The 56,867-nt window shown below is 44.5% G+C and carries 60 protein-coding genes (1 of these 60 running past the window's edge); 27 read left to right on the forward strand and 33 right to left on the reverse strand.

The genetic code is table 11. The features are described from left to right. Nucleotides 1-255 precede the first annotated feature (255 nt). Nucleotides 256-1,446, forward strand: coding sequence for an MFS transporter (locus LZT22_RS09120; RefSeq protein WP_233924837.1), 1,191 nt, complete (start codon nt 256-258; stop codon nt 1,444-1,446). Here the strand turns inward: LZT22_RS09120 and LZT22_RS09125 are convergent. From LZT22_RS09125 to LZT22_RS09195, 15 genes are all read right to left on the reverse strand, one after another. Then, complete coding sequence (locus LZT22_RS09125; RefSeq protein WP_233924838.1) at nt 1,443-2,312, reverse strand: tetratricopeptide repeat protein; 870 nt, start codon at nt 2,310-2,312, stop codon at nt 1,443-1,445. The genes LZT22_RS09120 and LZT22_RS09125 overlap by 4 nt on opposite strands. Nucleotides 2,313-2,397: 85 nt before the next feature. Then, on the reverse strand, nt 2,398-3,162 hold the full coding sequence (locus LZT22_RS09130) for a VOC family protein (RefSeq protein ID WP_233924839.1): 765 nt from the start codon (nt 3,160-3,162) through the stop codon (nt 2,398-2,400). A 74-nt stretch (nt 3,163-3,236) separates the two neighbouring features. Continuing rightward, nucleotides 3,237-4,064: a substrate-binding domain-containing protein gene (locus LZT22_RS09135; RefSeq protein WP_233924840.1), complete on the reverse strand. Its 828-nt coding sequence runs from the start codon at nt 4,062-4,064 to the stop codon at nt 3,237-3,239. A gap of 65 nt (nt 4,065-4,129) precedes the next feature. Beyond that, nucleotides 4,130-5,155 (reverse strand): DUF6352 family protein, encoded by a 1,026-nt coding sequence (locus tag LZT22_RS09140; protein ID WP_233924841.1) that lies wholly within the window; start codon nt 5,153-5,155, stop codon nt 4,130-4,132. An 87-nt stretch (nt 5,156-5,242) separates the two neighbouring features. Next, nucleotides 5,243-5,542 (reverse strand): hypothetical protein, encoded by a 300-nt coding sequence (locus tag LZT22_RS09145; RefSeq protein WP_233924842.1) that lies wholly within the window; start codon nt 5,540-5,542, stop codon nt 5,243-5,245. Between the two features lie 3 nt (nt 5,543-5,545). Next, entirely contained in the window at nt 5,546-6,625 is a 1,080-nt protein-coding gene (locus LZT22_RS09150; protein ID WP_233924843.1) for a formate dehydrogenase subunit gamma, read from the reverse strand. Nucleotides 6,626-6,650: 25 nt separating this feature from the next. Further along, the gene (locus tag LZT22_RS09155; RefSeq protein ID WP_233924844.1) at nt 6,651-6,884 is read right to left on the reverse strand and encodes a hypothetical protein; all 234 of its coding nucleotides are present in this window, start codon (nt 6,882-6,884) and stop codon (nt 6,651-6,653) included. Further along, the gene (gene fdh3B / locus LZT22_RS09160; protein WP_233924845.1) at nt 6,881-7,543 is read right to left on the reverse strand and encodes a formate dehydrogenase FDH3 subunit beta; all 663 of its coding nucleotides are present in this window, start codon (nt 7,541-7,543) and stop codon (nt 6,881-6,883) included. The genes LZT22_RS09155 and fdh3B overlap by 4 nt, the downstream gene beginning before the upstream one ends. 36 nt (nt 7,544-7,579) lie before the next feature. Beyond that, nucleotides 7,580-10,564 (reverse strand): formate dehydrogenase subunit alpha, encoded by a 2,985-nt coding sequence (locus LZT22_RS09165; RefSeq protein WP_233924846.1) that lies wholly within the window; start codon nt 10,562-10,564, stop codon nt 7,580-7,582. A 52-nt stretch (nt 10,565-10,616) separates the two neighbouring features. Beyond that, on the reverse strand, nt 10,617-10,847 hold the full coding sequence (locus LZT22_RS09170; RefSeq protein WP_233924847.1) for a formate dehydrogenase: 231 nt from the start codon (nt 10,845-10,847) through the stop codon (nt 10,617-10,619). Between the two features lie 114 nt (nt 10,848-10,961). Beyond that, nucleotides 10,962-11,561, reverse strand: coding sequence for a molecular chaperone (locus tag LZT22_RS09175; RefSeq protein ID WP_233924993.1), 600 nt, complete (start codon nt 11,559-11,561; stop codon nt 10,962-10,964). 53 nt (nt 11,562-11,614) lie between these two features. Next, nucleotides 11,615-13,720: a 4Fe-4S binding protein gene (locus LZT22_RS09180; protein ID WP_233924848.1), complete on the reverse strand. Its 2,106-nt coding sequence runs from the start codon at nt 13,718-13,720 to the stop codon at nt 11,615-11,617. Between the two features lie 9 nt (nt 13,721-13,729). Then, nucleotides 13,730-14,311, reverse strand: a complete 582-nt coding sequence (locus tag LZT22_RS09185; RefSeq protein WP_233924849.1) for a DUF3306 domain-containing protein — start codon at nt 14,309-14,311, stop codon at nt 13,730-13,732. After that, nucleotides 14,311-14,853 (reverse strand): DUF3305 domain-containing protein, encoded by a 543-nt coding sequence (locus LZT22_RS09190; RefSeq protein WP_233924850.1) that lies wholly within the window; start codon nt 14,851-14,853, stop codon nt 14,311-14,313. The genes LZT22_RS09185 and LZT22_RS09190 overlap by 1 nt, the downstream gene beginning before the upstream one ends. A 44-nt stretch (nt 14,854-14,897) precedes the next feature. Then, nucleotides 14,898-15,887, reverse strand: a complete 990-nt coding sequence (locus LZT22_RS09195) for a Bug family tripartite tricarboxylate transporter substrate binding protein (RefSeq protein ID WP_370634823.1) — start codon at nt 15,885-15,887, stop codon at nt 14,898-14,900. A 111-nt stretch (nt 15,888-15,998) separates the two neighbouring features. Between LZT22_RS09195 and LZT22_RS09200 the strand changes: the two genes are divergently transcribed. Both LZT22_RS09200 and LZT22_RS09205 read left to right on the forward strand, forming a co-directional pair. Continuing rightward, nucleotides 15,999-16,385 (forward strand): cytochrome c5 family protein, encoded by a 387-nt coding sequence (locus LZT22_RS09200; protein WP_233924851.1) that lies wholly within the window; start codon nt 15,999-16,001, stop codon nt 16,383-16,385. Between the two features lie 12 nt (nt 16,386-16,397). Continuing rightward, nucleotides 16,398-17,072, forward strand: coding sequence for an alpha/beta hydrolase (locus LZT22_RS09205; RefSeq protein ID WP_233924852.1), 675 nt, complete (start codon nt 16,398-16,400; stop codon nt 17,070-17,072). Nucleotides 17,073-17,090: 18 nt separating this feature from the next. Here LZT22_RS09205 and LZT22_RS09210 read toward each other — a convergent pair whose 3' ends face one another. After that, a complete protein-coding gene (locus tag LZT22_RS09210; RefSeq protein WP_233924853.1) occupies nt 17,091-17,321 on the reverse strand; it encodes a hypothetical protein in 231 nt (76 codons plus the stop codon). Between the two features lie 124 nt (nt 17,322-17,445). Here LZT22_RS09210 and LZT22_RS09215 point away from each other — a divergent pair, with 124 nt between their 5' ends. After that, the gene (locus LZT22_RS09215) at nt 17,446-18,033 is read left to right on the forward strand and encodes a histidine phosphatase family protein (protein WP_233924854.1); all 588 of its coding nucleotides are present in this window, start codon (nt 17,446-17,448) and stop codon (nt 18,031-18,033) included. A gap of 12 nt (nt 18,034-18,045) precedes the next feature. On the opposite strand, the gene LZT22_RS09220 is transcribed toward LZT22_RS09215, so the two are convergent. From LZT22_RS09220 to LZT22_RS09245, 6 genes are all read right to left on the reverse strand, one after another. Then, the gene (locus LZT22_RS09220) at nt 18,046-18,849 is read right to left on the reverse strand and encodes a hypothetical protein (RefSeq protein WP_233924855.1); all 804 of its coding nucleotides are present in this window, start codon (nt 18,847-18,849) and stop codon (nt 18,046-18,048) included. A 62-nt stretch (nt 18,850-18,911) separates the two neighbouring features. Further along, on the reverse strand, nt 18,912-21,011 hold the full coding sequence (locus tag LZT22_RS09225; protein ID WP_233924857.1) for a TonB-dependent receptor: 2,100 nt from the start codon (nt 21,009-21,011) through the stop codon (nt 18,912-18,914). Nucleotides 21,012-21,091: 80 nt separating this feature from the next. Continuing rightward, nucleotides 21,092-21,472 carry a hypothetical protein gene (locus LZT22_RS09230; RefSeq protein WP_233924859.1) on the reverse strand — a complete coding sequence of 127 codons (381 nt, stop codon included), beginning with the start codon at nt 21,470-21,472 and terminating at the stop codon, nt 21,092-21,094. Nucleotides 21,473-21,516: 44 nt separating this feature from the next. Next, nucleotides 21,517-21,966, reverse strand: a complete 450-nt coding sequence (locus LZT22_RS09235; protein WP_233924861.1) for a tetratricopeptide repeat protein — start codon at nt 21,964-21,966, stop codon at nt 21,517-21,519. A gap of 20 nt (nt 21,967-21,986) precedes the next feature. Further along, entirely contained in the window at nt 21,987-22,733 is a 747-nt protein-coding gene (locus LZT22_RS09240; RefSeq protein ID WP_233924862.1) for a hypothetical protein, read from the reverse strand. A gap of 51 nt (nt 22,734-22,784) precedes the next feature. Continuing rightward, a complete protein-coding gene (locus LZT22_RS09245; protein ID WP_233924863.1) occupies nt 22,785-24,041 on the reverse strand; it encodes an MFS transporter in 1,257 nt (418 codons plus the stop codon). Between the two features lie 98 nt (nt 24,042-24,139). Here LZT22_RS09245 and LZT22_RS09250 point away from each other — a divergent pair, with 98 nt between their 5' ends. The 3 genes from LZT22_RS09250 to LZT22_RS09260 are packed head-to-tail and all read left to right on the forward strand — an operon-like array spanning nt 24,140 to nt 24,731. Beyond that, a complete protein-coding gene (locus LZT22_RS09250) occupies nt 24,140-24,379 on the forward strand; it encodes a hypothetical protein (protein WP_233924864.1) in 240 nt (79 codons plus the stop codon). Between the two features lie 20 nt (nt 24,380-24,399). Further along, entirely contained in the window at nt 24,400-24,582 is a 183-nt protein-coding gene (locus LZT22_RS09255) for a hypothetical protein (RefSeq protein ID WP_233924865.1), read from the forward strand. Further along, entirely contained in the window at nt 24,579-24,731 is a 153-nt protein-coding gene (locus tag LZT22_RS09260; RefSeq protein ID WP_233924866.1) for a hypothetical protein, read from the forward strand. Before LZT22_RS09255 ends, LZT22_RS09260 begins: the two co-directional genes overlap by 4 nt. A 15-nt stretch (nt 24,732-24,746) precedes the next feature. On the opposite strand, the gene LZT22_RS09265 is transcribed toward LZT22_RS09260, so the two are convergent. Continuing rightward, entirely contained in the window at nt 24,747-25,346 is a 600-nt protein-coding gene (locus LZT22_RS09265; RefSeq protein ID WP_233924867.1) for an isoprenylcysteine carboxylmethyltransferase family protein, read from the reverse strand. Between the two features lie 127 nt (nt 25,347-25,473). Here LZT22_RS09265 and LZT22_RS09270 point away from each other — a divergent pair, with 127 nt between their 5' ends. Further along, nucleotides 25,474-25,821, forward strand: coding sequence for an FKBP-type peptidyl-prolyl cis-trans isomerase (locus LZT22_RS09270; RefSeq protein ID WP_233924995.1), 348 nt, complete (start codon nt 25,474-25,476; stop codon nt 25,819-25,821). A 36-nt stretch (nt 25,822-25,857) separates the two neighbouring features. Here the strand turns inward: LZT22_RS09270 and LZT22_RS09275 are convergent, their stop codons facing one another. Beyond that, nucleotides 25,858-27,012, reverse strand: a complete 1,155-nt coding sequence (locus tag LZT22_RS09275) for an iron-containing alcohol dehydrogenase (RefSeq protein WP_233924868.1) — start codon at nt 27,010-27,012, stop codon at nt 25,858-25,860. Between the two features lie 130 nt (nt 27,013-27,142). On the opposite strand from LZT22_RS09275, the gene LZT22_RS09280 reads away from it, so the two are divergent. Both LZT22_RS09280 and LZT22_RS09285 read left to right on the forward strand, forming a co-directional pair. Then, entirely contained in the window at nt 27,143-28,438 is a 1,296-nt protein-coding gene (locus LZT22_RS09280; RefSeq protein WP_233924869.1) for a Rieske 2Fe-2S domain-containing protein, read from the forward strand. Further along, nucleotides 28,438-29,403: a tripartite tricarboxylate transporter substrate binding protein gene (locus LZT22_RS09285; RefSeq protein WP_233924870.1), complete on the forward strand. Its 966-nt coding sequence runs from the start codon at nt 28,438-28,440 to the stop codon at nt 29,401-29,403. Before LZT22_RS09280 ends, LZT22_RS09285 begins: the two co-directional genes overlap by 1 nt. 12 nt (nt 29,404-29,415) lie before the next feature. Here the strand turns inward: LZT22_RS09285 and LZT22_RS09290 are convergent, their stop codons facing one another. After that, on the reverse strand, nt 29,416-30,045 hold the full coding sequence (locus LZT22_RS09290; RefSeq protein WP_233924871.1) for an LON peptidase substrate-binding domain-containing protein: 630 nt from the start codon (nt 30,043-30,045) through the stop codon (nt 29,416-29,418). A 147-nt stretch (nt 30,046-30,192) separates the two neighbouring features. Here LZT22_RS09290 and egtD point away from each other — a divergent pair, with 147 nt between their 5' ends. The 3 genes from egtD to LZT22_RS09305 are packed head-to-tail and all read left to right on the forward strand — an operon-like array spanning nt 30,193 to nt 33,619. Further along, nucleotides 30,193-31,137 carry an L-histidine N(alpha)-methyltransferase gene (gene egtD / locus LZT22_RS09295; RefSeq protein ID WP_233924872.1) on the forward strand — a complete coding sequence of 315 codons (945 nt, stop codon included), beginning with the start codon at nt 30,193-30,195 and terminating at the stop codon, nt 31,135-31,137. Nucleotides 31,138-31,139: 2 nt separating this feature from the next. Next, nucleotides 31,140-32,471, forward strand: coding sequence for an ergothioneine biosynthesis protein EgtB (egtB, locus tag LZT22_RS09300; protein ID WP_233924873.1), 1,332 nt, complete (start codon nt 31,140-31,142; stop codon nt 32,469-32,471). Between the two features lie 11 nt (nt 32,472-32,482). After that, complete coding sequence (locus LZT22_RS09305; protein WP_233924874.1) at nt 32,483-33,619, forward strand: MalY/PatB family protein; 1,137 nt, start codon at nt 32,483-32,485, stop codon at nt 33,617-33,619. On the opposite strand, the gene LZT22_RS09310 is transcribed toward LZT22_RS09305, so the two are convergent. Beyond that, on the reverse strand, nt 33,616-34,035 hold the full coding sequence (locus LZT22_RS09310) for a carboxypeptidase regulatory-like domain-containing protein (RefSeq protein ID WP_233924875.1): 420 nt from the start codon (nt 34,033-34,035) through the stop codon (nt 33,616-33,618). The two genes, LZT22_RS09305 and LZT22_RS09310, sit on opposite strands and share 4 nt — an antisense overlap. A gap of 63 nt (nt 34,036-34,098) precedes the next feature. Here LZT22_RS09310 and LZT22_RS09315 point away from each other — a divergent pair, with 63 nt between their 5' ends. Together LZT22_RS09315 and LZT22_RS09320 are read left to right on the forward strand one after the other, a co-directional pair. Then, a complete protein-coding gene (locus LZT22_RS09315) occupies nt 34,099-35,010 on the forward strand; it encodes an NAD(P)H-hydrate dehydratase (RefSeq protein WP_233924876.1) in 912 nt (303 codons plus the stop codon). A gap of 94 nt (nt 35,011-35,104) precedes the next feature. Beyond that, nucleotides 35,105-35,509, forward strand: coding sequence for a translational machinery protein (locus LZT22_RS09320; RefSeq protein WP_233924877.1), 405 nt, complete (start codon nt 35,105-35,107; stop codon nt 35,507-35,509). Nucleotides 35,510-35,517: 8 nt separating this feature from the next. On the opposite strand, the gene LZT22_RS09325 is transcribed toward LZT22_RS09320, so the two are convergent. Continuing rightward, nucleotides 35,518-36,423, reverse strand: coding sequence for a fumarylacetoacetate hydrolase family protein (locus LZT22_RS09325; RefSeq protein ID WP_233924878.1), 906 nt, complete (start codon nt 36,421-36,423; stop codon nt 35,518-35,520). 83 nt (nt 36,424-36,506) lie between these two features. Here LZT22_RS09325 and LZT22_RS09330 point away from each other — a divergent pair, with 83 nt between their 5' ends. Continuing rightward, on the forward strand, nt 36,507-37,526 hold the full coding sequence (locus LZT22_RS09330) for a Bug family tripartite tricarboxylate transporter substrate binding protein (protein WP_370635211.1): 1,020 nt from the start codon (nt 36,507-36,509) through the stop codon (nt 37,524-37,526). A 45-nt stretch (nt 37,527-37,571) separates the two neighbouring features. Here LZT22_RS09330 and LZT22_RS09335 read toward each other — a convergent pair whose 3' ends face one another. Then, nucleotides 37,572-38,168 carry a lipocalin family protein gene (locus tag LZT22_RS09335; RefSeq protein WP_233924879.1) on the reverse strand — a complete coding sequence of 199 codons (597 nt, stop codon included), beginning with the start codon at nt 38,166-38,168 and terminating at the stop codon, nt 37,572-37,574. 56 nt (nt 38,169-38,224) lie between these two features. On the opposite strand from LZT22_RS09335, the gene LZT22_RS09340 reads away from it, so the two are divergent. Together LZT22_RS09340 and LZT22_RS09345 are read left to right on the forward strand one after the other, a co-directional pair. After that, nucleotides 38,225-40,021, forward strand: a complete 1,797-nt coding sequence (locus LZT22_RS09340; RefSeq protein ID WP_233924881.1) for an ABC transporter transmembrane domain-containing protein — start codon at nt 38,225-38,227, stop codon at nt 40,019-40,021. Nucleotides 40,022-40,046: 25 nt separating this feature from the next. Beyond that, on the forward strand, nt 40,047-40,343 hold the full coding sequence (locus LZT22_RS09345; RefSeq protein WP_233924883.1) for a hypothetical protein: 297 nt from the start codon (nt 40,047-40,049) through the stop codon (nt 40,341-40,343). A gap of 53 nt (nt 40,344-40,396) precedes the next feature. Here the strand turns inward: LZT22_RS09345 and LZT22_RS09350 are convergent, their stop codons facing one another. From LZT22_RS09350 to LZT22_RS09360, 3 genes are read right to left on the reverse strand one after another with little or no spacing between them, the layout of a single operon-like run. Continuing rightward, on the reverse strand, nt 40,397-41,392 hold the full coding sequence (locus LZT22_RS09350) for a tripartite tricarboxylate transporter substrate binding protein (protein WP_233924885.1): 996 nt from the start codon (nt 41,390-41,392) through the stop codon (nt 40,397-40,399). Then, nucleotides 41,393-42,448, reverse strand: coding sequence for an Ldh family oxidoreductase (locus tag LZT22_RS09355; RefSeq protein WP_233924887.1), 1,056 nt, complete (start codon nt 42,446-42,448; stop codon nt 41,393-41,395). It lies immediately after the preceding gene. 27 nt (nt 42,449-42,475) lie between these two features. Continuing rightward, nucleotides 42,476-43,405, reverse strand: a complete 930-nt coding sequence (locus LZT22_RS09360) for an SMP-30/gluconolactonase/LRE family protein (protein ID WP_233924889.1) — start codon at nt 43,403-43,405, stop codon at nt 42,476-42,478. Between the two features lie 170 nt (nt 43,406-43,575). Here LZT22_RS09360 and LZT22_RS09365 point away from each other — a divergent pair, with 170 nt between their 5' ends. The 8 genes from LZT22_RS09365 to LZT22_RS09400 all read left to right on the forward strand — a co-directional run bounded on the left by LZT22_RS09365 (nt 43,576) and on the right by LZT22_RS09400 (nt 53,739). Continuing rightward, on the forward strand, nt 43,576-44,511 hold the full coding sequence (locus LZT22_RS09365; RefSeq protein ID WP_233924891.1) for a 3-hydroxyacyl-CoA dehydrogenase family protein: 936 nt from the start codon (nt 43,576-43,578) through the stop codon (nt 44,509-44,511). A gap of 381 nt (nt 44,512-44,892) precedes the next feature. After that, nucleotides 44,893-46,134, forward strand: coding sequence for a cytochrome c (locus LZT22_RS09370; RefSeq protein WP_233924892.1), 1,242 nt, complete (start codon nt 44,893-44,895; stop codon nt 46,132-46,134). A gap of 214 nt (nt 46,135-46,348) precedes the next feature. Continuing rightward, nucleotides 46,349-48,652 (forward strand): chemotaxis protein CheW, encoded by a 2,304-nt coding sequence (locus LZT22_RS09375; RefSeq protein ID WP_233924893.1) that lies wholly within the window; start codon nt 46,349-46,351, stop codon nt 48,650-48,652. After that, nucleotides 48,649-49,110, forward strand: coding sequence for a chemotaxis protein CheW (locus tag LZT22_RS09380; RefSeq protein ID WP_233924894.1), 462 nt, complete (start codon nt 48,649-48,651; stop codon nt 49,108-49,110). Before LZT22_RS09375 ends, LZT22_RS09380 begins: the two co-directional genes overlap by 4 nt. Before the next feature lie 58 nt (nt 49,111-49,168). Next, on the forward strand, nt 49,169-50,269 hold the full coding sequence (locus tag LZT22_RS09385) for a chemotaxis response regulator protein-glutamate methylesterase (protein ID WP_233924896.1): 1,101 nt from the start codon (nt 49,169-49,171) through the stop codon (nt 50,267-50,269). Then, nucleotides 50,269-51,123, forward strand: coding sequence for a protein-glutamate O-methyltransferase CheR (locus LZT22_RS09390; protein WP_233924898.1), 855 nt, complete (start codon nt 50,269-50,271; stop codon nt 51,121-51,123). The genes LZT22_RS09385 and LZT22_RS09390 overlap by 1 nt, the downstream gene beginning before the upstream one ends. Then, nucleotides 51,123-52,247, forward strand: coding sequence for an adenylate/guanylate cyclase domain-containing protein (locus tag LZT22_RS09395; protein WP_233924899.1), 1,125 nt, complete (start codon nt 51,123-51,125; stop codon nt 52,245-52,247). The genes LZT22_RS09390 and LZT22_RS09395 overlap by 1 nt, the downstream gene beginning before the upstream one ends. 31 nt (nt 52,248-52,278) lie before the next feature. After that, on the forward strand, nt 52,279-53,739 hold the full coding sequence (locus LZT22_RS09400) for a mechanosensitive ion channel family protein (protein WP_233924901.1): 1,461 nt from the start codon (nt 52,279-52,281) through the stop codon (nt 53,737-53,739). Here LZT22_RS09400 and LZT22_RS09405 read toward each other — a convergent pair. Together LZT22_RS09405 and LZT22_RS09410 are read right to left on the reverse strand one after the other, a co-directional pair. Continuing rightward, on the reverse strand, nt 53,726-54,670 hold the full coding sequence (locus LZT22_RS09405) for a hypothetical protein (protein ID WP_233924903.1): 945 nt from the start codon (nt 54,668-54,670) through the stop codon (nt 53,726-53,728). The two genes, LZT22_RS09400 and LZT22_RS09405, sit on opposite strands and share 14 nt — an antisense overlap. A 30-nt stretch (nt 54,671-54,700) precedes the next feature. Then, on the reverse strand, nt 54,701-55,852 hold the full coding sequence (locus LZT22_RS09410; RefSeq protein ID WP_233924905.1) for a GNAT family N-acetyltransferase: 1,152 nt from the start codon (nt 55,850-55,852) through the stop codon (nt 54,701-54,703). A gap of 110 nt (nt 55,853-55,962) precedes the next feature. Between LZT22_RS09410 and LZT22_RS09415 the strand changes: the two genes are divergently transcribed. Next, nucleotides 55,963-56,867: the 5' portion of an amidase gene (locus tag LZT22_RS09415; RefSeq protein ID WP_233924907.1), read on the forward strand. 379 nt of this gene lie beyond the right edge of the window; only the first 905 of its 1,284 coding nucleotides appear in the window; its start codon is at nt 55,963-55,965; its stop codon lies beyond the right edge, outside the window.

The raw sequence follows: 56,867 nt of genomic DNA on the forward strand, positions 1-56,867 counted from the left end.
AATCTGATATCGTTCTTCTTGGCTAAGGTGTTGATAGGTCATGGCTACTTTGACTTGCTGGTCTAGAAGCTATGGATACTAAGATATCCTTAGCCACTAGGCTTAGTTGTTCAAAGTTGCACTTCGTGTTTGAATCCACCATTAATAAAAATCGGTTACATTCTTAGTTATGCAAAAACCACAGACAATAACAATTAAAGAATGGGGACCTCAGAATAATCTGCATTTTATAGGGGTTTATAGGTCACAATTCGCATGAAGGCGCACGCGACTCTGCTCAATAAAAACTTAGTTTTACTAATTATTTGCCAAGGGCTTTTCTTAACCAATAATGTTACTTTTATTGCTATTAATGGCTTGGTTGGTCTCAGCTTAAGCCCATCAGCTTGGATGGCCACTTTGCCGATTATGGGCTATGTCGTTGGCGGTGCACTCTCCACCTCTATCGTGGCCAAAACTCAACATCAATTTGGGCGACGTCGCTCCTTTCAATTAGGTTTATTGATTGCGATTATTTCAGCCCTGATTTGTGCCTACGCCGCAATTTCTAGTAATTTCTGGTTACTCATTGCAGGCACCTTTGTGGCGGGGTATTACAGTGCCAATGGGCAGTTGTATCGTTTTGCGGCCGTGGAGTTAACTGTTGCAAGCTTACGCGATAAAGCGGTATCGTGGGTTTTAGCGGGGGGTATATTGGGTGCCGTAGTGGGCCCAAATTTAGCCTCATGGACTAAAAATAGTTTTTCTGTGCCTTTTTTAGGCGCCTATATAACGCTTGCCATTGCAGGTACGGTGGGTATTTTAGTGATGCAATTTATTCACTTTCCTGGTGAATTGAAATCGCAGCAACCCCTTTCCGCTGGTCGTAGCTTGAAAACTATTTTGTTACAACCCGTATTTTTAGTTGCTACTATTGGCGCCTCACTTGGCTATGGTGTAATGAACTTACTAATGGCAGCTACACCGTTAGCGATGCAAATTTGTGGCTTACCGTTTACTGATACCGCCCTCGTTTTAGAGTGGCATGTAATTGGTATGTTTGCCCCAGGTTTTTTTACTGGCTCTCTCATTCAACGCTTTGGCGCCATCAAAATAATGGGGGTTGGAGTAATACTCAATTTAATCTGTATCGCTATTGCCTCGACTGGCACCGACCTACACCAATTTTTATTAGCGCTTTTCATACTCGGAGTAGGTTGGAATTTTTTATTCACCGGCTCTACCACCTTAGCGATGACCGCTTACCGTCCCGAGGAAAAAGATAAAGCCCAAGCAGCAATCAACTTTTTTGTCTTCGGCACAATGGCTTTTACATCCTTCGGCTCGGGAGCAATGGTCACCACTCAGGGCTGGGAACTCTTAAATCTGGGATCTCTCATTCCTGTAATGGTGACTGGGTTGGCCTTAATTTGGCTCAGAGTAAAAAAATTAACTCCCCAGCCTTAAACGTCATCCATAAAACTACCGCCTCCACCACTATCGTCCCAATCTGAATTACCTGCGTTACCCGAGTCTTCCCAGGTGCTAACGTCGCGCACGCCAAAATCGGTATTATCTCGCCCTGCTTGAGCTGGCTGGATATTGCCAGAGGAATCCCGATTACCATGTTCGCCACCCATTAAATGACTAGCTAAAGCCTGCCCAGCGACCATGCCAGCCCCTAAGGCTGCCCCAGTTGCTAAACTGCCCATGAGGCCAGAACCCCCAAAGCCAGTGCTTGGTGCGCCAGCGGGGCCATTAGGGTTGCCAGGGCCTCCCGGACCATTAGGTCCTTGCCCACCAGGGGGGTTTGGTGCCAAACCGCTCTGCGGGCCATTACCTAATGCCGCCGCATTTGCTTGTTCGCGCTTTCTTTGCTTCATGAAATAAATCAAGCCGCCAACTAAAACCACGATTAATAGCCAAAAAATCGGGCTACTAAAGATCGAGGCAGACGCCCCCGCATTACCCCCTAAATTCGTACCTGAAACCTTTGCTCCAGACGCCAATTGCGTTCGCAGCTTTTGGACTGAGTCAACCTGCGCAAAAGGCAAACCAGGGGCAAGTATCTCGGCTCGAGCAAGTTCCGCACGACCTTCATCCAAACGCCCCTCTTTCAGCCTTAATTCAGCCAAGATAAAGTGCGCTTTAGCGCTATTGGGGTGAGTTTGTAATACGCCCTTCATCATGGCATCTGCTTGTGCGTACTGCCCTGCCTCAATCTTTTGATAAACCTCATGCAAACTGGGCTCATTCGCGAGCGCAAATACACTGCTGCTGAAAATTAAAGCGGCCAACAGGCTGGCAACCAAGGGAAGTTGGGTTAAGCGCATACGAGTTCCTTTTCTTCAATCGGAGAATAAGTTAAAAAATACTCCTTTTTAATGAAATTAGAAATACCCTAAATTTAATAGGGATTTACTGCTTAATAGGGGTAGCGCGCAGCATGACTTGGTTTATGCGTAACTCCGCTGGCTGACCCTGCTGCACCAAGACAAAGTCAATAATTTGTGCGACCTGCATCTTTTCCTGGTGCTCAATTTTCAAGACACAATTGGGCAAAAGAAGTTGCAGCGGCCCTAATTCTTGACTGGCGGAATTGAATGCATCTGCTTGATTATCTAACTTCTCTAGTTGCAAGAGTTTTTTTAAACTAGACAAAGTTTTCCGAGGATTTGCTGAGCCTAAGGTAATACTTTGCAAATGGTTGAATAGATTCGGATGTTGTTGATCAGTATTGACCCAAACAAAATCGGGGGTCAAGTGCTCACAAAAATAAATCCGTAAGCCTGCAATCGGCTGTTGAGAAAACCGTACTGTCTTAAAAAAGGCCTGCTTGATCTCATTGCCAACCTGCGCAGGTCGCGATAAATCTTGTACTGCATTTGGCACAAAGCCTGCTTCATTAAGTGACTTAAAACAAGCTGCGGCATTGTTGGTACGAAATACTAAGGCATCTAGACCAAACGCTAAATTCGCAATTTCTGCGCGTTGAGGTAGCGTTCCCGCCTCCCAACCCAAGATCTCTAAATAGGTCGAATCCAGCACAATTAACTGGTTTGATGAACCTAAATTGTGAGTAGACTTCGCGCTGAGATGAAAGCCAAGATCACTAAATTGCTTGGCAACCAAACTCATTTGGTCTCTTGCCATTATGACTAAATGGTCAAATTCATACTGCATAGGGGGCTCTTTTTGCCGTTCGAGTCCTTAATACTAAATCAATGCCACTAAACCTCCTAGACGGCTAAATTGAATTATCTTCCCGCATTGGGAAAAAATAATTGCTGACCCCCAATTTTATAAGCAGCAATTGCATCCTGGCCTGGTTTGGAAATGAGCCAATCGATAAAGGCTTGACCCTCGGCTTTTTTCACTTGGGGATATTTCATGGGATTAACTAGCATGACACCATATTGATTAAATAAACTAGGGTCGCCTTCAATCAAAATATCTAAATCGCCCCGATTTTTGAATGACAACCATGTGCCACGATCAGCCAAGATATAACCATTCATCGCGGAAGCCGTATTTAATGCTGGGCCCATCCCAGAGCCCGTTTCTTTATACCAATTCAGATTCGAATTAACTGCAATGCCAGCATCTTTCCAATAGCGTAACTCTGCTGCATGCGTACCACTTTTATCGCCACGAGAAACGAAGGGGGCTTTGGCCTCAGCAATTTTTTGAAAAGCAACTTTAATATCCTTGCCGCCAGCAATTTTTGCGGGGTCGCTCTTAGGGCCAATCAAAATAAAATCGTTGTACATCACTTCATAGCGTTTGGTAGAAAATCCTTCATCGATAAATTTTATTTCAGCTGGTTTATCGTGAACAAATACCACATCAGCATCACCGCGACGGCCAATATCAAGTGCCTGCCCAGTCCCAACTGCAACAATTTTTACCTGGATGCCAGACTGCTTTTGAAAAATCGGCAAAATAGATCCAAATAAACCCGATTGCTCTGTTGACGTCGTTGACGATACAAGGATGCTTTTATCCTGTGCAAAGCTGGGATTTACAAAAAGGGTTGCACTCCAAATGGCAGCTATAAGATAACGATAGAGATTACATTTACTCATACAAATTAAGTCTACCCTATTACTGAACAATTAGGGCTCAAAACGACTTTACTGGATTTAAATACTTAAGAAACTGGTGCAAGCGGGAGATTAAATAACAGATTCTGGGGTTTGAGCTTGAGAAGCTTGTCGTGATTCATGGCCATACCCAAATAAACGGGTTTGCCAGTTAACTCAGGAAGAGCCACATTAGGACTGATAAAATCTAAACGAAATAAACAAATTAACCGAGCAATACTATTCGCCTCCACCATGTCTTTGTTATAGAGTGCATTTAAGATTTCAGTAGAAGCAGCATCTAAGCCAACATGCCAGACCCACTGTGGATCATTAATTGCTGCTAAAGGGGTAATCTTAACCTCGATACCTAAAAAGTGATTAAGCCATTGGGCAAGTAATTTACTGAAATGCTCAACAGCCGTTTGCCCAAAATTTAACGGTATTGCAAAATCATAATTACTATCTCGCGTCCAATACAAATCGACATTATCTTCGTGCAATACATCTAGATCGATCGATTTCATTGCTACAGTCGTTTGTTTGAGTAAATCAACAATATTGGCAAACTCTGGGGCCTGGGCATTGCGCTCTATGGTTTCGTGATCAGCACTCATCACCAAGCCGTCTTCTAATACGGTCATTTTTTGCGACCGAAAAAATAATTCCGCTACCCTAGCATCCATCGCGCTTGGCTTGTCACCCAAAATATGCCGCATAAAAATTTGGACTAGTTGATTAACAAATAAAGGCGGTACATCTACCCCATCGCCAGCAAATAAGCCTAAATAAAACGATTCTAATGACGATGCAGTAAGTAATTTAGTGCGATAACGTAACCAAATACGATAATTTTCTTGAATATCACTATCCATCATTTCAGCTATCTCAGTCTCGCTAACAGCGGCGCGAGGATTTTGCGTTAAGCGCTGATGGAGCAACTTTTCTACGGCACAAGATTCAAGCACTAAATTCAGTTCATCCCGAAGTAAATAGGTACGTAAAAAATCATCGGTCACCAATAATTGATTATCTGCACTAACTTGCAAGGTTTTATAGGCACACTGCGGCCAGTAATTTATTGGTGCATTCACTTCAATGGTCTCGAGCAGAAAGCGCTAAGCATAAAGCATGTCCTGCCAACCTGATGGTAGCAGGGGAATCTATCAGGGGGGAACTGGCTATTTCTTAGTTGGGGCAGCAGCAGGTGCGGCAGGTGCTGCAGCAGAAACTGCAGTGGGCGGTACAAAAGGCGGCACTTCAGCACAAGCTGCGGGTGCTGGGGTTCCAGCAACTTTAAATCGATTCGCTAAGGTATTTTGCACCATACACAGCTTGAATGCGCCAACTTTATCACCATAAGCGGTCTTCGCTTTTGCTAAATCAGCTGCTGCTTGTTGCTCTGGCGTTAAGGGTGGGAGCATGGCCAACACCGTGCTGGCGCTGAAGGCACAAATGACGAATGCAATGATTTTTTTCATAGCTCAACCTTTATTTAAATCGTTGTACCAAATTTCATGATGCTCTTTAGCCCAAGTAGCATCAACATAACCTGTTTTCATACCATCGATAGAACCCTGCATGCCAATGGTGCCAATATAGATATGACCAAAGGCCATAGCGGTCATGAGCAAAGCAGCGGTACTATGAATAATGTCGGCAATTTGCATCGTGCCGCGCCAATATTCAATCGCAATAAACGGCACAATCATATCTAAGACCCAGCCCGAAGCCGATACGGTGAGCCCCAGAATAACCATCCCGAACCAAAACCAGATTTTTTCACCGCAATTAAAGAATCCCGCAGGGATATGTTTTCCTGAAAGCATGCCACCGAAACCAGTTAGCCATGCCATATCCCCTTTTTCAGGGATATTTTTACGCACGAACAAGAAGAAGAAAATGACGATGCTAAGCGTAAATAATGGGCCACTAAAGTTATGGATATTTTTACATACTAATAAAAATAATCCGTAGGTCACACCGCCCATGAGAGGCATCACAAAATATTTACCATACAAAATCATTAAACCAGTAAAAGCGAGGCCCACAAAACTAAATGCCATGGTCCAATGAATAATTCGATCGAGCAAACTAAAGCGCTTAATTTTGCGTCCCGACATGGGTTCATGCAGCTTAATTGAGCCCTTGAGAATAAACATTGCGAGGATGCCACCCAACGCTAATGCTAAAAGCCATGCGCCATAAACGGTAATGACACCGTTACGAATTAAGCGCCACTGTTGTCCAGATTTTTGAATCAAAACGCCCGCTTGTTTATCGGGAATACTCACATAATTAACCGCATCGCTATTGGCAGTATTCCAAATCGGTGCATTATTGCCCGGTTGATTCTGGTTGGCCTTACGCTCTGCTTCAATCGTGGCATTTGGCGCACGGCCTACATCCATAATATTGGCTGACTCTACTTTCGGTAAGGCGGCAGGAGCGGGAGTTGCTGCTGGCGCAGTCGGCTGAGCGATGCTAGTTCCAGCAAGCAGGGCAAGGCAAAAGCCTGCTGGAAGCAACCAGGAACGAAAAGAAGCGCTTACGGTTTGATTCATGCAAAATCCTTCACGGCATTGATCATTACTTAATACGGCTGTATTCAGTTTGATTTTGATTACGCTTATTGATTTCTTGTGTCCAGCTCACCTGATTACCTGGAGTCCAGCCTTTTGCCATAAAGCCATCATTGGCGCCCATATAAGGCGCAACATCAGGTCGCTTTGATGCTTTGAAGCCCTGCTCTTCATCTTTACATGCACTCAATAAGCCTAGCGCTAAACATACCAATAAGCCTGCTTTAAGAATTGCTTTCATGACTTACCTCCTTGCGGTCCGGGGGGTGCTTTAGTAGGCGCAGGCGGGGCTTCGCCTGGCTTGCCATATGCGGTAGTCCAACCAAACACGTTCGCACCAGCATTCTTTCCGTTAGTTTGCCGTTTAACCACACGGGCACGGAAGATATCGGCGATCACATCTCCATCTCCACCAATTAAAGCCTTGGTTGAACACATTTCAGCGCAAATGGGTAACTTGCCTTCTGCCAAACGATTACGACCATACTTCTCAAATTCAGCCACGCTACCATTGGCCTCTGGACCACCGCTGCAGAAGGTGCATTTATCCATTTTGCCGCGCATGCCAAACAAACCTGAAGTGGGAAATTGAGGCGCGCCAAACGGGCAAGCATACGAGCAATAACCACAGCCAATACAAATATCTTTATCGTGCAATACGACACCTTCATCGGTACGATAAAAACAGTCGACTGGGCAGACTGCCATACAAGGCGCATCTGAACAATGCATACAGGCAACGGAAATGGATTTTTCAGCGCCAATTACGCCATCATTAATCGTTACAACCCGCCGACGATTTACGCCCCAAGGTACTTCGTTTTCATTCTTACAGGCCGTAACGCAACCGTTGCATTCAATGCACCGTTCTGCGTCACAAATAAACTTCATTCTTGCCATGAGATTCTCCTGAATTTAGCTCGTTAATTTAGGTGCTTAGGCAAATTTTTCAATTTGGCACATCGTGGTTTTCGTTTCTTGCATCATCGTTACGCTGTCGTAGCCGTAGGTCGTTGCTGTATTCACCGCTTCACCTAAAACAACGGGACAGGCTCCGGTTGGATAGTATTCGCGCAGATTCTTGCCTTCCCACCATCCAGCAAAATGGAAAGGTACGAAAGCAGTATCTGGCCCAACTCGCTCAGTAACCATCGCCCGCACTTTAATTTTGGCTCCAGTGGGTGATTTAACCCAAACATAATCCCAATTTTTTATCCCCCGCCGAGCTGCAGCACCTGGATTTATTTCTACATAATTTTCTTGCTGTAGTTCTGCTAACCACGGGTTGGAGCGCGTTTCATCGCCACCGCCCTCATATTCAACAAGGCGTCCTGAAGTTAAAATGATCGGGAATTTTTCATACAACTTCTCGTTCAAATTCTGCTGCTGAACTGTTAGGAACAGAGTTGGTAAACGCCAGAAATTTTTCTTGTCGGCCGAAGTGGGATACTTGATCATCATATCGGGACGCGTACTGTACAACGCTTCACGATGCTGCGGAATTGGATCTGGAAAATTCCACACCACAGCCCGCGCTTTAGCGTTACCGAATGGATGGCAACCATTTTTCATCACGACCCGCTGGATACCTCCAGATAAGTCGGTCTTCCAATTTTTGCCTTCAGCTAATTTTTGCTCTTCTGGCGTCAATTGACTCCACCAGCCCAATTTCTTCACAAAAGCAGCATCAAATTCAGGGTAGCCAGTAGTAATGGCAGAACCTTTGGAACAAGAACCATCTTCAGCCAATAGTGTTTTACCGTCTTTTTCTACCCCAAAGTTCGCACGGAAATTACCGCCGCCTTCCATCACGCTCTTGCTGGTGTCATATAGATTAGGCGAGCCCGGGTGTTTAATTGCCGCAGTACCGTAGCAAGGCCATGGCAAACCAAAGTAATCACCAGTCGTATCGTAACCACTAACTGGGTCTTTGCCGCCGCGTGATTTTAAGGTCTTCGGATCAAACACATTCATCATGCGCATGTGTGCTTTAAGGCGCTCAGGCGTTTGTCCCGTATAACCAATGGTCCAAACAGAACGATTAATTTCGCCCAAAATAGATTCAGGTTCAGGTTCACGCCACGATTTTCCCGCGTACTTCGAATCGAGCATTTTGTAGTTCACCGACAGCTCTTTACCAAACCCAAGGCGATCAGCAAAAGCTTGCATGATGACGTGATCAGGTACCGACTCAAATAAAGGATCGATGACTTTTTCCCGCCATTGAATCGAACGATTCGAGGCAGTTACAGAACCTTTGGTTTCGAACTGCGTGGTGGCCGGCAACAAATACACTGCCCGATCTTTATTCACTTGGCCGCCTGCAGCAGGTGGCATAGCAGCCATCGCCGCCGTTGCACTAGGATAGGGGTCGACTACCACCAATAACTCTAACTTATCCATTGCCTTTTTCATATCTAGGCCACGAGATTGCGAGTTCGGTGCATGACCCCAATAGAACACCCCTTTAACATTGGTAGCTTGATCAACCATGTCGCTTTTTTCCAGTACCGCATCAATCCAGCGGGAAACTGTCGTACCTGATTTTTCCATCATATCGGGCGCATAGCGGCCCTTAATCCAGTCATAATCCACACCCCACACGGTGGCGTAGTGCTTCCAAGAGCCAGCTGCTAAGCCATAGTAACCAGGCAATGAATCTGGATTTGGCCCCACATCAGTAGCGCCCTGCACATTATCGTGACCACGGAAAATATTTGCTCCGCCGCCCGATCTACCAATGTTGCCTAGGGCCAATTGCAAAATACAAGAAGCCCGAACCATCGCATTTCCAATAGTGTGTTGGGTTTGACCCATGCACCAAACAATTGTGCTGGGGCGATTCTTCGCCATGGTTTCAGCAACTTTATAAACTTCCGCTTCAGGAACACCACAGGCTGCTTCAACATTGGCAGGCGTCCATTTTTCCATCACATCTTTACGCACATCATCCATGCCGTAAACGCGATCGTTAATATATTTTTTATCTTCCCAGCCATTATTAAAGACGTGATACAAGACGCCAAATAAGAAAGGGATATCGGTTCCTGAGCGGATCCGCACATACTGATCTGACTTAGCTGCAGTGCGGGTATACCGTGGATCAACCACCATTAATTTGCAACCGTTTTCTTTAGCATGCAACATGCTCAACATCGACACGGGATGTGCCTCTGCGGCATTTGAGCCAATATAGAGTGCAGCTTTCGAATTCATCATGTCGTTATAGCTATTGGTCATAGCACCATAGCCCCAGGTATTGGCTACCCCGGCAACCGTAGTCGAGTGACAAATACGTGCTTGGTGATCGGTGTTATTGGTACCAAAGAATGAAACCCACTTACGCATTAAATAAGCTTGCTCATTATTGTGCTTAGATGAGCCAATAAAAAACAAAGAATCAGGAGTAGATTTAGTGCGCAACGCTTTCATCTTGGCGGTAATTTCATCAAGCGCTTGATCCCAAGAAATCTTTTGGTACTTGCCATCAACCAATTTCATTGGCGAGCGTAAACGGTAGTCGCCGTGGCCATGTTCACGTAAAGCAGCACCTTTTGCGCAATAAGAACCCAAGTTTATCGGCGAATCAAATACTGAATCCTGTCGAACCCAAACCCCATTTTCAACTGTTGCATCGACCGCGCAACCCACTGAGCAATGGGTACAAACGGTTCGCTTTACTTCAATCTTGCCGGCTTTGCCATCCAACATCGCCTTAGTTTCAACGGCATTCGCTTTTTGTAACAAGTTCAATTGTGAGACAGCTAGACCTGCGCCTACACCAATTCCTGAGCGCCGTAAAAAAGTTCGGCGATCCATAGTTGGCACAGCCGCTTTTAAACCCCGCGCCAAACTACCAATTAAATGTGTTGGGGTTTTGGAATTACTGCCAGAAGAAGATGTTTTACGAACCAGGCTCATGTGCTACTCCAGAAAGAATTCTTAAAGATTAATTATGTAAAGATTTAAATTCTTATATTAAAGTTGTTTCATAGTACTTTTTAATATGAGCCGACAACTGGTAGCCATCAGCCTGGGGTGCAATCGCACTGCCGACCTCTTGAATCACAGCTTGCCCTAAAGGTGTTTGCGACGCAACTGCTACAGCACCTGCGGCCACTCCTGCTGTCAGAAAAAAGGTTCTGCGCGATGGTTTGGTCGTGGGCTTCACAGCATCAGCAACGAAAGTCGATTTATTTGTCATAGATTGTCCAATCTAATGTAAATGCAAAATTGAATATTACGAGTTGAGTGTAATACGAATCAACCTTTAGTGCGCGGTTAGCTACAGCTAGTGTTAACCCTAGTTATTGTTCAATCACACCATATCAAAGCTTTGCGCCTCAATGGCAAAAAATTCGCGGATCAGTTGTGCAACTGGTAAGTAGAAATGGGTATCAGGCGCATTTTCTATTGCATCGCAACAATCCTCGTACCAACTACGCATATAGTTATTAAAGAATATTTTTTGATTCGTTAGGTTAGAAACTGCCGCATCATCACCAGCGATCAAATAGCGCATTACTTCGCATAAGGCGGCAAGATGATCTTCTGTCTCAGAAACACTTTCAGCAGCTTCTAAGCCAAAAGTCTGCAGAGCTCTGCGGATCTCGACTAAGGGCTTTTCATTTAAATGGCCAGCCATAAAATATGAGCCATTCAGAAATACATTGGGCCGACCCACCCCCACAAAATTCGCATCGTATTCTTTACGCCATTCATCTGCTTGACTATTTTTGGCGAGCGTTACTAAATTTCGCCAGGCGCTTGCTAAAACTGTGGCGTCATTGGTTTCGGGTAATGATGAGGCAATACGCTCTAATAAATCTTGGCTGGGGGGCTGATGCAGCAAGGCAGCCAATAAACCATATAGGTCAGCACGGGCCAAGTCTTCTGCTAAGCCAATCTCTCCCACCATTGCTGGTGATGCCTCTACTTGATCTAATTCGGGTTTTGGAGGATCTTGGCTCATCAAACATCTTTCATCATATCGACCACCCTACAGTCACTACACATTTTTAGGCGATTCTGGGCGGCTCCAGAAAAAGCTTCATGGGTTCCTAGTCGACCCAACATGAGCTCTACCATTTTTAAGGTGCCAAAAGCCTTGCCGCAACTAATGCAATGGTAAGGCAGGGTTTCATTCAGGATAACCTTTTGCTTGCGTTGTTCCACACTCAATAAGCGTGGCACTAATTGCAAGGCATTTTCGGGACAAGTTTGAACGCACAAACCGCATTGCACACATTGCTTTTCTAAAAAGGATAACTTTGGTTCATCGGGGTTATCTAATAGTGCACCTTCAGGACAGCTACCTACACAGGACATACACAAAGTGCAGGCCGCTTGATCAATAGCAAGGCCACCGAATAATGAAGGGGTAGGCAAAACTGCGCCCTCGGTCGGTAGCGAGGTTTTAGCTTGCTTCTCGAAATAAGTCAGTACAGCCTCTAATGTTTCGCGCTTTTGATTGGCCAAGCCAAATGAGGCTGGTGCGCCTAAAGTAGGTAAAGCGCCGCGTTTGCGGAGGATGCCGAGCGCTTTACTGACGGTTTCTAAATCATCGTCGGAATGCGCCTCAATCATACTTATCCGAGTTTCAGAAGAATTGAGATTTAAACCATAGGCTTGCAAAACAGCATTGCCTAATGCAACTTGCTGGGCGAGCGCCTGACGATAAGCCGGATCTTCATTCCCAGTTAAGAGAAGCTTGACCTCAGCAAAGCCAAAACTCAAAGCACCCAACCATAGTTCGATCCCAGTTGAGGCAATATTTTCAAGGCCTAAAGGCAAGACAAAACTGGGGAGGCCTTCATAATTCTTAGCCTGTAAATGGGCGGCACGACCCAAACTCTCGATGAGTTGCAGGCCTTCAGTGTGACTATGTAAAAGTAAGGTAGGTGCGCTGGCAGCTAAATTTGTTCGGGCGATTTCGTTAGCATAGGTTTTGCTTAACGCCTTTAGTTGCAAGCCCTGATGCGAAACGCTCGGATAGTTGTAACGCATCGCACCCGATGGGCAAACTGTGGAACAAGCCCCGCAACCCATGCATAAATTGGGATTAACCGCTACTTGACCTTGCCCATTTTTAAAGACCGACTGAATCGCCGCAGTTGAACACACATCGATACACGCAGAACACCCGGTAAGCCCATTACGACCATGTGCGCAAATTTTTTCGTTGTAAACAAAATATTTTGGTTTTTCAAACTCACCAACCAAACCCAATAACTTCGAGGCAGCTAAAGCTTGCTCAAACGGGTCGACACCTGGTGCCAAATAGCCTTGTGGCGTTTGGCTCATCGGCATTCCAGTGTTGGCGCGTAAATCCATAATTAAATCGAACTCGCCACTACGCAAAGTGTCGGGTCGATCAAACTGAATTGCACCAATGCCTGCACAGGCAGTAACACAAGCACGATGCGATTGACAGCGCGCCAAATTAATTTGGAAAGAAGCATCAATTGCATCCTCGGGACACGCGGTCACGCAAGCGCCACAGCGCGTACACATTTCAGGATCAATGGGATTGATTAAATTCCACTCAACCGTAAATTGCCCTAAAAAACCCGCTAAGCTCGATACCACTCCGCTATAAATTGGAAAATCGCGATTCAATGGAAGTGCCCCTGCTTCAGTAGCTAAAACACTAATATCGAGTGCTGCGCCTAATTTCTCAGCCCATGGCAAAGCTTGGTGTGCAGGGCCAATAATCAGTAAGCGCCCTTGACTTTCAAAGTTAACTACGGGAACTGGATCGGCCTGTGGCACCTCAGCCAAAGCCAATAAAGCTAAGATTTTAGGGGTGGATTTTTTTGCTTCTTGAGTCCAGCCCGCTAGCTCACGAATATTGACAAAACGCAGGGGCGCGCCTAAGGGCTTAGCCGATTGCTCTGCCAACTCACTAAATAAAGCGCGTTCTTGCGTACAGGCCACAATGATCGGCTCAGGCTCGCCAAGTGCTGTCAAAAATTGACCGACTTCTTGACGACATAAAGAGGTATGCACTGCAAGACCTAGTGCTTTCGCATCAAGGGGCATGGTTCGGTTGCAATCACAAACGAATAACTTGGTCATGGTTTACTTTTAGGTTTTTAATTGGGGATCAAGCGGTGGTTTGCTTGACTTAATCTCAGTAACTTCGGTCTTAGGCTCTGGCGGCAAAATATGCGTCACCTCATTAGACTCCCTAGACTCCCGATCAAGCGCCTCCAATGCCATTTTTTCTTTGGTGTCTTCAGTGGCTTGGTCCTGAGCGTCTTCTTCGGCCTTAAAGAGATTTAGCATCTTTGATTGCACCAAACGTCGCAGCATTTCAGGTGGAATAGGGTCTGGCTTGGAATAGTCATCAATATAAATATCTAAACCATCCATGATGTTATAGCGGGGGTCAGAAAATAATTTCTTCAGAGCAGCACGCTTAACATCAGGATCAACCCCACTTTGCATAAAGACCGAAAAATCATCTTGATGATTAAGCTTCGCAACATCGTCTAATGTCAACTGGGGTAGTACTTCGCTTGTCGTTGCTGACTGCTGCGCCGGGAGTTTGTTGGACTTTGCGCTCTCAGCCAAATTGGCGGGGGTTTCAGCGACCGGCTTCACTTCATTCGGTAATTCCTGTCCAGCCTTGCGTTGCGACCAGCGATTTAAAAAACCATCTGCCATTATTCCTCCGCTGGGCGCACTGCGCCCTTGAAAGAAGCCGGTTTTTGGCGCCGCTTCGGCTCAGGTCGATATTTTTCATCGACATACTCCGTAAGCCAAGTAATTTGTTCAGCACTCATGGGTATATTGTCAACCGTTTCACCCCCATCCAATAAACGGGCTGCTTCGTTATAGCTAACTAAAATCCGGTGAGGAATTGCCAGCGCTTCATTAGCAATTAAAAATGTTTGCGACTGCTGAGTGATATACGCTTGCGGCTCCTCTTCTAAACGCCACATCACAAACCAACATGGGCTTTGCGCTATTACATTTAAGTAATATCCTTCTGCTTCGTCAACAAAGAGGTTTAAATTAAAGCCCGTAAAAAGCCATGATTCACCCAAATCATTGCGCTCTAAAAAGCGGCCGCTTATTTTTTGCGTACGCTCCAATGTTTCAGCTCCAAACTGACCAATGTCTGGAATCACCTCTTGAGGAAACCAGCGATGACTAACCCATTGATTGGTCATTTTTTGTTTACGCATAACAACTGCAAATTGCATCAATTTTCTCGTTTCTAGTCGACATTCATTAATTAGTTGCAACACTAATCAGGGGTAATACCTTTTTCTTTTATTACCTTAGCCCATGCGCTAGACTCTTTTGCCATATATTTAGCAAGTTCATCCCGCGACATTGGGTTGGGAGTTAAACCATGCTCTACCAGAGCGGCAGCGACCTCTTTGTCATTCAAAACTTTGACAATTTCTAAATTCCAGCGATCTAATAAAACAGTTGGCGTTTTGCTAGGCGCAACGAAAGCATACCAGTTGGTTGCATCAAAACCTGGATAACCCGACTCAGCAATAGTGGGCACATTCGGAAATAAGGGCGCCCTTTTTGCACCGGTGGTGGCCAACGCTACCAACTTACCTGTTTTAATATGTGGCGAGGCTGACGACAGTGCAGAGTAATAAGACGAAACTCGTCCAGCTAAGACGTCAACCAAAGCGGGGTTACCCCCTTTGTACGGAATATGTACTACATCGATGCCCGCTCGTAAATTAAATAATTCTCCCTGCAAATGCGATGCGGAACCATTCCCAGTTGAGGCGTACGTTAACTTGCCTGGCTCTTTTTTTGCTAAAGCCACAAATTCTTTTAGTGTAGTCACACCTAAAGAAGGTGGTACCACTAATATATTTGGAAAGCTCATTCCCATGGTTAAGGGCGCCAAATCTTTAACGGGATCGTAAGGGAGTTTCATTAAATGGGGCGCAATCGTTAACGGCCCAATCGAACCTAATAAAATCATTGAACCATCTGTTGGTCCATTCGCCACCGTAGCATGGGCAATATTACCGCCAGCGCCAGGCTTATTATCAACGACCACCGTTTGACCAATATTTTCACCCAATTTTTTAGCGATTAAGCGCGCGCCGGTGTCAGCCGCGCCACCAGCAGCAAAGCCAACCACCATGGTGACTGTTTTTTTAGGGGGAAACTCTTGCGCCTGGAGAGCTGGACTTAACAACAGCCCCATCAATGGCAATAAAGTTACCTTCAATATACGTACTAAATACGATTTTTTATTCATTTATGCTCCTTTGCGCGACTTATTCATATCTATTGCAGGCTATTTTAGGAGCTTTTGCAGAATTATTGATTCAACGATACAATTTTTTATCCCCTCTCCTTAGAAACTATGATGAAATATGTAGTAATTACCCTTGGAATACTCTCTTTAAGCGCAAATTCCTATGCGGCCAGCGGCTCTGAAACGTATCAGCAAGTGTGTTCTGCTTGTCATGCTACAGGGCTTAATAATGCACCGAAAGTTGGCGATAAAAAACAATGGGGGAAACTCATTAAAGAAGGTCAAGCAAACATCAGTGCCGATGGTTACTATGGCGTGCGAGCTATGCCTGCCCGAGGTGGCAGCCCGAATTTATCCGTCGCAGAATTTGCCGCTGCTGTAGTGCATATGGCAAATCAAGCCGGTGCAAATTGGCAAAACCCAGATGAGGCGATGCTAAAAACCATTAATGAGCGTCTGGCCAAAAAACAAGCCCAAGCCAATGCTAAAAAAACGTAAGCACTTTATTTCATGAGCGATTTATTACCTTGCATCGAAATTGAAACGGCGCCTAATCCTCAAGCTGCAGTCATATGGCTACATGGTCTCGGTGCCGATGGCAATGATTTTGCCTCAGTCGTTCCCCAGCTTGATTTAACAGGCTGCTTACCAATTCGCTTTGTATTTCCTAGTGCGCCGAGCATGCCCGTGACTATCAATGGAGGCTATGTGATGCCGGCTTGGTACGATATTGCTGCGCCCGATTTAACCCATCAACAAGATATCAAAGGTATTCAAAAATCAGCCAGCGCTATAGCTGCGTTGATTGAACGTGAAATACAAAAGGGTATTCCATCGAACAAAATAGTCCTTGCTGGGTTTTCACAAGGCTGTGCGATGGCTCTATATATTGGTTTAAGTTTTCCACAACCTCTAGCAGGCATCATAGCTCTGTCAGGTTATTTACCGCTCGCAGAAAAGTTTCTCAGCTTTAGAAATAAGGCCAATTTCAATACCCCTATTTTTATGGCGCATGGGGTTTGGGATCCAGTCGTCATTCCTAAACGGGGTGAAGATTCGCATGCTTTACTCAAACAACATAGTTACCAGGTCAATTGGCAAACCTATCCAATGGAACACTCGGTTCACCCAACTGAGCTAGCTGATATTTCTTTATTTCTACAGGAAGTACTGTCACTTGCTTAGTTCTCGTCTTATAAGCAACTAACAATTATCAGTTGGGCACGCCTTAACGCAATTTTGCCGCTTCATGGCGCAACTATTTTTTGCTACCAAATCAGTTGCTTTTTCCATGCAAAGGTTATTGTCCATATCACACTCGCGCACACACCCTTGGTCCTTATTGCCCATATCAACATTAGGCGCATAGGTGCCACAAGCACTTAAGGTAAATAGGCAGATCGCGCTAAGAAAAATAAATTTATTCAAGTACACAATAATTCCTAAATCTACTGTTAAGAGGTATTTTTATGCAGGTTTTCATTGATTAATACATTTTCTATTAAGATTCAATATTATCTATTAATTATTTCAAGCTTGTGGAGTGCTTATATCTAATATGAATAACCCTATCAGACGTAGGCTTACAGTTTTTTTTATTGGCTTACCTCTTTATTTATTTGGCGCCAGTGTTTATGCGGGGCTAAAAGAGGATCTGAATGATGGTCATCATGTGCTGTTGATACGCCACGCCGACGCTCCCGGCATCGGCGACCCGGCCGGCTATAAACTCGACCAATGCGCTACCCAACGCAATTTAGGTGAGCGCGGGCGCAAACAATCTGAACTCATTGGTGCTTGGCTGGCTAAACAAGGCATTGATAAAGCTCAGGTGTTTACTAGTCCTTGGTGCCGGTGCATTGATACCGCAAAATTACTAAAAAAAGGCGCCATCACAATTGAGGCCTCACTTGGCTCCTTTTTTGATGACATGTCTTTAGAAAAAACCCAAACTCAGGCGCTGCAAACATTCATTAAAAATAGCCTTGCTAAAAATTCGCAGACGCCCTTAATTTTAGTAACTCATCATGTCAATATTCAAGCATTTACGGGCAAGGTTGTTAATGTAGGCGATATGGTCTTAGTAAGAGTAGATAAAGCTGGGCGCTATCTCAGCCATACCCATTACCCTAGTCCGCAGCCATAATATACAGTCGAATTACATCGATTTACGGAAATGAGCAATCTCCTGATCAACTCGATCTAAATTAATCATCCCATCTCGGGGGTGCTCGATATCGAGGACCAGTGAAATTGTCGCGACCATCACAATAATGAACACGATCGTTAAAAGCCAGTCTCGCCGCTCTTCAATACCCATGATGTAACCAGCCACCAAAGAACCAACAAACGCGAGTAAAAATAATAATACCCATAAGGCTGGCGGCGGATGCATTTTCATTCCAACACGCTGGTAATCAGAGGCGTCAAACATTGCGGAAATGGTCGGCAAAATTTTTGCAGCCACTAATGTATCTGCAAAGCTTAAAGGGCTCATGGTTTTTACCGCTTTAACAGCGCCCTGCCAAATCTCGTTACCGATCTCTAAACGCTGTTGAAAGATCTTTGCCTGATCTTCTATTTCCATTGGTTTTTTATAAACCTGAAGGCGTAAATCAACATATTTTTTAAATAAAGCCCTTAACTTGGGTTGATCTTCAGCTTTTAGTAAGTCGATGGATAAATAAGCGCTACTTATAGTGCTGAGCTCATTCATGATTAAGTCTCGACGCTTATCAAACCGATCAGAAGCTCCAGAAAAAGTAATGGCAATGACCAGAGCCAACAAACCAAAAATTGCTGCCATGAACGTATCGCTAGCATTGATCTTGCTAGCATTGTATTTTGCTTTAGCTCGCCGGCCAACTTGCCAACCAATCTCCACCATTAATGCCATACCAAGAATTAAGGTAACAGCAACTAGATGATGATCAATAATATAAATTCTTAATGCTTCGTTCATTATCAATTTCAGTTTCTGGTAAGCGGATGTTTAGATACTATTTTTAGTCAAGCAAAAAAACTTTAAAAACTCGCTTTCACCCCGACCATAATACTCCGTCCAGGCTGTGGAGCATAAAGTCGCACTGGCATTGGCGTAGTGGCATAACGGATATCTTGATTTAAGAGATTTTTTAGCACCATATACGCTGTCCAATTAATTTTATTCATTTTTTCGGTATAGGAAACTCCACCGTTTAATAGGCTATAGCTTGGGGTTGGGCCAATTTCAAAGGAGGCCAGTCGAGTTTGCTGTAAACCGTAAATATAAGTAGTATTAGTCAGCCATCCGCCAGTCCGGTGCGCTAACTCTAGTCCCATGCGGGGGGCTGGTTGAAGCGGTAAATTCCCGCTAATTTGGCCGCCGCCATTAAATGTGCCATACGATACATCACCAAAAATACGTCCAGCAGCACCCTTTTGATTCCAGTTATAAGTTAGCTCACCTTCTGCGCCACGAATGGTGGCATTTGCTTGTGATGACTGCACTACTGAGAAGTTTTCATTAGAGGGGCTATACGCACCAGTATAAAAACCATAAATATAATTAGAAAACATATTTTGATAAACGCTCGCTTTACCACGTAGCAAGCCAACTGTTTTCTGAATATTTACCTCAAGATTGCGGGATGTCTCGGTTGATAAATTCGAGTTACCTACATCGAAGGTAGCAGTTGCATCGTGTGGACCATACGAGTAAAGTTCTTGTGCGCTTGGTGCTCGTTGCGATACAGTAAACGCCATTCCTAAGCCGTAGCCACCCTGGATATTCCACATGCCGCCTGCTGAATACGAAAAAAGATTAAAGTTGCGATTTTGCAGGCTAGGCGCCGTGGGATTAGGACTGCCGTTTTGACTTGTAAAATCAATATCGGTAGGAAATGTCGTCGACTGATTGGGATTTTGTGAAACTAAGTTATAGCGTGCACCCAAACTTGTTTGTAAAGCCCCAAAACGCCCTTCTTCAATCCAAAATACCGAATTTGAATTACTTTTCGTGGGCGGCACAATCGCGTAGCTATTTGACTGCAAGTCGGTAGCGTTTAAGCTTGCTCCAGTAAATTGAGCACCGACCGTACCACTCCAACCCAAAATTTCTTTATGGGCTAATTCAAATCTTGCCTCATTCGCTTTGTTGCTCCACTGGGTAAAAGCTGCGCCATTATTGTTATATTCGGTATGAAGATAATTAATATTAGCTGCATTAAATTTAAACGAGGAAAAACCCGCAAATGGATCGCGGGTTTGGTGACTAAAGTCGTAACGATTTTGAGATTGTTGAATAAAACCACCCTCACTCGTTGGCGTACCATAGTTATGATTGAGGCGCTCGACTGAAATACCAGTATATCCAGACTGCCCTACATACGATGCACCCAATCCCAAATTATTTTGGTTGCTATAAGAAAAGGGAAGTTTGCCGCTGTAAGGTACATTCACTGGCTCACCCGGATTAATTGCCCAATTTGCATTTGGGCCATTTAGTTCGGCATTGCCTGGAATACGATAGTTATTGGCATTATTCACAGCTGTATCTAAATGTAGGGCAACTGAGCCGATCGCGGTATCGAGATCCAATGAGGCGGCCTTCCCTTGATTCACGCTTTCTACACTAGTATTGATTACACCTGTCGTAGCGTCGGGTAGATTAGTGAGAATACGGTCATTCACAATATTAACTAAGCCACCGCTTGAGCCCGAACCATAGAGTAATGCTGCGGCGCCACGCAAGATTTCAATTTGCCGCGCTGTTTGAATCGGAGTTGCCACAGCATGATCAGCTGAAATATTCGAGACATCGCCAACGGATATACCATTTTGTAAAATTTGCACTCTTGGGCCGTCCAGACCGCGAATTACTGGGCGGGAGGAACCCGAACCATATCCGGTAGCTGATACACCTAATTCATTTGCTAACGTTGCCCCAAGCGTAGCGCCTAGTTTATTTTGCAGCTCATCGCCAGCCAAAATTTTTGTTGGCGTCAAAATACTTTGGCCACCCTCACGCGAGCCTGTAACGTCAACTTGAAGAGAGTTGGCATCTTGATTTTGCGCAAAAGCTACCGTACTTGAGCTCGATAGAGCCAAGGCGAAAGCCAGTTTACTTACTTTAAAATTTTTCATCCCTACCTTGATCACTCTATTGCCTAGCAATAGTCTTAAAGATGTTCGCCTAAAAAAAAGCAAACTAAATCTAAAAAGTGTTACAAGTTAAGGATAGGAGGCGCCTGAGATTGATAGGGCCAAAATGCCGTTGGCTTGGCCAGAGAAATGAAAACTGTAGCAGGTAAATTATTGTCATGCTGCTGAAGATGAAAAGTAAAGCTTGCTGTAGTAAGACAACCACCCAGCAACAAGGCATCGAATAAGTGGCAACTACTTTTTGCCTGTTCAGATTGAATTGGTCCAGCCTGTTTTGCATGTTGAAAAGCAGCGCTTATTTGCGTTTCTGCCCCCAAGCCTGAATGGGCAATGCCATGGTAAAAACCGAGCCACTGCACACCAAGCAAAGCCAGCGCCAGAAAGCCTGAGAGCAATAGGAGGCGCGTTTTGCGTTTAAGGGAAGTGACTGGGATGAGAAGCATTGCTGGCTATTTTACTTAAATGAAAGGTCTAATTCTCAATGACCCTATTTTTGGGCTTTTTTATAGCTTGCAACTGCTTCTTTTAAATCACTATATTCTTCGCAACCAAAAGTACATGCCTTATCCAGTCTCGCTAATAAACCTTCGGCGCCTGTCAAATTTTTATTGAGCAACATTAATTTTCCGTAATACTCTAAAGCGCCACGATGGGTTGGATCAATGGCCAAAGCGGCTTGATAAAATTTTTCTGCGCCAACTAAGTCAGGCGGAGTTTTCTTCCGTAAGCTATAACCCATTAAATTATTCCAATCGGCTGAAGCAGGATCATTGGCTGCCTGCAGCTGTTTAATAGCGTCATCATATTGACCCGCTTTTACTGCAATGCGAACATTAATTAGCCAGACGGGATCAAATTTAACTGGTGGGGAATCGGCAGCGAATGCTACTCCACTAAATAGCCAAAAAAAACATAAGACGATTAATCCTTTTTTCATTACATTCCTCATTAAATAGGTTATTGACGTTGATACGAGTTATAAAAATTATCCTGAATCACATAAGCCTTACCCTGCGCCTGCAAGACCATATCTTGGGAAAGCGTTTTAACTGCATATGTCCAGCCATCGGGTAACTTAAGGCGCGTGGCTAATTGCGCCAAATCGTTCATGGACAAGTTAGGGTCAGCAATTTGTGAATACGATTGCATAATATAAGTCTGTCCTTGGGGTGAAGTTAGTTGGTAAATTAGCGTACCACTCTTGTAAATAAACGCTGTTTTGCGGTTTACCACATTCGGCACAAAAAATTGGGTGCCTGCTAATTGCCGCTTTATACCCACATCCAAAGTTGCCCGTAAACTCATTTCAATTCCGCCAAAATTCTCAATGACATCTTGGGCTGTTTTGCCAGCAGCTTTAATCTCATCCATAGTCCAGTAACGCGGGCCATTCAGACGCACAAATGAGGCATCATTTTTTTTCTCAACTTCTTTAACGTCGAGTGCTTTCCATAATGCTTCAGGACATTCGTTAAGACCCTGGGTATTAAATACTTTTATCGTCAAGGTGCCTAAATGACGCTTACCATACAGCACTTCACAATAGCGTTTATTACGCAATCCTGATATCGATTTACTGTACTGATTTTCTGAGGGAGGCGCATTTACCTCGCTAACTTGCTTTTCTGCTGCGGATGCGGCGAGGGGAGTAAATAACTGAGCGAAGAAAATAAGGCTTAAAACACCGATATTAGTAATTGTCATCTTGAGATAGTTAAATAAAAAAAGTGGGTTTGCTTAAAATAGGCCAAAAAATTAGCTGGGCGGTTGATTTGCAGGTGCTCGATACGGATGAATTTTACCGACAAGCCAAAAAGTTAGCAAACCGCACAGCACTGCGCCATAGCCAACCCTGTTGTAATGCTCAATTTGTCCGCTTGGGCTAATAGTAATAACCATTCCGGCTATTACCGATGCAATTCCTGAGCCTAGCATTTGTACCGAGCCAATTAAGCTCATAAAGGTGCCCCTGTTTTTGGGCTCAATCACCTGACTCACCATAGCCATTGCTGGAATCATGCGCCCTGAAACTAAGATAAAAAATGCGGTGGAATTAATGAGTACCAACCAAATGGGTACGGGGACTAAATTCGTGGTGACAATAATCGGTACCAAACTCAATATTGCTAAGGCGCGAAAAGTACGCTTTTTACCGTAACGGTCAGCTAAAGACCCAATATAACGCGAGCTCAATAAAGATGCGATACCGCCAAACAGATAAACCAAGGAAATATAAGCATCAGGTACGCCTACATTCATGGTGAAGTAGAGCGCGATATAAGGAATGACAGAAAATCCTGTCAACATAATCAAGGCCATAAAACAAAAAGCAATCAGGTGATCGCGCTGTACCACTAAGCGATAAATTTGTCGAAAGCGATTCCCATCAGCCTTATGGGCCAAATGACCTGCAATTGAGGGGATAAATTGATAGCCCAGCCAAAAAATAAGGCTGGCTAAAAGCGCGATAAAAATAAATGGGGCGCGCCAACCTAAAAAAGAAATATGGTTAGCTAAAAATAAACTTAGGGGAACACCCGCAACGGTTGAGACCGAAAATGCCGCCATGACTGTGCCAATTGCTTTACCTCGGCGCTCAAATGGAATCACATCAGCCACAATGGTTTGCACTAGTGAACCCAAGATGCCGCCAAAAACACCAGCTAAGGCACGCGCGAGAAACAATGTTTCATATGATGTAGCTAGGCCACAAGCTAAGGTAGCTAGGGTAAAGGCAATATAGAGACTTAGCAATAGCTTGCGCCGCTCGAAGCGATCAATATAGTATGTAGCAAATACGCCGGCGATGGCAGCAGCAAATGTATAAGAGGAGATAAGTAAGCCAAATTGATGGGTATTAATTTGGAAAGCACTAATAAATTGAGGCCCTAAAGGCATCATGATCATAAAATCCAGAATATGAGTAAACTGAATTCCTGCCAGCGCAAATAGAAAATAGCGTTCGCTTTTTTTACTACCACCTAAATATTGCAGCACTGAATTGGGGCTCAAGGAAATTTCCGCGAATTGATGTCTAAAATGAGGATTTACTTAATAATACTTAGATCTTATGTATTATTTATTCAGGCTCAATTATCCCGTATCCCATAATGATCAAACACATAATTCAATGGACTTTATTAACTTTAGGGCTTTTTCTCATTTTCTTTGGATTATTAACGTGTGTATTTGTAATGTTAGGTCTGTATGAGTTTGAATTATTTAATTTTCGCCTATCCTCAGGGGTGCGCGTGATTAGCGAATTGTCGATTGCCGGCTGTTTACTATTAGCAATGAGTTTTGGTATAGATGATTATTTTAATGAGCCCATTAAGATCGGCTCTAAATAAGATTTTAACTAAGGAGATATATGTTTAAAAAATCGGATTTTTTTATCTTGCTTGCAGTGGTTATTTCATTTATAACTTCGGCCTACCTATGGTTTGTGGTTGGCGATAAAGATCAGGCCATCTTTACCTCTCTCTGGGTACCTTCCATTTTTGGCTTTGCTATTTATTTCAAAGTTTCGGCTTTATTGAGCAGAAAATCATGAGTAACACTGTCCTACTCATTATTTCTATTTTTGTCTTTTGTCTACTTGTGACAGGTTTACTACTGATGGTGCGAGAATTTATGGGAATGATGGAGGAAGCCTCTCCTGAAGTAAAGCATTGGCTCGACACTAGCAACGACAAAAAATAGAAGCGATCTGGCTGCTTAGTATATTAGTGGCAAAAGCTTGCGAACGTGTTTTTGATAATCTGAATATTCAGGAAAAGTAGTAACTAACCACTGCTCTTCTTTTCTCGATTTGATGTCAAAGAATATAAAAATCAAGCCTACATAAGCAAGGGTTAGTTCGCCCTGGGTAATTAAAAACCAAGCAAAAGAAAGCATAATGACCCCAAAATAAATCGGATGCCGGACCAACCGATACAATCCCCTTCTCACGAATTTAGCCCCCGGTTTTGGCCCAGGGAGTGGGGTCAGGTTGCTGCCCAACTGAAATGCGGCCACCCCAGAAAAAATGATGCTCGTAGTAAATAAGATCCAGCCTAGCCAAAATAGCCAATGACTGATTGAGCCCGTCCATATTTTTTCACCGCTCAAACTACTAGGGCCAAAGAATAGTAAAACTAATAATAAAGCTTGGATAAGGACATAGAGCGCTCCGCGCGCAAATATAGAGGGTGGACTTGGCGGGTTTGGTTTACTATCCATAACAAGATCCTCTTTTAAGCATGCCTCAATGGTATGCGCATTCAGAATATAATAAATCGGATGTTTAATGTTTCTTTTTAAAAGACCTAGCGCCATGAAAATGAATCTTCCCAACACCTTATTATTTGTTTGTACTGCATTAAGCTGCTTACTAATAGTAGCGCCGAATGTGCTGGCACAATCGGCAAACCCTTCTCAACCCCCTGCTGCAAAGGTAACTAAAGTGACTGAATTGAAAAAAATTGATGTTGTTGTCGGCACGGGTGCCGATGCCACCTCCGGCTCTAATGTGTCGGTACATTACACCGGCTGGCTATACGATCCCAGCGCGCCCAATAATAAGGGCAAGAAATTTGATAGTTCTTTAGACCGTGGTCAACCTTTCGGCTTTCCTCTCGGCGGTGGTCGTGTGATTCGTGGTTGGGATGAAGGTGTTGCCGGCATGAAAGTGGGCGGCAAACGCACTTTAATTATTCCACCCGAAATGGGCTATGGCGCTAGTGGGGCGGGCGGCGTCATTCCACCAAATGCCACCCTACTGTTTGACGTTGAATTATTGGGCGTGAAATAAATTTATTCTTTAAATCTTATCAAAGTGTTTAACTGCTTAATAAGCGCTTTGATATAAGCTCAACGCATCTGCAAATTGCACATCACGCGGATTATTAATCAGTAAACGCTGCACATTCATCGCATCGCGTGCGAGCATTTCTAATTCGTGTTCTTTAACACCCACTTCGCGCAAACGCTGTGCATAAGGCATGGTAATGACATGCGCTGCAATCGCTTCAATAAAATCAACTGCGGCTAATTCATCACTAACAGAATTTAACTCAGGCAAAATAGCGCGGCCTAGCTCAGCATATAAGGACTCAGCCGCAGGTAAATTAAATTTCAATACAGGCAACAAGACCAAAGAATTGGTTAAGCCATGCGGTAATTGATAGTGACCACCTAATGGGTAAGCAAGGGCATGTACCGCGCCTACTGGCGCATTGGCAAAAGCCATTCCCGCCAATAGCGAACCTAAGAGCATGTTTTCCCGAACTTGCGCATCTTTGCCGTCACTCACTGCCTCGGGTAAGTTGGCATAAAGTAACTGTAAGGCCTTAATCGCCAATGCATCGGATAAAGCATTCTTCTTAGATCGAGATGTGAAAGCTTCAATCGCATGAACCATTGCGTCAACGCCCGTCATTGCAGTAATTACTGGGGGTAAACCTAAAGTAAGCAAGCTATCCAGTACGGCAACATCGGGATAAAGTAATGGCGAAACTACGCCTTTTTTCTCATGACTTGGTGTAGTCAGAATAGCAATTGGGGTTACTTCTGAACCCGTTCCTGCCGTGGTTGGCACTTGAATGAGGGGCAAGCGGGGTCCACGCGCCAAACCAATGCCATAAATCGTGGGTAATTCTTGCGGTGTTTTTGCCAACAGCGCAACCAATTTAGCGGTATCGAGTGAACTACCGCCACCAAAACCAATGACGCCGTCAGCATGAACAAGTGCTGCAGCTTTAACAGCTGCCTGCACACTCACCTCAGGTGGGTCAGCGAGCACATCCGAAAATACCGTGACCTTCACCCCGGCTTCACTTAATGAAGTTAAAGCGCCATCGATTAAGCCAGCCTTCATCAAGCCAATATCAGTCACCAAAAATACCTGGCTCATGCCTAAGCCGCGAGCTATTTCACCAAGACGCTTTGCGGCGCCCTGCTCACAAATGATTTTTGGGGTGGTTTCAAAGGTAAATTGAGGCATATTGCTATTTTATTACACCTCCCCCCAAAAGCAGCATAACTGCGCCTTTTGGAGCAAAAGCTTTACCTCATTCAGAAGCTCGTTAGAATAGGAAAAAAGTCGTTTATTCAAATGAGGTAATGAGACCACCATGCTTTCTGCTGCTGACAACGAATTATTGGTTCGCACTAATCAAAATACGCCTCTGGGGGAATATTTTCGGCACTTCTGGCAGCCTGTTGCCTTAAGCGAGGAAATACCTCTACCTGATTGTGCCCCAATACGGGTTACTGTCATGGGTGAAGAGTTACTGTTATTTCGTAACTCAGCTGGCAAAGTAGGTTTAATTGATCGTTACTGCGCGCATCGCGGTGCTGACCTCTTTTTTGGGCGTAATGAAGAATGCGGAATTCGCTGCATTTATCACGGCTGGAAATATGATACCGATGGTAAGTGCATCGAGATGCCAAATGTACCTCCAGGTGCGGCCTACCATGACACGATTCAAATTAAAGCCTATCCAACCCAAGAATTTGCCGATATGGTATGGGCCTATATGGGGCCAGCAGAATCCATGCCCGCACTCGTCCCACAATTAGAAGTTGGCTTAGTGCCGTCAGAAAATCGTTATGTAACCAAGCGTTTAATCGAGTGCAATTGGGCTCACTCAATGGAAGGGGCACTCGATACAGCCCATTTTTCTTTCTTACATATGCCGGCCCCCTCACAAATGAATGATGACAACCCCAATGTCGCTGCCGATGTGAAGCGCTTACGCTGGCTACGCAATGACCCAACACCGCGCTTTACTTTTGTTGACCATGAAGTTGGCTTTGTCATCGGCGGTGCCCGCCATGCCGATGAGGATGAACACTATTGGCGCTTAACGCAATATTTATTACCGAATCATTCCATCACGCCATCGTCAATGCCAAATGAAATTTATTATGGCTATAGCTGGACACCAATTACCGATGAGGCGTGCTGGATGTATGTCTATGCTTGGCATCCTGAGCGGGCTATTACTGCAGAGGAGCGTACCCGTTTTGACCAAGGTGGATATGGCCAATTTGCCGCCCTCGGACCTGGCTACTTACCCTTAAGAAATCGCAGTAATAATTATTTATTAAGTCGAGAAGAACAGCGCACTGAATCTTTTACTGGCATTCGGGGCATTGCCGAACAAGATCAAATGGCACAAGAAAGCCAGGGCTATATTCTTGATCGCACCAAAGAACATTTAACCCCTACTGATGTTGGCATTGTGCGCTTTCGTAAACTGATTTTAGATGAAGTGAAGGCACTGAGTGCGGGCAATACCCCAAAAGCAGCACACTTAGGACAAGCCTATCGTACTCGGGGTGGTGGTGCTTTAACTGCAGATCAATTGCAGTTAGAAGAAGTCATGATAGAACGCTTTGGAACCAAAACAGGAGTAGTTAACTAATGAAGAATGCAAGAAATCTATTAGCCGCGCTATTGATATTTTTTAGCTTTAATGCTGGCGCGCAAAATACGGCTAAGCCAATTAATTTCATTATCCCCTTTTCAGCGGGTAGCGCTAGCGATGTAATTACGCGTATTTTGCTCGAACAAGTGACGACGAATACGGGTCAACGTTTTGTTTTTGATAATAAGCCAGCTGCTGGCGGCAATATAGGAACTGCAGCAATCGCTCGCGCAGAGCCTGATGGATTTACCATGGGCACCAGTACTTCGGGCCCTTTGGCGATCAATAAAATTCTGTATCCTGATTTAAGTTACGATCCAGAAAAAGATTTTCAACCGATTGCGCTCATTGCCATCCTACCTAATGTGGTCGTTGCTAGCTCAACACTCAATATCAATACCCTTGCCGAACTGAATGACTATTTACGCAAAAACCCTGATGTCGCATATGGCTCGGTAGGCAATGGTAGCTCGCAACATCTAGCGGGTGCTTATTACGAACAATTACTGGGGGTGAAAATGACCCATATTCCTTATCGCGTTACCGCTAACCTAGTGACAGATTTAGTCGCTGGTCGAGCACCCGTCAGTTTTCAATTACTACCAAATGTGGTTGGGCAAATTAAGGCAGGAAATATTAAACCCCTAGCCGTAGCATCCAATAAACGCTTAGCGGCACTCCCTAATGTTCCTACTGCGGCCGAGGCAGGTGTTAAAGGCTATGAATCTGCCGCATGGTTTGCCATTGTTGCTCCTAAAGGCACACCTAAAGCTGTAGTTGATCGCCTCAATAAAGATATTGTCAAAGCCAGCGCCGATCCCAATGTGAGAGCACGCTTTACTGAACTCGGCGCTGAACCACAAGCAAGCTCACCTGAGGAATTGCAACGCTATATTAATTCTGAAATTAAGAAATGGACTGATATTATTAAAAAAGGGGGTATTACTTTAGAGAAAAGTTAAGGCCCAAAAAATTTATCGCACACCTTCCTGCTCTAAAAAGTCATTTACTAAATCCAGTCTCAGGCGCGGATTTTCTTGTAATAAAAGCTGTTGTTTTTGCAACGGTGTTAATGGTAATAACTCCGCCCAGCGATTCGCAACCCAACCGCATTCATCCAAGCGAAAGGGTTGCTTAAAAGGCATTTCCTCTTGAGGCACACCCTGCTCTTGTAAGGCACGAATGACTTTTCCCAAAGTAGCTGCACTGGCAGTCAATTCCGCTGGAATTGGCATGATGGCATCATCTCCCATCAGTTCAACAGTGGCCATGACTAAGCCATTAGACTGGACTGTGCTTTCTAAAATACGAAAACGCCTTTGTCCTTCGCATTGAATCAAATAGAGCGCTGGCTGCAAAGCATCAAAATGCATAATTTTTGCCAAAGTACCAATCGGCATTAATTGCACTGCTTGGTTTGGCGTGCGCACCTCAGAACCTGCAGCAATAGTGGCAATGCCAAAGCAAGAATTCTCCTTAAAGCACTTCTTCACCATATCCAGATAACGTACCTCAAAAATCTTTAAGGGTAAAACGCCCCCCGGAAAGAGGGTGGTTCCCAATGGAAACAAGGGGATGGCTTGAGTAAGAGTGGCTTGTGGCATAAGGAAGAATTCAATATGGATAAAGAACTTAAGCACAATCATAGTGCTAAATAAGCTTATTTGCAGATACCCATACACTCTGTCGGCTTCACACGCAATTCATCGAGTTCAGGTATAAAGAAGTGCCCTACCTCAAGTGAAATTGCTGTGCCAATCTCTTTTATTGAAACACTCTCGCCCCAAGCTACTACCCTTCATCAAGAAGCTGAATTAGGCATTTTAAGTACTCCCGCGAGTTTGCCGCCGAAGTTCTTTTATGACAATCTAGGTTCGCGCTTGTTTGAAGCTATTACCTATCTCCCAGAATATTACTTAACTGCGACCGAAGAAATCATTTTTAACCAATTTGGTGCAGAAATTCAAGCACACATCGGTGCCAAACCTTTACTCATTGATTTGGGAGCTGGCAATTGCCAAAAAGCGGCGCGTTTCTTTAGTTTGCTCAAGCCCAATCTCTATGTCGCGATCGATTTTTCGATTGCTTATCTTAGAACCATCTTATCTCACCTACAAAGTCAATATCCCACGATCCCGATGATGGGAATAGGGATGGATTTTTCTCAGCAATTGCGCTTACCGCCAGAAGTTCCCCAAACGCCTCGTACCTTCTTTTATCCCGGCTCTAGTTTAGGGAACTTTTTACCAACTGAAGCCTTGCAACTACTCAAGCAAATCCGTCAAGAATCTTTGGGTGGCGGTCTGCTACTTGGTATCGATTTATTCAAATCAGCGAGCATCCTCGAGCCCGCTTACAACGACCCACTTTTAGTAACAGCGGCTTTTAACCTCAATATTTTGCGCAACGTGAATCAATTGCTAGGGTCCAATTTTGAAGTGGCTAAATTTAAGCATCACATCGAGATTAATGCTGAGCTGATGCGCGTCGAACTCTATTTGGAGGCATTAGAAGCTACTACAGTGCAATGGCAAGGAAAAGAGCGTTATTTTAAAAAGGGGGAACGAATTCATACGGAAAACTCCCATAAATATTCTCTAAACTCCATCCAAAAGTTATTAACTGCTGCAGGATTTGATAAGATGAAAGTGTGGACTGATCCGCAACAATATTACGCCGTAATTTATGCCACCTAAACATGTCAAACAAAATTAATCCTGCCACCTTGAATGAACAAGTAAATTTGCAGACTGAGTTTATGCAAACGCGGCAGCAATCGCTTGATCTTGTTGCTCACTTAAGCGCCGAAGATTGTCAGGCTCAATCAATGCCAGATGCCAGCCCAGCTAAATGGCATTTAGCTCACACGACTTGGTTTTTTGAGACCATGGTCTTGCAGTATTTTGAAAATAATTTCGCTCCTTGGCGTAAGGAATTCGCCGTCTTGTTTAATAGTTATTACAACGCCGTTGGCGATAAGCATCCCCGACCAGATCGTGGCTTATTAACCCGCCCAACTTTAGACGAAGTGATTGCTTGGCGCCAGCACGTAGATGCACGTATGCAGAAACTATTAGCCGATGAGATCACAACTGAATTAGCGTGGATTACTGAACTCGGTATCCATCATGAACAACAGCATCAAGAATTACTATTAACCGATATTCACCATTTATTTTCAACTAATTCGCTGCTGCCGAGTTACTTACCAGAGCAAATTCGTCCTACTGAAGCTGCTGGCGTCCATCATTGGATGCGCGGGCCCCAACAAGAGCACAACTTATTTAAGCTCGGGTTTAATACCGCGGCCACGGGCTTTCATTTTGATAACGAAGCACCGCAGCATACAGTCTACCTTGCGCCCTACTCACTCGATAGTCAACTCATTACCAATCGTCAATGGCTTGAGTTCATTCGTGCAGGCGGTTATCAAGAGCATCAATGGTGGCTAGACGCGGGCTGGGCCTGGATTAATCAAGAAAAAATTCAGGCGCCAATGTATTGGAGGCCAATTAATACTGCACAAGGTATTGCTGCAGAATATGCTGAATTTACTTTGCGTGGTAATGCCCCGCTTAATCTCGCAGCACCGGTTAGCCATATTAGTTACTTTGAAGCCGAGGCTTTTGCTCGCTGGTTGGGCACATCCCATGCAGAATATCGTGGTGCACGCTTGCCGACCGAATTTGAGTGGGAGGCATTTGCACTCAATCAAGCGGGTAATGTAATTCCTGGAAGTAGCCATTTGCTTGAAAGTCACGATCTCGTACCAATGCCTTCAGCAAACCAGACTCTTTATGGGGATGTCTGGCAATGGACTTCGAGTAACTATGGTCCGTATCCCGGATTTCAACCGTGGGATGGCATCGCAGGAGAATACAACGGCAAATTTATGGTTAACCAAATGGTGCTCAAAGGTGGCTCTTGCCTAACGCCTCGATCGCATATTCGCCCCAGTTATCGTAATTTCTTTCCTGCCCATACGCGCTGGCAAATGACCGGATTGCGTTTGGCTCGTGACGCTAGTTAAGCTAATTAAATATGGTATTTAATTTTGATGCGCCCATCAATCGGCGCAAGACGGATTCCATTCGCTGGGATGCAAACCCCCAAGATGTGATTCCACTCTGGGTGGCTGATATGGACTTTGCTTGCCCGCCTTGTGTTGTAGATGCTCTTTCGGCCCGCGTGCAACACGGTGTATTCGGCTACACGCACTCACCTAGGACTTTGCCAGAAGCTATTGCTAACTATTTACAAGTGCATTACAAGTGGGAAGTTGATCCCAGTTGGATTGTCTTTCTCCCCAATGTTGTATCGGGTTTGCATACTGCGGTACGGCAACTAACTACACCCAATCAACATGTATTAATTCCTCGGCCTGTTTATCACCACTTGCGCTTAGCCTGTACCCAAGCCCCACGCGACTTTACTGAACTCCCTTTAGCTTTGGAAGCAAATCGCTGGGTCTTGCCATTCGCTCAGCTTGACGAGTTTGCTAAGCCGGGTACGCGCTTATTACTCTTATGTAATCCACAAAATCCAGGGGGCACCGTTTTTACGCGCGCTGAATTAAGTCAAATCGCTGATTTTTGTTTAGCTAAGGATATTCTGATTTGCGCTGATGAAATTCATGCAGGTTTAGTACTCGATGACAATAAGCGCCATATTCCCATTGCCAGTTTGAGTAAAGCCATTTCAATGAATACCGTTACCTTAATGTCCTTGAATAAAACCTTTAATTTCCCGGGTGCTGGCTTAGCTTGGGCGGTAGCGGAAAATCCACTAATACGTAAAGCCATGCAGACTGATCTTCATAGCACAATCGCTGATCCATCCTTATTTAGTTATGTTGCTACGCAGGCAGCGCTTGACGAAGGTGAACCATGGAGAAAAGCACTGATTCAGTATCTACGAGAAAATCGCAATCTAGTTGAAACCCGCATCAATGCAAGCAATATCCTGCACTTTGCTCATAGCGAAGCGAGCTATTTAGCGTGGATTGATTGCAGCAAACTCGGGTTAGCTAAACCACAGGATTTATTTTTACAGCACGGCGTACATCTTTCGCCCGGGTCCCAATTTAATGAGCCCAAATTTGTCCGCCTCAACTTTGGCACTCAAAGAGCGTTACTAAATCAAGCTCTCGACCGCATGGAATTAGCAATCCGCAATTAAGAAGGACTTTTCCAAGTAATAACGATGCGCTGAGGCATGTCTTTCGCAATCACCAAAGTACGATTTTGAGCCACGCCATTATAAGAAGCCGCAATTGAATAAGAGCCTGGTGGAAGTTTTACTAACATGAGCGGCCCATCGCAGACCGTCTCGAGTAGAGGTGCATTTTTTGCATCACTAATGACAACTTTAACGCCCGCAACCCAAGCTGGTTTTGCTTGACCATCCGCTTGCGAAAACTCAAGTAATAAAGGCCATTGTTTAGCTTCAGCCTGCATCGCCTTAGATACGTCTGAACCAATTCCGCCAGTAATAAAACGAATACCATTAATAGTACGGGCATCTGGTAGCTGAGCCAAACAAGCGAAAGTAGCAAAATAAAGCACTAAAAAAATAATTCGGTGATGAATACGCATTATTTGCTCCTACAATTAATAGGCTTTCAGTATAAGACCTTTAAGTCTATTCTATTACCTTAAATGATCAAAAAACCCCTTCCCAGCCCCGTCAATCAGCGCAAGCTCACTGTGCCTGAGTTGAATCGCTTGGCCAAAAAATTGTTACGACAAGCAGATGAACATAAAGGAAACGCTGGTAAGGTTTTACTTATTGGTGGCGACGCCGGTAAAGCAGGTGCCATTATTTTGGCTGGCCTTGGTGCACTTTATAGTGGCGCAGGTTGGACACACATCGCTATGCTGGACTCTGCCTCGGCCCATCTGATCGATTCTTACCCAGAATTAATGCTCGTAGACGCCATGCGTTTTTCTCCCAAGCAAATTCTAGGTAATATCAATCCAGATGTAATTGCAATTGGTCCGGGTTTGGGTTTTAGCAAAACTGCAAAAAATTATCTCCGCCAAGCACTCAGTAGCAGCCAAATTCTAATTTTAGATGCTGATGCACTGCAGCTCTTAGCAAATAATACGGGGTTGATGAGTGCTCTAAAGGCAAGGTCTTTTCCTGCCATCATCACACCGCATGCCGGTGAAGCTGCGGCACTCTTACAAACTGATGCCGCAAGTATTCAAGCTAATCGCCCGCATGCTTTGCTTGACTTAATTAAGCTGACGAATGCAATTGTGGTGCTGAAGGGTCAACATACATTAATTGGTTCACCAACGCAAAAAACGCTAGTTTGTCCCTACGGTAATCCAGGCATGGCGACAGCAGGCATGGGCGATGTGCTCACAGGTTGTGTAGCTGCACTGACTGCGCAAGGAATTCAGCATGACCTGAATGCTTGGGGTGCAACTATCCTGGCAGTTTATTTACATGCCTTAGCAGGCGATTCCCTAGCTAAGAAGGGCATTGGGCCCATCGGCATGACCGCCTCTGAGTTGAGCCAAGAAATTCGCGCTGTGCTAAATACAGTAATAAGTCAAAAATGACTCAGTAAGCCCATATAATGAGGCGAGAGGAATATGGGCTTAGATTAATTAGCGCATATGCCATTTTCAGTTGTTATCGTATCAAGGAGCAGTAATGTCATTTAATCATGTCGTCGTTTGGATTGACCATCAAGAAGCCCATATCATTCGTTTTGATGCTGAAGCAAGTGAAAATCAAATCATTTCTACTCACTCTAAGCACCTCCACTTGCACCATAAAAAAGGGGCTTCAGGTAGCGGCCACGCGGCACTCGATTCAGGATATTTACACGCGGTAATTACGGCAATTAAAGATGCCAAAGAAATTTTAATTATCGGCCCAGGCTCTGCAAAACTAGAATTATTTAAGCACGCAAACCAACATGATCCGCAGGTAGCAAAAAATATTTTAGGCGTAGAGACTGTCGATCACCCAAGTGATGCGCAAGTATTAGCTTACGGCAGAAAATATTTTATTAAAGCCGATAACATGCTCGGTGATTCTAAAATTAAACATTAAGCTTTCTACTAACCCATTACCAATGGGTTTTCTAGTACGCCAACCCCACCAATCTCTAGTTTCACAATATCGCCCGGCGCTAAATACTTGGGGGGTTTAAAACCTAAACCTACCCCGGCTGGTGTGCCAGTTGCAATGATGTCACCTGGATACAAAGTAATCCCCGCGGAAATGGTCTCAATGAGCTTGGGAATATTGAAAATTAAATCTTTTGAATTAGAACTTTGCCGTAATTCTTGGTTAACCCAACATTTAACTGAGATATCGTTAACATCTAGCTCATCGGCTGTCACTACCCAAGGCCCCATCGGGCAAAAAGTATCAAAGCTTTTTCCTAAGAACCATTGCTTATGCCGTTGTTGCCAATCGCGTGCGGTCACATCATTAATTGCGGTATACGCCCAAACATGTTGCATTGCATTGGCTTGACTAATGCCTTTACCACCTTTGCCAATAATCACCGTTAACTCAACCTCGTAATCAACAGCATTTGAAACTTGTTGCGGAATCACAATATTTGCTCCTGGACCGATCACCGACTCAGGGGGTTTAGTAAAAATAATCGGGTCCTTCGGAATTTCATCGCCTGGCTTTGACGTGCTGCTATCAAAGCCGCTAGTCCCAAACTCTTTTGCATGCTCAAAATAATTTTTACCAACACAAAAAATATTACGCCGCGGCCTTGGAATTGGGGCCAACAACTGGATTGCACTGAGGCTGTGAGTAGTAGTAGTAGCTGGCAAAGGCTGCTTGGCCAATTGCAGATTTAAAAGCGTTAGAACTCCGGCTTCAGTCAGATTAGTAGATACGCCGTATTCAGCAATATTGTCTTGCTCAGTGGACACTAAACCTACCCGCACGCGCTCGATTTCAGCGGGTGTGCCATGACGCAAACGGAATGCAGCAAATTTCATGAAACTCATCTCCTCAAACGATTTTATTCACCTGCAAATGATTGTAGTAGGATATGAATTCCTTCATTCGAGTAAATAAAAATATGAGACAAGCTCACCCTCTTTCGGGTTTACCCCAACCCTGTATTTTAGTCTTGAGTACCATGCTGGGTTTATTGACTATGCTCTCCGGCCTTTTAATCAGCGCGGCTCATGCGCAAGAGGCGTGGCCTACTCGTCCTCTGACGATGGTCGTACCTTTCCCACCTGGGGGAGTGGCTGATACCGTAGCCCGCCCAGTAGCTGAAGCGCTGTCGCGTAGCTTAGGCCAAGCAGTAATTATTGAAAACAAAGTGGGCGCTGGGGGTGGGGTTGGAATGGCGGCAGTCGCCAAATCAAAGCCGGATGGCTACACCATGTTGATGGCGCTATCCTCAATTTCCATTATTCCTGAAGCCGATAAAATTTTAGGGAAAACGCCCTCATTTCAACTAAATCAATTAAAGCCGATTGCCCGCTTCACCGCCGATCCAACTGTTTTAGTGGTGCGGAGTGACGGCCCATGGAAAACCTATAAGCAATTTTTGGATGCCATGAAAGCATCCCCAGGTAAATATAATTTTGGCTCATCAGGAAATTACGGCACCATGCACGTTCCCATGGAAATGCTGAAAGCCAATGAAAAATTTTATATGGTGCATATTCCCTATACTGGAGCAGGCCCTGCAATTGTGGCCTTACTGGGTGGTCAAGTTGATGCCTTGGCAACGGGGCCATCTTCGGTGGTGCAATACATCAAAGCTGGAAAATTACGACCTCTAGCGCACTGGGGCAATGTGCGCCTAGTGAGCTTGCCTGATGTGCCCAGCTTTAAAGAGCTGGGGGTGCCGATTGAATTTGCCCAGTGGTCAGGCTTATTTGTGCCCAGCAATACTCCGGATGCGATTGTGAATAAATTGCGCGAAGCTGCCAAGCTAGCTGCAAATGATGAAAAAGTGAAAGAAATTATTGGTAATTCTGGTAGCCCGGTAATGTACCTCGATGCGCCCGAGTTCAAGACTTACTGGGATAAAGATGCGGGAGACCTAGCTATCTCAGTGAAAAAAATTGGTAAGGTCGAGTAACAGCGAATTTAACGCAAGCACTCAATTCGAATTCGCTCATGCAGTTTAGTCTTGCGGCGTGAGACTCAATTGACTTAAATCAAATTGCTGTGTGACGAGTCGTTGTAATAAATCATCATAGGATTTTTGATTGACCTTTGGCGTGCGCGATAAGATCCATAAATACTCGCGCCGCGGATCACTTACCGCAGCCAATTGATACTGTGGATCAAGATCAATCACCCAATAATCACCCCACACAAAGGGCAAAATTGCTAACCAGTCAGGAGCAAAACGGACCTCTAATTTAGGGGAAGTAGCGCCGCCAATTTGCCTCGCGGTGCCAATTGCTTGGGCCATTTCACCACCCTCAACTTTGCACCGATTCGTTACCTTTACATTGCCATCTTCTTTTAATTGGTAGTTTGCATTCGTGCCAGAAAGGCATTTCCGCTGAAACCAATTAGGAAATTTTGCGATCTCATACCAAGTACCCAAATAACGAGCAACGTCAATTGACGGTATGGTTTTAACCGGTTGTAGCTCGGCAGCCGGGTTAGCCTGAGCATTAGCTTGCGCGGTCGCTGGTGCACTAATCTGCAGCAACGCAGTACAGATTAATGCTTGGCATACCAGAACGCTCATTTTTAATTTTATCAACATATATTCATCACCTACAATACTTGATCAATCTAAATAGTGTAAAAGTATCATCATATATGAGTAAAAAGCCTGTAAAGATCAGTAGCATTCGCCATTGGCTCAAAGACTATCAAGTGATTCGCCAATATCGTCTGCAATGGATTTTAGCCATTATCTTTGTGTTTGTTGCTGCAGGCGCTACCCTAGCGGTACCCATCGCCTTTCGGCAATTAATTGATACTGGCTTAACTAGCCAAGCGGTTCACCGTGAATTTATTTACCTCCTAATCATCGCTGTAGTCTTAGCGCTTGGCACAGCCGCGCGCTTCTACTTTATGTCGTGGCTTGGCGAACGCGTTGTGGCCGATATGCGTGAGCGGGTTTTTCAAAATGTCCTTCGGCAAAGCCCGAGTTATTTTGAAACCTTACAAAGCGGTGAAGTGTTATCACGCCTAACTAGCGATACCACCCTAATTCAAACTTTAGTTGGCACGAGTATTTCCTTAGCCTTACGCAGTTCAGTCATGGCAATTGGTGGAATTGGCATGATGTTAGCTACCAGCCCTTGGTTAGCAGGCATGATGGTAGGTCTTTTATTGTTTACTGTGTTGCCACTGTGGGCTTTTGGCCGTCGCGTGCGCAAGATGTCGCGGGCTAGTCAAGATAAAGTTGCCGACGCCAGTGCGATTGCCGGTGAAATCCTCAGTGCCATGCCTACTGTACAAGCCTTTGTACGCGAACCGTATGAGCAAAAGCGCTATCGCACTGCGGTTGAATTGGCCTTTACCGTTGCTAAAGAACGCATCAAAGTACGCTCAATGCTTACTGCCTTAGCGATTACGCTTGCATTTTCAGTCATCGTTTTTGTCTTGTGGGTCGGAGCCTTACAGGTTGGTACGGGACAAATTACGATTGGCCAATTAACCCAATTTGTTTTATACGCAGCCTTAGTATCAGGTTCAATTGGCGCTTTGTCTGAGGTTTGGGGCGACTTACAACGCGCATCTGGCGCAACTGAGCGACTCGTTGAACTAATCCAAGCGAAACCCGCAATCGCCTTTGATCATCATGGTATTGATGACTCAGCTAATCGGCTTAAGCAACAAATGGATAAGATTGGGGCTTTAGCCGCCACGCAAACTGAGGCCATACAGTTTGCCAACGTATCTTTTTCTTATCCATCGCGCCCTACATTTTTGGCCTTAGATCATTTAAATCTCACCATTCCTAAGGGTCAAAGCTATGCCTTAGTAGGGCCATCTGGCGCAGGCAAAAGTACTATTTTCTCCCTGCTATTACGTTTTTATGAGCCGCAAAGTGGCGCTATCAATATTTTTGGCCGCACACTAGAACAGTGGCCCATCGACGAGTTACGCCATCTGATTGGCATTGTTCCGCAAGAGCCTTTAATTTTTGCTAATAGCGCACTTGAAAATATTCGCTATGGTCGTCTAAATGCTACCGATGATGAAGTGATTGCTGCTGCCAAAATGGCATATGCCGATGAATTTATTTCTGCACTACCGGAGGGTTATCACAGCTTTTTAGGTGAACGCGGTGTACGCTTATCGGGTGGACAAAAACAGCGTATTTCAATTGCCCGAGCCATTTTAAAAAATCCTTTCATCCTTTTATTGGATGAAGCGACTGCTTCACTCGATGCCGAATCGGAACGTGCCGTGCAAAAAGCCTTGAATGCGCTCCTGCCCGGAAAAACTGCTTTAATTATTGCGCATCGCTTAGCTACCGTATTACGTGCAGATCGCATTATTGTTTTGGATGAAGGCCGCATTGTTGAGGAAGGTACCCATGCCGAGTTGCTTGAAAAAAATGGCCTCTATGCGCGCCTCGCAAAATTACAATTCACGGCTTAAGCATAGATACTATTAAAATATTAGAATGCATCCCATCAAAACTTCTCATCTACTACCGCTCTTGTTGCTCTTAATCGCTCTTACTACGAGCGTTATTTTCAGCGCCTGTGGAACCTCAAAAAGTAATTTCAGAGCTGTGCAAACGTCCGATGGACGAGTCGGCGTTCAAACCGTAGTTACCGCAAATGATGAAGAAGTGATGGCAGTAGCCATTGAGGAATGTAAAAAGTTGGGTAAAAAGGGCGCGGCTATTTCTGAGGTACGGACAACCTTAAATGACCGCTTTCCAGTGATGCACACCTATACCTGCACCACATATTAAAGTCCTGTAGCCAATCAAAACCCCTATAGCAAAACAAATTCGACGTGCGCGTTTCATTCAAGCTTAATATTGGTTTTTTCCATAACTTGCTTCCACCGTGCAATTTCTGAAAAATACAGTTCACTAAATTGGGCTTGATTCATTGGGGCAATTTGTACGCCAGCTTTATTTAAACGTGCCTTCGTCTCAGGGTCTTCAAGCAATTTTAAAATCGTAGTGCTGAGTAAACTCATGATTTCCTTGGGTGTACCTGCAGGGACAAAAACACCCTGCCATAAGGTCATGTCATAAGCTCGTACCCCCGCTTCAATCATCGTTGGCAACTCAGGGGCGCCACTAAAGCGCTGTTTACTGGTTACCGCCAAAGCACGTAACTTATCGCCTTTATATAAAGGGAGGCCCACTGGCATCCCGGCAAAATAGAAATCAATTTGCCCACCTAAAACATCGGTAGCCGCAGGTGACCCGCCTTTGTAGGGCACATGAATGGCCTGTAAGCCAGTCATTGCTAAAAATAGTTCGCCCGCCATGTGATCCGAGTTGCCAATACCCGATGAAGCAAAGCTTAGTTTGCCAGGCTTGCTTTTTAGTAGGGCTACTAATTCAGCAACATTCTTTGCTTGAAATTCTTTATTCACTACCAAGATATGAGGAGTTGCAGTAACCCCAACCACGGGAATTAAATCTTTCATGCCGTTAAAGGCTAATTTTGGGTTTGTAGCCACATTGATGGCTAAACCATTTTGGGCAAATAAAATCGTATATCCATCGGGTGCACTTTTGGCTACCGCATCTGCTGCCAAACTACCGCCAGCACCCCCACGATTTTCAATCACTACAGTTTGTTTTAGCGCGATACTTAAATCTTGGGCAATAATGCGTCCAATAATGTCAGTTGAACTTCCCGGTGCATAACCCACCAGCACTTTAATAGGCTTATCGGGATAGGCAGCAAATACGGGTTGCATTAATCCAGCCAATAAGAAAAAGCTGCCAAGTAAAATCGAACGTGCGCCAAATGGAATCCTGCACCATTGTTGAAGTGTCATCTACTGCTCCTTAAGTAAAAGAGGTACGCCATGTTCAATGGCTAATGCATCTAAAGTTTTAAATAGTTCTAATGATAGGGGAATACCGTCGCGCTGTCGTTGTTCAGTTGTGCGCGCGGCACCCTCCCCTGGCACACGTATTCCAGCTCCACCTGGAATAGGAGTCGATTGCTGTATATCACGCACAACTTGATTGACCCTTTCAATAAATGCTTCAGGGTCACCAAAAGCCGAGGGGTCTAGAGCAATGACAGCTTGGCCTGTGTTGGTAGCGCTAGCTTGCTGGGCATTGAAATCGATGGTCTCTTTACCTACCGCAGCACCGTTTAAACTCCCCGCTAATAACCCAATCATCAGTGCTAAGCCGTACCCTTTGTATTCGCCAATTGGTAAAAGCGAACCTTCGCTAGCGCGCTTCGGATCGGTAATGGGTTTACCGCTTCGATCTATCATCCAAGTATCGGGCATCAACTCCCCCCTTTGCGCGGCTAATTTAACCTTACCATAGGCGGCAATGGTTGTTGCCATATCTAATAAGACAATGGGCTGCTTGCCCGCAGGTATTGCGATTGCAAGGGGATTAGTGGAGAGCAACAAATCAATTCCGCCCCACGGGGCCATATGATTTGCGTTGCCCACTGCCATATAAATTCCGATGAGACCCTGCTCAGCAAGCATCCGCACATATACTGCTGCTGCGCCAGCGTGGTTACCATGATGACTACCAATCCAAGCTACACCAAACTGCTTCGCTTTTACTTGAGCTAGCTCAACCGCCCGTGCCATTACCAAATGACCCAGCGCATTATCGCCATTTAATAGCGCAGTGGCGCCGAAATCTTTTTCAACTTGCATCTTGGGATGCAAATTAACGCCACCCGCTTGAATTCGCTTCACATATGAAGGTAAGCGAAATAAGCCATGACCATCGGCGCCTGCTAAATCAGACTGCAACATGAGATGCGCAACTCTCGCCGCATCATCGGGCGGTACGCCTACCGCCCTAAAAATATCGCTTATGAAACCTTGTGCGGTGGCTAAGGAAATGTACTGCATCTTCAGTGGTATCAAATCTAATAAAAACTAAGTAAGACCAAACATTTTTTTACCGGCTACAGGTAGGCGGGCTTTTAAAATATCGCCAGATAGTGATTCAGTAATGTAAACATCTTTGCCATCACCGCCAAAACATAAATTGGCTAAATGATGATGATGGGGATTTTCAGAATAAATTAAATGGGTTGGCAACATATTGCTATCGAAGCGCCATACTCCTATACCGAGATGACATACCAATAGGCCATTCTCCGCATCCATTTCAATGCCATCAGGCCCAGCAACCCCACCTGTTAACTGAATCGCTACCCCGGTTTTCGAGACCGAGCCATCAGCCATCAAGGGTAAGCGCCAAATTTGCTGAGAGCGAGTTGCCGCAACAAAAACATGTTTTTCTTGCGTATTTAAAGTGATCCCATTCGGGCTCGGTACATTTAAGGCTAAGCGATCAAGCTGCCCATTTGCGCGCAAACGAAAAACGCGCCCAGTAGGATCGGCAATGCCGGTTTGCCCTTGATCAGTAAAATATAAATCGCCATTCGAGGCAAAATGTAAATCATTTAACCCTTTAAAATTTTCGCTGTACATCGAACCTAAAATGGTTTCTAACTTGCCTGTTTTCGGATCTAAAGCCAATAAGCCTGCTTTGTAATCACAAATAAACGCACGGCCATCTTGATGAAACTTCAAGCCATTCGGCCAGCCATCGTATTGGGTAACTAACTCCCAATCTCCTTTAGGCGTAATGCGGAAAATCCGCCCAAAGGGAATGTCAACAAACCATAAATTACCTTCACGATCAAAAGAAGGCCCCTCTAAAAAACACTCGACTTCGGCATTTTGACGATTCGGGTCTGACCAACCCGTACGAGATTTTTTTTTAAACTTGGCTGGCATCGACATAAAAACTTCAGCTTTAATCTTTTCTACTGGCTGAAACGGGTTGTACATTGACATTACAAATTTTCCTTAAATGGTGCAAGTGAAGTAGCCTATTTAAACATATTTGCGCAGACAGGCTCAGGTAGCCGCAGACATTTTCAGTCCTTCGCAGTTATGCTAATTTATTGCGAATTAGCTCGACTTCGACTTAAAATTGAGTTCCAACCCATCTCGGACAATACCCCATGACATATATTGCAGTAATTGGTAGCGGCACCATGGCCGCAGGGATTGCTGCTGGCTTTATTGCGGAGCAATACCCAGTTTTAATCTTGGGTCGCAATCAAGCTAAGGTATCGCAGTGTCTGCAAAAAGCGGTGGCCTTAGCGCAAACTATTACCACCCAATCTGCTATTCGTGAGCAAAGCCCAAGCACACTATTAGCGCAACAACGGGGTGGCGATCTCGATACTTGGGGTGATTGGCAAGATTGTATTTGGGTCATTGAAACTGTTGCCGAAGATCTAGCACTCAAACAAGCGATTTTCCAGTCGCTAGATCAGCGTGTTCCGCCACATATTCCGATTGGCAGCAATAGCTCAGGCTTTCCAATTTCAAAAATTGCCCAAAATTTAACTACTGCCAACCGCATGCTTGGCGCGCATTACTTTATGCCCGCAGAAATTGTGCCTTTAGTCGAGGTTGTACTTGGAGAAAAATCGACTCTTGCGATTGCGGAACAAGTTTGTGAACTCTATCGGCAAATTCATAAAAAACCGGTCTTAGTGAAACGCGATATCCCTGGTTTTTTAGCTAACCGTATACAACATGCGCTGATGCGTGAAGCTTTAGCCCTGGTGGACGCAGGTATTGCCACTCCAGCTGATATTGACGATGCAGTACGTTATAGCTTTGGTTTTCGCTATGCGGCGATTGGGCCCATGACTCAAAAAGAAATTTCTGGTTGGGATGGGATGGCCAACGCCGCAAAAGAAATCTATCCCTCCCTTTCGAATAGTCAAACCATTCCCCCGAGCTTGGCGCAATTAATGGCAGAAGGTAAAACAGGGATGAAGGCGGGGGCTGGCTATCGTAGTTGGACACCAGAAGAAATTAAAGCAACTACCGCGCTCTATTCCAAACGCTTAAAAGCAGCTTTTGAGATTTTGAATATGCAGTAATGGTGATTGCACACTTAAGAAAAGTGCAAGCTACCTAAAAATACAATCGTTAGAATTGCGATAGAAAAGATAATGATTCCTACCAAATAAATTTTAGCCGATCTATTTTTAACGTACTGCGGATAACTTTCTTTCATACCGATCTTTCAATATGGGATTAATTGAGGGCCTCAATAATCTTAAATCAAAAGTGAGCTAACAAACTACCTCTAGTGGAAAACCCCTAAAAGCTAGCCCATTTTGAATATTTATACAGCTTAGGCATAATGTTTTTAATCCTTATATCCTTTTTATGATTGGCACAATCAATTGCTAAACCAACAACCTATGCTCGGTATTACTTCCAGTTTCGCCTTACTAAGGTTGACCAAAAGCAATTTTTTGAAGGCTCGCAAACATGGCTTTGAGCAGGCGCTTGTCATGGTCATGGTGGCACTGAGTATCGCGCCTGTATATGCACAAAAGGCCACCGCCCCGATAGCTGCGCCGCAAACTCAACTACAAAAAGGCGAGTACCTCGCCCGCGCTGGTGATTGTATTTCTTGCCACCAAGCTCCCGGCGGCAAGCCATTTGCTGGTGGACTTCGCCTCGACACCCCTTTTGGATATATGCTTTCGCCCAATATCACCCCAGATATACAAACGGGCATTGGCTCTTGGTCGGCGAATGATTTTTATCGTGCGCTGCATGATGGCATCAATAAAAAGCATCAAGATCTTTATCCCACCATGCCTTACGATTTTTATACCAAGGCCACGCGCGAAGATATTGATGCAATTTATGCTTATTTACGCACTGTGCCAGCTGTGAGTAATCAAGTGGAGGTAAATCACCTTGATTTCCCCTTCAATATTCGGCTGTCGATGATTGGTTGGCGGGAACTCTTTTTTAAAGAGGGCACATATCAAGCTAACCCCAGTAAATCTGCCTCATGGAATCGCGGTGCCTATCTAGTTGAGGGCTTTGGCCACTGTAGTGATTGCCATTCGCCACGGGATATTGCTGGTGGTATCGAGAAGAAAAAAGCGTATACCGGCGCAGTAATTGATGGCTGGTTTGCCCTCAACCTAACCTCCAATATTACTACCGGGCTTGGCTCTTGGACAGCTGAAGATATTGCTAAATATTTAAAAACAGGCTCTTACAAAGGCAAAACAGCAGTGTTAGGCCCCATGGGAGAGGTAGTGCATAACAGCATGCAATACATGACCGAAGCCGATTTAAATGCCATGGCAGAGTACTTGAAATCCCTGCCACCCAATTCCTCTCTTTACGCCGGCAGGGCTGGGCCAGATCCGACCAAAATCATCGGCGCCAAACTCTATCTCGACAACTGTAGTGGCTGTCACCTCTCAAAAGGGGTTGGCGTTGCTGGAGTCATTCCACCCCTTACTGGCAACCCTGTTGTGAAAGCTCCAGACCCTGCGAATATCTTTAAGGTCGTTCTAGGGGGCATTCATCCACGAGCCAATTACATAGCCATGCCCGCATTTAAAGCCCGCTTAAACGATCGAGAAATAGCCGAAATTGCAAATTATGTACGTACCAGCTGGGGAAATACTGCCCCCGCCAATGCTACCCCCGAGCTGGTAGCGAAAGTGCGAAAAAATTTGGGTAATTAAGTAGTACTATTGCGACGCAATACTTTCCTGGGTCAAGGTGCCCCAAGTCAGGGCAAGGTCTAGGGTAATACTGGGGAAAACCGAATTATTTTGCCCTTAAACTACTATATTATGAAAAGTCACTTAATTGGCAAATTGATGACCTTTTTACTTTTTACCCCCTTAATTTAGCCCGCTTTCGTGATCTCTTTAATAGGCTACCCAAGTCTTATCCATGGACAATAACGACGATATTCTGGCTGAATTTATTATCGAGGCAAGAGAAATTCTTGACCAACTCGATTTAGATTTTGTTCAGCTTGAAGAAACTCCCGATGATAAAAAACTGGTTGGCAATATTTTTCGTGCCATGCATACGCTTAAAGGGAGCAGTGGTTTTTTTGCTTTTAAACGTCTCGAGAAAGTATCACACGCGGGTGAAAGTCTATTAGGAAAAATTCGGGATGGGCACCTAGCACTCGATACCCAAAAAACCAGCACCCTACTCATGGCGCTTGATGCTTTACGTGAAATTATTAGTGGTATTGAAGTAGCTAACACAGAACCAGCGGGTGACGATACCCTCCTCATCGCCGACTTGCTTAGTCTTGCGAGTGGTGGCGCTGTTAGCAGTACCGCTAATCGCAATGCAATGCCCTCATCTGAAACCTCCACACCCGCGGTTGACACGGGCGTTACTACCGATGACTTAGTGCTCGAAGCAATTGATTCAGAAGAAGTCGAAACTGTAGATGAAGTTGTGATGGGCGATAGCTTAATTACGATCGAATCAGAAACTGTAGTTGACGCCACTACACCAACTGGTAATGCCCGAACTACTGAAGTGGCAGCCCCTGTAAAAGTCAACTTAGAGTTACTCGATAAGCTGATGAATTTAGTCAGCGAAATGGTCCTAGCACGCAACCGTTTATTGCCTTTTACTGCCGAATTTGGCGATCATAATTTTTCGAATACCGTCAGATCGATTGATCTACTTACCCTAGAGTTGCAAGAGCGCATGATGAAAACGCGCATGCAGCCAATTTCACAGGTATGGTCTAAATTTCCCCGCTTAGTGCGCGATATTGCCAATGATTGTCATAAAAAGGTCACCCTAATACAGGAGGGTGCCGATACAGAACTCGATCGCACCTTACTTGATGGTATTCGTGACCCGCTAATTCATATTATTCGCAATAGCATTGATCATGGTATAGAACCTCCCGCCGAACGCTTGGCTAAAGGTAAATCTGAAAACGGCACTGTTTTACTGCGTGCGATTCATGAAAATGGCATGGTAGTAATAGAGATTGCCGATGACGGTGGTGGCATTAAATTTGAAACTGTGCGCCAAAAAGCAATTGATAAGAAATTAGTTAGTTTTGAAGACGCTAAAAAACTCAGTGACATGCAGTTACTGGAATTTATTTTCCTCCCAGGCTTCTCTACAAATCAGGTTGTTACCAACCTCTCAGGCCGTGGTGTTGGCATGGACGTGGTTAAAAATAATATTTCGGCTATTGGAGGCTCAATTGAAATTGATAGCCATCGCGGCAAAGGCACCAATATTCGTTTAAAAATTCCGCTCACTTTAGCGATCATGCCAGCGCTATTCGTGCGCTGCGAAAGCGAGCGCTATGCAATTCCGCAAAATAGCATTTCCGAAATGGTGCGCATTGATCCTACTAATTCAACTGGCTTGGAAGATTTTTATGGCACCCCAGTCTTTCGCTTACGCGGCAAACTCGTGCCGCTATTATTTTTAAATCAACAACTAAAATTGAGTGCACATGTACCCGATAGCGCAAAAGCGATTAATGTGGCAATCTTGCAATCCTCGGGCATCTCTTTTGGTCTCGTAGTTGATGAAGTACTTAACATGCAAGAAGTAGTAGTTAAGCCCCTTGGCGCCCTCCTGAAAGGGATTCCTGATTTTGCTGGAGCGACGATTTTAGGCGATGGCCGTGTAGCATTAATTCTAGATGTCGATGGTATGGCAATTCACTCTGGCTTAGTAGCAAAAATTCAGGCGCGTCCACTAAACCCCGAAGCGATATTTACTCAAGTACGTGAAGAAGAAGTCTCGATGTTATTGTTTGAATTAGCCGGTCTCGAACGCATTGCTATTCCCCTAGAAGATGTTGAGCGCTTAGAGAATTTTGCGCTCAGTCGGGTGCAGCGCAATGGTAGTCGCGAGGTGGTGCAATATGGCGACCAAATCATGCATTTAATTCGCATGAATGAATATATTGAAGGCGCCCAACCTGCGGTTGACTCAACTACCCAGCCGTTATCAGTGATTGTGCATTACTTTAATCAAATGCCGATTGGCCTAGTAGTAAGTCAAGTTCACGACATTATCCATGTGCCCAAGAAATTGCAAAAAGCGAATCCCCCTCAACGTGGCTTGGCAGGTTGCGTACTGATGGGCGAGAAAGTGATTAATGTCATCGATCTGCAAGAAATCTTAATGATGCGGGATCTACAAGAACATCAAAAGACCTACCCTGAAGTCATAGATATGGACGTAATGCGATGAGTGCTGCCACTGATTATGCGACCTTCTATTTAGGTGGCTTGTATTTTGGCATTACTGCGACAGATGTTCTTGAGTTGAATAAAAACTTAGACGTTACACGTGTACCAAAAAGCCCAAAAACGGTTCGCGGCATTATGAATTTGCGCGGTCAACTTGTGCCTGCAATTGATATGTATGAGCGCTTAGGGCTTGAAAATACTTTGATTCAAGAAGAAACGATTAGTATTATTTTGCAATGTGACAACATGTTAATTGCCTTGTTGGTAGACAGCGTGGGTGAAATTATTCCCCTAGAGCAAGAGACCTTTGAACCACCACCCAATAATTTTCCAAAAATGTCGCGTGAGCTTGTCTTGGGGGTACATAAATTACCAGAAAAATTACTGTTAATTTTAGACCCCAAGCAACTCATTAAAGGCATTGCCTTTTCAGGAAAGCCAGCACTATTAAGCGTTTAACTGTCTTGGATAAATGCCGACCAAGACCTCAGTCCTTTTCCCGTTTTATTATCCCCTTATGAAACATATTATTTCCCCTAAAGATAAAATTCGCGTGCTAATCGTTGATGACTCAGCTGTGATGAGGCGTATCATCATGACGACCCTATTACGCCATGCCGATATTGAGGTAGTTGGTACTGCTGAGGATGGTCTTGAGGCCATTGAAATGATTGGGCGCATTAAGCCCGATTTAATAACCCTCGATGTTGAGATGCCAAAAATGGATGGTTTAACGGCGCTCAAAGAAATTCGTAAACTGGATCGCGATTTGCCGATTATTATGTTTAGCTCGCTAACGCAACGTGGCGGGGAAGCCACTATTACCGCATTAACCAATGGCGCAAGTGATTATGTTGGTAAGCCAAGCGATAAAACCAATATGGCGGAAGCGCTACGGGTACTAGAAGATGAGCTCATACCCAAGATTCGTGAGTTATGTAAGCCCACACCAGTGAAGCCTAGCAAAATCATTTCGCCAAAAGAAATCATTGCTGAAGTGAAGCAACAAATCTTTGCTAAACCGAGCGGACTTCCCTCAAGCCGCATTGAAGCTCTTTGCATTGGCGTGTCTACTGGTGGGCCAGCCGCATTGATGGAGTTATTTGAAGCCTGGAAGTCACCTCTCAGCGTACCAATATTTATCGTGCAACACATGCCACCCAAATTTACTGAGCTGCTAGCTTCAAGATTAACTAGTGTTGGCGTTATTCCAGTTGAAGAGGCTCAGCACGGGCAAGAAGCATTTCCGGGTAAGGCGTATATTGCTCCCGGCGGTAGGCACCTAGAGCTGCGTAAGTCAGGGGCCAAAGTAGTAATGATGCTCAATGAAGATCCACCTGAAAATTCCTGCCGACCCGCGGTCGATGTGCTGTTTAGGAGTGCAGCAAAAATCTATGGCAGTCATCTACTAGCCCTAGTATTAACGGGCATGGGTTACGACGGACTGAAAGGTGCTGTCGATATTGTTAATGCCAATGGCAGCGTGTTAGTGCAGGATGAAAAAACGAGCGTCATCTGGGGTATGCCTGGCGCAATTGCCAACGCCAATTTGGCTGAAAAGATTTTGCCATTAGGTGATATTCCGAACGAAATTATCTTTCGAACGCAAAAAAAATAATGACTCAAGCGCTCACTATCCATCAAAATAATATTCATTTATTTTTCCAAATGCTAGAAGAGCATTTGGGTATTGCTCTTGATCATAGTAAAGAATATTTAGTGGCCTCCCGTTTAGCAGTAATCGCCAGATCTCATAACTTCAAAGATCATCATGCCTTAATTCAGCATCTCTTAGTCAATCCTCTCGGTATTTTGCATCATCAATCGTTTCATGCAATGACCACAAATGAAACTATGTTTTTTCGAGATAAATATCCCTTTGAAACATTACGGACCACGATTATTCCTGCGCTGATTGCCAAACGCCGCGAGACAAAAACCCTAGAAATTTGGTGTGCTGCGGCCTCTACCGGCCAAGAGCCTTATAGTTTGGCTATTCTTTTACGTGAAAATTTCCCTGAACTCTATTTTTGGAAAATTCAACTTATTGCTACCGATATTTCAGAGCCAGCCTTAACGCAAGCGCGCACTGGTATCTATTCGGAAACCGAAGTCAAACGGGGCTTAAGCGAAGAACAAATTAAGCGGCACTTTAAGCTTCTGCCAAGTGGTCAGTATGAGATCAGCAGTGAGCTCAAGCAAATGATTCGTTTTGAGAGTCTGAATCTCGTCAAAGATTGGCCGGTCATGCCCAAATTTGATTTAATCTTAATTCGTAATGTGCTGATTTACTTTAATGCTGCAACTAAAGCAAAGATATTTCGAAAATTACGCGCACAGCTTGCAGATGATGGTGGATGCCTCTTACTTGGCTCCTCTGAATCGATTCTCTATGATCAATCCTTCAAAGTGCAGCAGGAAGATCGTGTTTCATATTACTGCAAAGACCTTCATAAGGAGATGCAACGCTAATGAGTGCCGATCTGATGTTTAAGAATATTTCGCCCGAGGTGCTGGAGCAAACTAAGCTCATGAAAGTATTGGTGGTTGACGACAGTCGTACCCTAAGACGCCTGTTAATACGGGAACTGAATAATGTTGGCATTACCAATATTACCGAAGCTGGTGATGGTAACGAAGCGCTAGAAAAAGTGCGGGCTGAGTCGTTTGATCTCATGCTGCTCGATATGGAAATGCCTGAATTAGATGGCTTAGGGGTGTTAAATATCGTTAAGTCTGATCCAGCCCTCAGTTATCTACCCGTCATTGTGGTGTCTGGTGCTGAGCAGTTTGAAAAAACGGTGGAGTGCATTCAGATTGGTGCAGAAGATTATTTACCAAAGCCATTCGATCCCGTTTTATTACGCGCGCGGGTTTTTTCTTCCTTAGAAAAAAAACGTTTACGTGATTTAGACCGGGAACACATTGCCCTTTTGCAGCACGAAAAAGAATTACTCAATATTGAGCAAATGAAAACTGAAAAACTCATGCTCAATATTTTGCCTAAGCCGATTGCTGAGCGCCTTAAAAAGGGCGAGAAAAATATATCTGGCTCTTACCCAGAAGTGACTATTTTATTTAGTGACTTAGTTGGCTTTACCAAGATGTCTTCCACTAAATCACCTGCTGATCTCGTGAAATTATTGAATGACTTATTTACGCGCTTTGATAAACGGGCAGATGAATTGGGTTTAGAGAAAATTAAAACGATTGGTGATGCTTATATGGCAGTAGGTGGCTTGCCCATTCCCCGCTCCGATCACGCGATTATTGTGGCTGATATGGCGCTCGGCATGTATCAGGATTTAACGGAGTTTAATCAAGCAAACGGTAGTGATCTACAAATGCGGATTGGCCTCAACTCGGGTCCAGTGGTCGCAGGCGTAATCGGCTTTACCAAGTTCTCTTATGATCTCTGGGGTAATACCGTAAATACCGCAAGTCGGATGGAATCCACCTCAGCTATCGGTCGAGTTCAAATAACCCCAGCTACTGCGGAAGCTTTGACCGGTCACTTTATTTTAGAGGAGCGCGAGCTAATTGAGTGCAAAGGGCTTGGCCCAATCCTCACTTCCTTTTTAGTAAGTAGAATATAAGCACTAAACCCTATACTCTTCAAAAAATATTATGAGCGTACCTAATTCTCGCGTCTTTCTACTTCCTAAGACCATTCTTTGGATCGTCATCGCCCTTAATTTTGGCCTGATGATTTGGCTAGATAAATTAGCCGATAGTCCTTGGGGTTGGAATGCTACCGACCTTGAAAAAGGCTCGATGAATCTGCTAGTTGATGGTCTGGCTATTTTCCAATTTGTCTTGCTTGCCTTTACGCTCGATCAAATCATGCGTTTTAGTGTTATCCGCTACAACACCCTCTCGCAAAAAGTGCATGTGCCAGCAATTATTATTCAGCTGAGCAGCATTCTTGTTTATTCGGTAGTAGGCTTGGTTGCCTATGTTTTGCTCTATGACCATTCCTTCAGCCACATATTAGCTACTCTAGGGGCCCTCAGCGTAGGTATTGCTTATATCTTTAGAGATCTGATCGCTGAAGTTGTCAGCAGCATTACGATCCAAGCAGACCGCCTAGTTTCAATCAATGATTGGCTTGAAGTAAGCCATGATGGTTCAAAAGAATATTTACAGGTGAAAGAAATTGATCACCGCATGGTAGTCCTTAAAAATATTTTTGGTCTCACTACGCGCATGTATAACCAAAAGTTTGTAGGCATGTCCTTCATTAACTTATCCAAACAAGACGAAGGAGTTTGGTCACGGCGCCGCTTTGAGTATCAACTCACGGCACGCAATAATCCCGAGCGCATTTTAGCGATTATGAATTTAGCAATGACCCACGTTATCGAAACACATCCTGAATTTAAGTCTTGGCATTTCTGCTCACTTGCTAGCATTCAAGAAGGGGCAATTTCCTATTTAGTGCTATATGAGTGTTTGCCTGAGGTAGTTCCATATCAAGCGCAAAGTATCATTTTGCTCAGCTTTATTCGTTTCTTTAAGGCAGCTGGAGTCAATCTCAATCGCCTGGAGGCCCAACACCCTCTTGAAAATTTTACTGATACCCAGAATCGCCTTTTAGACTCTTACGAATTAGGTATCTTAAGACTGCTCAATAATGAAGAAATTACTGCCCTCTCTAACGTAATTAAAACCAAGTATTGCTACGCAGGTCAGCCAATTATTAAAAAGGGCGCTGAAGAAGATTGGATGTATATTATTTCAGAAGGCTGTCTGGAAGTGAAAATCGCTGATAAAACCGGTGAACTTAAAGTCGTGGCAACCCTCTGGCCAGGTGATTTTGTGGGAGAGATGTCCATGCTCACTGGTGCGGTTCGCTCGGCTGATGTATTTGCCAAAACAAATGTGATTCTGCTCGAAGTATCTAAAGAAAATATTGCACCTTTATTAGACTCTAACCCTGAATTAGTGAAACAATTTTCTGATGTCTTGGCTCAACGTCAAGCGCAAAATGAAACCTTTGCAACTCAAGACGGTAAAGACAATACGATTGCCGCTGCATCAAAAAGTATTACTGCAAAAATTCTGCATTTCTTTCTTAAGAAGAAATAAGCTTACTTTTTTGTAACTGCTCGATGAGTTCTATGCGGCTGGCATTGAGGGCTAAGCGCTGAGCATGCGGTCCCAAGAAATCAATGTGCTGTAAAAATTTGAGACGACCATCGGGGGCCATCAGTATCTGTGCTTTGTCGGGGTAATGGGGCTGCCATTCGGCAGCAAGCGCCTCGGTTAGTACAAGCCCATGTGTCGGTAAGGAGCTAGCCAATAAATCTGCTTCCACCATCAACATACTCAGATAATTTAATTTAGTCGGCGGTGGGCTGGTGCTCTGAATGATGTTGAGTAGGGTATTTAAATACATTGGGTCGGTTGCTAAAATAATGGTTTCAACCTTGGGCATGAATTCATCAATAAAATTGCTAGGTAAATTCAGGGCTCGTAACCAGAAATCAATTTTTTCAATGGACTTTTTTTCAATCTCAAACGGTTGCGTATTCATCATGCCAGGGTGACCAAAGTCATGACCAATCGCACTAAATAGCAAAATCCAAGGCTCCTCCGCTACTAAAAACCAAGGATTACTAGCGTCGATCATGCCTGCCAAACCTGGCTTTCTCTGAATGCTTTGCTCATTGTTATTGGCTACATTTTGTTGTCCAAGTAGCAAGGTAATGCCTAAACATACATCCTTAAAATGGCTGCGAGAATGATAGGCTGGTTCGGCTTGTAAGCCGAGGTTATAAGCCTCGATCTCCATACTTAATTGCAGGCAAAGTGCCTTATAGGGATTATTTTCATAATCAAAACCTTGCCAGACCGGCGATTCAATCAAGAGTTTAACCAATGCGGCAAAAGATAACTGTTCGAATGCTGGGTTAGTGAAAATCAAATCGAGGTCTGCGGCAATTTGCGCTGGACTCAATGTGGGATTTTCCTCTAGCTGCGCCTGAAATTGCGCCAACCAAGCTAAATCATCATTCATTTAGTCATTTCCGTAGCTTAAACAAATCTCTTATAAGTCTGCAGGTATTTTGTGTAGATTTTTTTGTACTCGTTGCCACTCAGCTAACACATGATCACGCACTATCTCTCCTGTTTTCCGCGCACAGACAATATCCTGGGCATCAACTCGCTGATCTAACAGGCATTGCAAGCGTAAAATATCTCCCCCCGGTTCAAAATTAGGTAGCCAAGTAGCCCAGAAAAAGCCTAATTGCTCTAAGGCTTCAATTTCTTGGGCAGCCAAGGGATTATGCAATGGAATATCTAAATAAATTACTGGCGGTGAAAATGGTTTTAGATTTTCAAGAACACTTGCTACCTGTTGTACTAGATCATCACCTAGAACCGTAATGCGTAAGTGTGCTGGAGCACCTTGATGAGCAATGACTGAGGAGATCTGTGATACTTGTTTTGCTTTTACTGCCACTGATGTGCCAATCAGCGTTCGGTGCAGATCGAGCGGCGTAAGTAGTGTAGTAAAAAAAGAATGGTGATGTAGCGGCAAATAAACATGATATTTTTGATCACTCTGTTGACTTGTCGGTAGTTCTGCTGGTCGATCAGATTTGATGGGAATATAAAAAGGGATGAGTGAATGGCGTACTCCTGTTAAGTTATTTAATCCAGCCATTTGTACGTCGCCCGGTTGGCCATTAATCAAGAGGCCCATTTCCCCGCCACCAGTAGAAATAACCTCATCTTGGCTAAAGGGATGATTACTGACGCAGGCGGCCCAGTAACCGGTAATTCCCATTTCCTCGGCATATCCCCGTCGAACCTTAGCCAAACGATCTGAAATATGATGACCCCGATAGCGCGGGTCAACTACTAGCTTAGCAGCTTCTGGTATGGGGTCTGCTATATCTTCAAAGCTCAATGCACAGTGCCCCACCACCTCACCCTGCGGCGTAAGCGCGACAATCGAAAACATTGAGCCCTCGCTCAAAGCGGTGGCAATTAACTGCGGCTGATACATCATGGGGTTTGGGTAACTGGGACCATAACAACGGTAAATACATTGGGCTAGACTCAAGGCGTCGCTAGGCTCCATTTTGCGCACCTCAAGTTGAGCTGCCTCTGCCTCTGAAACTTGAGTAGAATCATGCGCTAGCACTGGGGTATTGCCGAATAGTTTTGTCAATAATGGGGAATGATCTGGCATATGCTTAAAGCTCAACATTTTTAATACATAATATAAAACACTATTATCAGCCAACTTGAAAACATCTGTAAGAAGTCCTCCTTATTCCAAATTCTACGAGATACCAAGCAATGACGCTAAATGATCTTAGTCTGATTGAAGCCTGCCAACAAATACAAGCGGGTGAACTCGATCCAAAAAAATATCTTCGTGCCTGCTTTGATTATGCCAACACCCTTGAGCCAGAATTACATGCTTTTGTTAATCGTGCCTCGCTGGAAACGCTCTTACAGAATGCAGGTGAAATGAATAGCGGCCCACTATGGGGAATTCCCGTAGCGGTGAAAGACATTATTAATACCGTCGATTTACCCACCACCAATGGCTCACCAATCTATACAAACCACCAACCCACCAGTGATGCTGAAATTATTGGCCTGATTAAGCAGTTAGGCGGCTTAATTTTTGGCAAAACAGTGACTACTGAATTTGCTTGGCGCAATCCAGGACCAACCGTAAACCCCTGGAATCCCTTGCATACTCCTGGCGGTTCATCGAGCGGGTCAGCTGCGGTTGTTGCCAAAGGCATCGTCCCCTTAAGCCTTGGAAGTCAAACCTTAGGCTCAATCATTCGCCCAGCTGCGTATTGTGGCGTGGTTGGTTTTAAGGCAAGTTATGGCGTCATTCCTAACGGCGGAGTCTTTCCTTTTTCGCACTCTTTAGATCATGTAGGTTTATTTACCCGCTCGGTTGCCGATATGATCTTTGCATTTAATTTAATTATGACGCGGCCCCACCAGTCGACAGCTAAGGGCGCTTCCCGTATCGGCATTCTGAAAACGCCCTACGATGCAAAAATGAGTGACGAGCAAGCGCGTACGCTAGAGTTAGCAGTAATACAACTGGCTAAGGCAGGAATAGAGGTTGAAGAGATTGTGCTGCCCACTAGTTATGCTGCTGTATTTGAGTCGATCTTCTGCATGATTGAAACTGAGGCAGCAGTTGTACATCAACATCACCAAGAAAATCACTCAGC

The organism is Polynucleobacter sp. IMCC 29146 (assembly GCF_021395195.1).
Classification (GTDB): domain Bacteria; phylum Pseudomonadota; class Gammaproteobacteria; order Burkholderiales; family Burkholderiaceae; genus Polynucleobacter.

Excerpts from the sequence above, each read along its gene's own strand:
- LZT22_RS09120 (WP_233924837.1), top strand. The coding sequence starts at position 256 with ATGAAGGCGCACGCGACTCTGCTCAATAAAAACTTAGTTTTACTAATT.
- LZT22_RS09125 (WP_233924838.1), bottom strand. The coding sequence starts at position 2,312 with ATGCGCTTAACCCAACTTCCCTTGGTTGCCAGCCTGTTGGCCGCTTTA.
- LZT22_RS09130 (WP_233924839.1), bottom strand. The coding sequence starts at position 3,162 with ATGCAGTATGAATTTGACCATTTAGTCATAATGGCAAGAGACCAAATG.
- LZT22_RS09135 (WP_233924840.1), bottom strand. The coding sequence starts at position 4,064 with ATGAGTAAATGTAATCTCTATCGTTATCTTATAGCTGCCATTTGGAGT.
- LZT22_RS09145 (WP_233924842.1), bottom strand. The coding sequence starts at position 5,542 with ATGAAAAAAATCATTGCATTCGTCATTTGTGCCTTCAGCGCCAGCACG.
- LZT22_RS09150 (WP_233924843.1), bottom strand. The coding sequence starts at position 6,625 with ATGAATCAAACCGTAAGCGCTTCTTTTCGTTCCTGGTTGCTTCCAGCA.
- LZT22_RS09155 (WP_233924844.1), bottom strand. The coding sequence starts at position 6,884 with ATGAAAGCAATTCTTAAAGCAGGCTTATTGGTATGTTTAGCGCTAGGC.
- fdh3B (WP_233924845.1), bottom strand. The coding sequence starts at position 7,543 with ATGGCAAGAATGAAGTTTATTTGTGACGCAGAACGGTGCATTGAATGC.
- LZT22_RS09165 (WP_233924846.1), bottom strand. The coding sequence starts at position 10,564 with ATGAGCCTGGTTCGTAAAACATCTTCTTCTGGCAGTAATTCCAAAACC.
- LZT22_RS09170 (WP_233924847.1), bottom strand. The coding sequence starts at position 10,847 with ATGACAAATAAATCGACTTTCGTTGCTGATGCTGTGAAGCCCACGACC.
- LZT22_RS09175 (WP_233924993.1), bottom strand. The coding sequence starts at position 11,561 with ATGGTGGGAGAGATTGGCTTAGCAGAAGACTTGGCCCGTGCTGACCTA.
- LZT22_RS09180 (WP_233924848.1), bottom strand. The coding sequence starts at position 13,720 with ATGACCAAGTTATTCGTTTGTGATTGCAACCGAACCATGCCCCTTGAT.
- LZT22_RS09185 (WP_233924849.1), bottom strand. The coding sequence starts at position 14,311 with ATGGCAGATGGTTTTTTAAATCGCTGGTCGCAACGCAAGGCTGGACAG.
- LZT22_RS09190 (WP_233924850.1), bottom strand. The coding sequence starts at position 14,853 with ATGCAATTTGCAGTTGTTATGCGTAAACAAAAAATGACCAATCAATGG.
- LZT22_RS09195 (WP_370634823.1), bottom strand. The coding sequence starts at position 15,887 with ATGAATAAAAAATCGTATTTAGTACGTATATTGAAGGTAACTTTATTG.
- LZT22_RS09200 (WP_233924851.1), top strand. The coding sequence starts at position 15,999 with ATGAAATATGTAGTAATTACCCTTGGAATACTCTCTTTAAGCGCAAAT.
- LZT22_RS09205 (WP_233924852.1), top strand. The coding sequence starts at position 16,398 with ATGAGCGATTTATTACCTTGCATCGAAATTGAAACGGCGCCTAATCCT.
- LZT22_RS09215 (WP_233924854.1), top strand. The coding sequence starts at position 17,446 with ATGAATAACCCTATCAGACGTAGGCTTACAGTTTTTTTTATTGGCTTA.
- LZT22_RS09220 (WP_233924855.1), bottom strand. The coding sequence starts at position 18,849 with ATGAACGAAGCATTAAGAATTTATATTATTGATCATCATCTAGTTGCT.
- LZT22_RS09225 (WP_233924857.1), bottom strand. The coding sequence starts at position 21,011 with ATGAAAAATTTTAAAGTAAGTAAACTGGCTTTCGCCTTGGCTCTATCG.
- LZT22_RS09230 (WP_233924859.1), bottom strand. The coding sequence starts at position 21,472 with ATGCTTCTCATCCCAGTCACTTCCCTTAAACGCAAAACGCGCCTCCTA.
- LZT22_RS09235 (WP_233924861.1), bottom strand. The coding sequence starts at position 21,966 with ATGAAAAAAGGATTAATCGTCTTATGTTTTTTTTGGCTATTTAGTGGA.
- LZT22_RS09240 (WP_233924862.1), bottom strand. The coding sequence starts at position 22,733 with ATGACAATTACTAATATCGGTGTTTTAAGCCTTATTTTCTTCGCTCAG.
- LZT22_RS09250 (WP_233924864.1), top strand. The coding sequence starts at position 24,140 with ATGATCAAACACATAATTCAATGGACTTTATTAACTTTAGGGCTTTTT.
- LZT22_RS09255 (WP_233924865.1), top strand. The coding sequence starts at position 24,400 with ATGTTTAAAAAATCGGATTTTTTTATCTTGCTTGCAGTGGTTATTTCA.
- LZT22_RS09260 (WP_233924866.1), top strand. The coding sequence starts at position 24,579 with ATGAGTAACACTGTCCTACTCATTATTTCTATTTTTGTCTTTTGTCTA.
- LZT22_RS09265 (WP_233924867.1), bottom strand. The coding sequence starts at position 25,346 with ATGGCGCTAGGTCTTTTAAAAAGAAACATTAAACATCCGATTTATTAT.
- LZT22_RS09275 (WP_233924868.1), bottom strand. The coding sequence starts at position 27,012 with ATGCCTCAATTTACCTTTGAAACCACCCCAAAAATCATTTGTGAGCAG.
- LZT22_RS09280 (WP_233924869.1), top strand. The coding sequence starts at position 27,143 with ATGCTTTCTGCTGCTGACAACGAATTATTGGTTCGCACTAATCAAAAT.
- LZT22_RS09285 (WP_233924870.1), top strand. The coding sequence starts at position 28,438 with ATGAAGAATGCAAGAAATCTATTAGCCGCGCTATTGATATTTTTTAGC.
- LZT22_RS09290 (WP_233924871.1), bottom strand. The coding sequence starts at position 30,045 with ATGCCACAAGCCACTCTTACTCAAGCCATCCCCTTGTTTCCATTGGGA.
- egtB (WP_233924873.1), top strand. The coding sequence starts at position 31,140 with ATGTCAAACAAAATTAATCCTGCCACCTTGAATGAACAAGTAAATTTG.
- LZT22_RS09305 (WP_233924874.1), top strand. The coding sequence starts at position 32,483 with ATGGTATTTAATTTTGATGCGCCCATCAATCGGCGCAAGACGGATTCC.
- LZT22_RS09310 (WP_233924875.1), bottom strand. The coding sequence starts at position 34,035 with ATGCGTATTCATCACCGAATTATTTTTTTAGTGCTTTATTTTGCTACT.
- LZT22_RS09315 (WP_233924876.1), top strand. The coding sequence starts at position 34,099 with ATGATCAAAAAACCCCTTCCCAGCCCCGTCAATCAGCGCAAGCTCACT.
- LZT22_RS09320 (WP_233924877.1), top strand. The coding sequence starts at position 35,105 with ATGTCATTTAATCATGTCGTCGTTTGGATTGACCATCAAGAAGCCCAT.
- LZT22_RS09325 (WP_233924878.1), bottom strand. The coding sequence starts at position 36,423 with ATGAAATTTGCTGCATTCCGTTTGCGTCATGGCACACCCGCTGAAATC.
- LZT22_RS09330 (WP_370635211.1), top strand. The coding sequence starts at position 36,507 with ATGAGACAAGCTCACCCTCTTTCGGGTTTACCCCAACCCTGTATTTTA.
- LZT22_RS09335 (WP_233924879.1), bottom strand. The coding sequence starts at position 38,168 with ATGTTGATAAAATTAAAAATGAGCGTTCTGGTATGCCAAGCATTAATC.
- LZT22_RS09340 (WP_233924881.1), top strand. The coding sequence starts at position 38,225 with ATGAGTAAAAAGCCTGTAAAGATCAGTAGCATTCGCCATTGGCTCAAA.
- LZT22_RS09345 (WP_233924883.1), top strand. The coding sequence starts at position 40,047 with ATGCATCCCATCAAAACTTCTCATCTACTACCGCTCTTGTTGCTCTTA.
- LZT22_RS09350 (WP_233924885.1), bottom strand. The coding sequence starts at position 41,392 with ATGACACTTCAACAATGGTGCAGGATTCCATTTGGCGCACGTTCGATT.
- LZT22_RS09355 (WP_233924887.1), bottom strand. The coding sequence starts at position 42,448 with ATGCAGTACATTTCCTTAGCCACCGCACAAGGTTTCATAAGCGATATT.
- LZT22_RS09360 (WP_233924889.1), bottom strand. The coding sequence starts at position 43,405 with ATGTCAATGTACAACCCGTTTCAGCCAGTAGAAAAGATTAAAGCTGAA.
- LZT22_RS09365 (WP_233924891.1), top strand. The coding sequence starts at position 43,576 with ATGACATATATTGCAGTAATTGGTAGCGGCACCATGGCCGCAGGGATT.
- LZT22_RS09375 (WP_233924893.1), top strand. The coding sequence starts at position 46,349 with ATGGACAATAACGACGATATTCTGGCTGAATTTATTATCGAGGCAAGA.
- LZT22_RS09380 (WP_233924894.1), top strand. The coding sequence starts at position 48,649 with ATGAGTGCTGCCACTGATTATGCGACCTTCTATTTAGGTGGCTTGTAT.
- LZT22_RS09385 (WP_233924896.1), top strand. The coding sequence starts at position 49,169 with ATGAAACATATTATTTCCCCTAAAGATAAAATTCGCGTGCTAATCGTT.
- LZT22_RS09390 (WP_233924898.1), top strand. The coding sequence starts at position 50,269 with ATGACTCAAGCGCTCACTATCCATCAAAATAATATTCATTTATTTTTC.
- LZT22_RS09395 (WP_233924899.1), top strand. The coding sequence starts at position 51,123 with ATGAGTGCCGATCTGATGTTTAAGAATATTTCGCCCGAGGTGCTGGAG.
- LZT22_RS09400 (WP_233924901.1), top strand. The coding sequence starts at position 52,279 with ATGAGCGTACCTAATTCTCGCGTCTTTCTACTTCCTAAGACCATTCTT.
- LZT22_RS09405 (WP_233924903.1), bottom strand. The coding sequence starts at position 54,670 with ATGAATGATGATTTAGCTTGGTTGGCGCAATTTCAGGCGCAGCTAGAG.
- LZT22_RS09410 (WP_233924905.1), bottom strand. The coding sequence starts at position 55,852 with ATGCCAGATCATTCCCCATTATTGACAAAACTATTCGGCAATACCCCA.